This is a genomic window from Vibrio crassostreae, from assembly GCF_041439375.1.
Lineage (GTDB): Bacteria > Pseudomonadota > Gammaproteobacteria > Enterobacterales > Vibrionaceae > Vibrio > Vibrio crassostreae_D.
The window spans coordinates 1-46,616 of record NZ_JBGONY010000041.1; the positions used below are offsets into that span (position 1 = coordinate 1).

Genomic DNA, 46,616 nt, shown 5'->3' on the forward strand with positions numbered 1-46,616 from the left:
AACCGAGGTCCACGGATTTGCAATCCGCTGCATAGCCACTCTGCCAAGGCGCCTTAGTAACTCCAATCGAATAGCTCATTGCCATCCTCTTGGGTACGGGATGCATTCTACGGATTCAGACGATTGAGTCAATATTATTTTTGTATTTTTAATTCGTTTGAATAGATTTCATACGAAACAGGCCAAATAGCTGACTTTATGTTCAAAGCACACTGTGAGCAGGTTATTCAAAGGAGATCTATATCACATTAGATATCCACTATTGATAACTTAACGTTAGGTTAAAGATCAAAAAAGCGAGCCTCAGCTCGCTTCTTCATCAATGATGTTTTTCGTCTAACAAGTCGTCTTTGGCGGCCATCAAGTATTGCGCCATCGACCAGTAGGTTAGAATCGTTGCAACGTAGAGCGCGATGTAACCAACCCAAACCATCCAATCGTCATAACGCCAAATAAGCACCCACAACGCGAACATCTGAGAAACCGTTTTAACCTTACCGACCCAAGATACAGCAACACTTGCACGTTTACCGATTTCAGCCATCCATTCACGAAGCGCTGAAATGATGATCTCACGAGCTATCATGGTCACTGCTGGGATAGTCACCCAAATCGAGTGGTAATGCTCAGTAATCAGGATAAGAGCCGTAGCAACCAACACTTTGTCAGCCACCGGATCAATGAAGGCACCGAAGCGAGACGTTTGCCCTAACTTACGAGCTAGCATGCCATCTAGCCAATCAGTGAAACCTGCTACCCAAAACACCATCGCAGCAGCAAAAGGAGCCCATTGATAAGGTAGATAGAAAACGACAACGAATACTGGGATCAAAAATAGTCTCAGTAATGACAAAATATTAGGTATATTCAAACGCATATTATTGGGCTCTTATTAATTGCGCTTTAATGGTGCGGGATTTTTACTATTGTTTCAATGCTTGATAAATGTTTTCTGCCAAAGAATGACTAATGCCCGGCACTTTGGCTATTTCTTCGACAGTTGCACGCTTAAGTTCTTGTAAGCCACCCATATATTTCAGCAAAGCTTGACGACGCTTAGGTCCAACACTTTCAATTCCTTCCAAAGCACTGGTTCTTCGCGTTTTACCACGTTTCGCCCTATGCCCTGCAATCGCGTGATTATGGCTTTCGTCACGGATGTGTTGGATAAGGTGCAGTGCTGGAGCATCACTGGGTAAATTGAACTCTTCCCCTTCTAAAGTCACTAGAGTCTCTAAACCCGGTTTACGAGTCACGCCTTTCGCAATACCCATCATTCTTGGTCTAAACGGCCAATCACCCCAATATTGAGAAATGATCTCATGCGCGCGGTTTAGCTGACCTTTACCACCATCGATAAAGATGATGTCTGGGATCTTGTCGACATCGAGTTGCTTCGAGTAACGTCTCTCAAGCGCCTGAGCCATCGCAGCGTAGTCATCACCACCGGTAATACCCGTGATGTTGTAACGACGGTACTCCGGTTTCACCGGGCCTTCCTGATTGAACACCACACAAGACGCAATCGTGCTTTCACCCATGGTATGACTGATATCGAAACATTCCATGCGCTTAATCGCATCCATCGACAGCACTTCTTGTAGCTCTTTGAAGCGCTGATTGATGGTCATCTTGTGATTAATCTTGGTCGTAATCGCCGTTAACGCATTGGTGTTCGACAATTTAAGGTAACGACCACGAGTACCAGAAGGGTTTGTGTTGAAATGGATCTTACGACCTGCAACTTCACACAAAGCTTCTTGGATTGGTGTGACGTCTTCCATCAGGTCCGCGTTCAGAATCAAACGGGTTGGAATGGTTCTCGCTTCATTATGCGCTAAGTAATACTGACTTAAAAAGCTCGAAAAGACCTCTTCTCGCACCGTATTGTTTGGAATCTTAGGAAAGTGGCTTCGGCTACCTAAGACTTTACCTTGGCGAATCATCAAGATATGAATACACGCCACACCATTCTCTTGAGCAAAGCCCAACACATCCATATCTTCCATAGAGTCGTCAGATACATACTGTTGTTCTTGCACACGTCGAATCGCTTGGATTTGATCGCGGAAAGCGGCGGCTTGTTCAAAGCGAAGCTCTCGGCTGGCCGTGTCCATCTTCTCGATGAGCGTCTCTAGCACCAACTTATCTTTCCCTTGCAGGAATAGACGAACATAGTCGATAAGCTCACTGTACTCTTCATCAGAGATAATCGAGCTAACACATGGCGCAGCACAACGACCAATTTGATACATCAAGCATGGGCGGGTTCGGTTTGCATAAACCGTGTCTTCACACTGACGAGCAGGAAAGATTTTTTGTATTAAGTGTAGCGTCTCACGCACAGCGCCGGAGTCAGGATAAGGACCAAAGTATTCACCCTTTTTCTTTTTAGCACCGCGGTGCATCGACAAACGAGGATGCTTGTGACCGCTAATGAAAATATAAGGGTACGACTTATCATCACGCAGAAGTACGTTGTATTTCGGCAGATACTGCTTGATGTAGTTGTGCTCAAGAATAAGAGCTTCGGTTTCCGTGTGCGTTACAGTCACATCAATCTTGTCGATGTTGCTGACTAGAGCGCGTGTTTTTTCACTGTCGACTTTTTTACGGAAATAACTGGAAAGGCGTTTTTTGAGGTTCTTAGCTTTACCGACGTAAATAACAACAGCCTCGGCGTTATACATTCGATAAACGCCGGGCTGTTCTGTTACTGTCTTGAGGAATGAGACTGAGTCAAACAAGTTGGTCACTATACGATCTCAGTGTTAAAGGGTCTCAGTGTCTAACATTCCATGTCTAATCGCTAAGTGCGTCAGCTCTACATCGCCACTGATATCCAGCTTGCTGAACAAACGGTAGCGGTAACTGTTGACTGTTTTAGGACTTAGATTGAGTTGTTCTGAAATATCCGTCACTTTCTGACCTTTGGTAATCATCATCATGATTTGAAGTTCACGTTCAGATAAGTCTGCGAATGGATTTTCAGACGCAGGCGAGAATTGGCTCAAAGCCATCTGCTGCGCAATTTCTGGTGAAATGTATCGTTGGCCACTATTAACCACTCGAATTGCATTTACCATTTCATCCGGACCTGCTCCTTTAGTAAGGTAACCAGCAGCCCCAGCTTGCATCACTTTAGTTGGAAACGGATTTTCCGTATGAACAGTTAAAACGATGATTTTAACATCAGGGTTGAAACGCAAGATTTTCTTGGTTGCTTCTAAGCCACCAATACCAGGCATATTCATATCCATCAAAATAACGTCAGTATTGTTAGTACGACACCATTTTGCAGCATCTTCACCGCTTTCAGCTTCCCCTGCTACGTTCATTCCACGGACGTCTTCAATAATACGTCGTATCCCTGTGCGAACCAGCTCGTGATCATCTACAAGGAAAACATTTATCAAACTTGTATCTCCACACTATTAATTGGCTCTGCAACCACTGTGTCGTTTCATCTGTTTGAAACAATTAAACAAAGGAACAGTGGATCGCAGCATTGAGTACATCTTAACTTAATTACTAAAAAAAAGCTCTGTTGAATATGTGCTGAAACACGAACTTTAGCAAGTACTTATTAACAAATAAACCAACTAAAACAACAAGCTTTTTCTAAAAATCAATCAGTTAAAACAACACCCAATAAAATTACACAAGATAAAGATATTTTCAATACCATTGAATAACCATTCTCGACAATTTCACTTATTTGCTTATAGAGTCCCGTTATTTCGCTCTGTTAACTAGAATTTAGTTAGTATTTTTGCTGCCTGTTGTGCGCTGAGGGTCGCTAGGTGGTAATATTCGATTCCCAATTTCAATAGGTTACTACATTGGATATTCAGCAAGGCTTTGTGCTCACAAGACAAGCAAGAGACTTTTCAGGGCGCACGCAAATCGACTTGTGGTTAAGCACCCCTCAAGGCCCTACTCTACTGACAATTCAAAATGAAAAGCCTGTATTTTTCGTCGCGCAAGCTGATGTAGAAGCATGTCAGGCTATCGCAGCGAAAGAGTCAATCAATTGCAAATTCAAGCCTCTAGGGCTAGCCACATTCGAGCAAACGCCTCTAGCCGCGTGTTATACATCTCTGTCGAGAAGTAGTTTTGGCTTAGCGCAAGCCTTTCACAACGAAGAAATCCAAACCTTTGAAAGCGATATTCGACTCGCCGATCGATATCTGATGGAACGATTTATCAAGGGAAGTATTGAGTTCACCGGATCTGGTACGCAAAAAAATAAGTATCGTCGAGTCTCAAGCGCAAAATGCCGAGCAGGTGATTACTTACCCAACCTATCAGTGGTCTCACTTGATATTGAGTGTTCAGAAAAAGGCGTGCTTTATTCAATTGGCCTAGACAGCCCGATGGACAGTCGAGTGATCATGGTCGGCGAACCACAACGAGCTGAAACCAATATCCAATGGGTAGCCAACGAAAAAGCGCTACTCGAAGCAATGATAGCTTGGTTCTCTGAATTTGATCCTGACATCATCATTGGTTGGAACGTTATTGACTTCGATTTTAGGCTGCTGCACAAACGTTCAGAATGGAACGAAGTGAAGCTCAACATCGGCAGAGACAATCAACCGAGCTTTTTCCGTAGTTCGGCACAAAATCAACAAGGTTTTATCACTATTCCCGGGCGCGTTGTCTTGGATGGTATCGATATGCTTAAAACGGCGACCTATCACTTCCGCTCATGGTCGCTGGAGTCGGTATCGCAAGAGCTACTTGGTGAAGGCAAAGACATCCACAACGTTCATGACCGCATGGATGAGATCAACCGGATGTTTAAGTTCGATAAGCCTTCACTCGCCAAGTACAACCTTCAAGACTGTGTGCTAGTAAACCGCATCTTCGAGCACACTCACCTACTCGACTTCGCCATTGAGCGCTCTCGATTAACCGGTGTAGAGCTGGATCGCGTTGGTGGCTCTGTTGCTGCCTTTACTAATTTATATCTTCCTCAAATCCACAGAGCGGGTTATGTCGCACCTAACTTAGAGCCGGAGAACTGGATTGCCAGCCCCGGTGGCTACGTAATGGATTCTATTCCTAACCTGTATGACTCAGTTCTGGTACTCGATTTTAAAAGCCTATACCCGTCCATCATTCGTTCGTTTTTGATTGACCCTATGGGGCTTATTGAAGGATTGAAACTGGAACTAGGTCCAGACGAAAACCAAGCGGTTGATGGTTTTCGCGGTGGGCAATTCCACCGCTCTAAACACTTTCTGCCTGAGATGATTGAAAACCTCTGGGCAGCACGTGATGTTGCGAAGAAGAACAACGAAAAAGCATTCTCTCAGGCGATTAAGATCATCATGAACTCATTCTATGGGGTGTTAGGTTCGTCTGGCTGCCGTTTCTTTGATACGCGCTTGGCCTCCTCTATCACCATGCGTGGGCATGAGATCATGAAGCAAACTAAAGTTCTGATCGAAGATAAAGGCTATCAAGTGATTTATGGGGACACAGATTCAACCTTCGTGTCTCTGAATGACAGCTATGATCAGGAAAAAGCAGACGAGATCGGAAACGCACTGGTCGCTTACATCAACGATTGGTGGACGAACCACTTAAAAGAAACCTACAACCTGACTTCTATACTCGAATTGGAATACGAGACTCACTATCGCAAGTTTCTAATGCCAACCATTAGAGGCTCAGAAACAGGCTCGAAGAAACGTTATGCGGGCTTAATCACTCAAGGTGATAAAGAGAAGATCATCTTTAAAGGACTAGAGAGTGCGCGCACCGATTGGACACCTCTCGCACAGCAATTCCAACAAACCCTGTATGAGATGGTATTTCACGACCAAGACCCAACTGACTACGTGAGACAGTTTGTTGATGAGACTTCAGCAGGTAAACACGATGATTTATTGGTTTATCAGAAGCGTCTACGTCGTAAACTGCATGAGTACCAGAAGAACATTCCGCCACAAGTTCGCGCCGCAAGATTAGCCGACGAGATCAACGCTCAGCTTGGTCGTCCGCTTCAATACCAGAACAAAGGGCGTATTGAGTATTTGATTACTCTGAGTGGCCCTGAGCCGAAAGAGTATTTAAAGAGCGGTATCGATTATCAGCATTACATCGACAAACAGATTAAACCGGTCGCAGAGGCTATTTTGCCCTTCATCGGTTTAGATTTTGAGAGAGTCAGCGGGCAGCAGTTAGGTCTATTCTAAAACTACTTTGAGCTGTAATAGAAACAAAAAAGCAGAGGAGTGTTCAATTCGCTCTGCTTTTTTATATCGATAGATTACGAAGCTCTATCCGATTCGAAACTCTGTTTTCTGGTACTGCTTAACTAGCCACTCTCCAAAACCATCCAGAATGCCGATAACCGAACGTTTCGGAATCGCTCTTCCAGAAAGTAAAATGCCCAATCGTTGAATTTCAACTTCTCTATCTGGGTGATACTTCAAGAACTGTTGGCCACATTCGACAGGATCATCAAACCAATACTTATCGCGATACATCACCAAAGAGTAGCTCGCTCTTAGCAGCTTCTTGGCAATGATCACTTGCGCGGCCACTTGTTGTTCTGGTGTTGTTGCTCGGGCAATTTTGTTGCGATACACCGCTAACCAGTTTTCCGCATCCATGTTCCAATGCTTGGCAATTTCCCAACTCGTTTCAAAATCGCCATAGCAATCCGATAGATCTTCACCGTGCACACACACGGCCAAATGCTTCAGCATAAAGCCCCAAGTGAAGATATTGTCGAAATCGACTATCTCGCTCACTAAGGTGGTTTTAATTGCGACTTGAGTAACCTGCGGGAAGCTTTTTTGGAAGCGCCATTTAATGGTATTCAACAGCGTGGTTCGCTGATCAGGAAACGGGCGGTGTGTCACCACAACCACATCAAGATTTGAGCGACCGACAACGGCTTGCTTGCGAGCGACACTGCCATAAATATAGACACTGTGTAGATTAGAACCTAACCCACCTTTTAAGAAGGTAATCAGATCGTTAACCACAGGTTGGAATTCAGGTTGAAAAGGCTGTGTTGGGTCAATAACAGGTAGCTGCATAGGTCGTTTCGGCAAATAAAATCATGATTTAACTGTGACTCTATGATCGCTTAGGTGACTTTATGATTCAAGCTATTCCTATTTATAGCATCTCCGAGATATAATCAGCGGATAGACCCAATAAGGACAAACACAAAATGCCTAGAGCAAGTGAAATTAAAAAAGGTTTTGCTATCACAGTAGAAAGCAAAACAGTGATCGTTAAAGATATCGAAGTAACAACACCAGGCGGCCGCGGCGGCCAAAAAATTTACCGCTTCCGTGGTAACGATGTAGCAACTGGCGTTAAAACTGAAGTTCGCCACAAGGCTGACGAAATCGTTGAAACTATCGACGTAACCAAGCGTGCAGTAATGTTCTCTTACGTTGATGGCAACGAGTACATCTTCATGGACAACGAAGATTACACACAATTCATCTTCAACGGTGAAACAATCGAAGACGAACTACTGTTCATCAACGAAGAAACTCAAGGCATGTACGCGATCCTTATCGATGGCAACGCTGCAACGCTTGAGCTTCCAACATCTGTTGAGCTAGTTATCGAAGAGACTGACCCTTCAATCAAAGGTGCATCAGCGTCTGCTCGTACTAAGCCTGCTCGTCTTTCTACAGGTCTTACTATTCAAGTACCTGAATACATCGCGACTGGCGACAAAGTAGTAGTAAACACTGCTGAACGTAAATACATGAACCGCGCAAGCTAAGATACTTATTATGACCGAAGCTAACGACCTAATGTCTTATGACGACGCAATTGACACTGCATACGACATCTTTCTAGAGATGGCACCTGACAACCTAGAACCTGCAGACGTGATTCTTTTCACGGCTCAGTTTGAAGATCGTGGCGCAGCAGAGCTTGTTGAAACTGGCGATGATTGGGTTGAACATGTTGGCTTTGAAGTCGACAAAGAAATCTACGCTGAAGTGCGCATTGGTCTTGTGAATGAAGCTGATGACGTTCTAGACGACGTATTTGCTCGCATGCTGATCAGCCGTGACCCAGAACATAAGTTCTGTCACATGCTGTGGAAACGCGACTAATACCGCTGTTGACGCTCATCTGCATGAGTAAACAAGTATTCATGTAAGCGAGTTAAAAGTTAGCCGAGCCGATTGCTCGGCTATTTTTATCACGCCATTTCTCATCGTGATTACTCACTTTCATCATCAACTTTAGATTCACTGATTATGACCAAAGCAAAAACAGACACACAATCAAAAGGCTATGCCTGCATTGGCCTAGTTAACCCAAAGACGCCTGAAAACGTAGGCTCTGTAATGCGAGCAGCTGGCTGCTACGGCGCCAACTCTGTGTTTTACACTGGTACACGCTACGACCATGCGCGAAAATTCCATACCGACACCAAAGAAAAGCACCTAGCCCTGCCTTTAATTGGTGTTGAAGAGCTGAAAGATATTATTCCAGTAGGCTGCGTGCCGGTTGCTGTTGATCTGATTGAAGGTGCTAAGCCACTACCTGATTACAAGCACCCACCACGTGCGTTTTACATTTTTGGCCCAGAAGATGGCACGCTAAAGAAAGAGATCACCGACTTCTGTCGTGAGACGATTTACGTTCCAACCAACGGCTGCATGAATCTAGCGGCATCAGTGAATGTTGTGCTTTACGACCGACTGGCGAAAGGCGATAACTTCTCGAATCATAAATAGTCAAAGATGCGAAATACGAAATACGAAATACGAAATACGAAATACGAAATACGAAATACGAAATACGAAATACGAGCAGATTATAGATGCGCGTACACGAAAGACACGCTTACTGTCGTTTATAGCAGCATGTTTTCGATACTCGGTTATTCGCATCCCTCATCTTCTATTGCTTCAGACGTAAAAAAACCTGCTCAATGAGCAGGTTTTTAGTATTCAGTGCTTTCAGCTAATGAAGCTTACGCGTAAGAACTTACGTAATTACTGACGTGTTCTTGGCTTAGCTGGTTTAGCCGGACGACCGTTGTTCAGCTTAGGCTTACTTTTGTTAGCCTGAGGTTTGCCTTTGTTTGCAGCTGGAGCACTACGACCTGAATCAGGTGTTGTAGTACCGCGAGTTGCAGGCTTCTTGCGTTTAGTTTGGTTGCTACGGCCTTTTGGTGCGTTTGCACGCTCTTCGTGACGCTTAACAGCACGACGAATTTTTTGGCTACGAGAACGCTCACGCTTACGAGAAGTGTTTGAAGGATCAAGATCCAACAAAGTCTCTTTCTCTGGCTTAAGCTCAACAAGCTCACGCAGGTAGTTAACTTCTTGAAGATCTAGCTCTTTCCAACCGCCACGAGGCAGTTTCTTATCAAGGTAGATATCACCGTAACGTACACGTTTCAGGCGGCTTACTGTTGTTTCTTGAGATTCCCAAAGACGACGAACCTCACGGTTACGACCTTCGTTAATCGCTACGTAGAAAGTATGATTCATACCTTCACCGCCAGCGTAAACCACATCTTCAAAACGAGCCATGCCGTCTTCAAGTTGTACGCCACGAGTAACGTTTTTTACTTTTTGCTCAGTCACTTCACCAAACACACGTACTAAGTACTCACGTTCAACCTGACGGCTTGGGTGCATTAGACGGTTTGCAAGTTCACCATCAGTAGTGAAAAGCAAAAGACCCGATGTGTTTGCATCAAGACGACCAACTGAAATCCAACGAGAACCACGGATCTTAGGTAGACGATCGAAAACAGTACGGCGGCCTTCAGGATCGTGACGAGTACAAAGCTCACCTTCAGGTTTGTAGTAAGCAAGTACACGACAAACCACTTCTTCAGAAGCCTTGCCTGAAACAGTATGGCCATCGATACGGATCACTGAGTTCTCGTCTTCAAGACGCTCGCCCAGTTTCGCAACTTGACCGTTAACACTTACACGACCAGATTTGATTAAACCTTCTAGTTCACGACGAGAACCGTGACCAGCTCGCGCTAAAACCTTCTGTAATTTTTCGCTCATTTACTCTTTTCTACCTAATTGTCGTCTTCACAGACGTCGAATGAATTTTTCGCGACCAAATCGCGGTCGCGTATTATCGCAAATAACCTGACAAAAAGCACTTGTTATTTACTCTGGCAGGTTTGCTGTATCGTTACAGACTGTTAATCAGTAAAGCGATTATTCAAACGGCGCAGGATCGCCAGCACCACGACGTAGAACCACGGCATCATCATCACTAAAGTCAATAACCGTCGTCGGTTGCTCACCTAAGTAACCACCATTCAAAATGACATCAACCGCATGCTCTAGGCTGTCACGAATTTCTTCTGGATCCGACTCAGTTGTCTCGTTACCCGGAAGAATCAATGACGTCGACATCAGTGGTTCGCCCATCGCTTCCAACAAGTCGAGTGCAATCTTGTTGTCTGGGACACGAATACCAATCGTTTTACGCTTGGCGTTCATCAAACGCTTTGGTACTTCTTTGGTTGCTTTAAAGATAAACGTGTAAGCACCTGGCGTGTGTGCTTTCAGTAGACGGAAAGCCACGTTATCGACGCGTGCATACAGTGATAATTCAGAAAGATCACGGCATAACAACGTGAAGTTGTGCTTGTCATCGATGCGACGAATTTTACAGATACGTTCAAGTGCTTGTTTGTTTTCAAGCTGACAGCCCAGCGCATAACCGGAATCTGTTGGATAAACCACTACGCCGCCATTACGAATAATCGCAACCGCTTGAGTAATTAAGCGTGCTTGTGGGTTATCTGGGTGTACATAAAAAAACTGGCTCATTGTTGATCCTCGTTATCGAATCTCTCGACTCTATCATCAGAAGGAGCTGGTTCACCTAAAGACTATTCAGATGGTGAAACCGTTTGAAACTCCCAATCTTTCCATACTTCTTCGACCCCAGAAGGTAGCCAGAGATTACGTCCAAGTTCCATCCACGGAGATGGGTAATGGAAATCACTGCCTTGGGAGGCTAATAGTTTGTATTGTATAGCATAATCCGCGAGTGTGCGTCTTTCTTGTTGCGCTTGCTGAGGTTGAGCGACTTCCATCGCATCCCCTTTCGCTTCAACAAATGCAGCTAGCAAGCGCTTAACCCACTTGGCTGTAAGGCCATATCGCCCAGGGTGAGCGAGTACGGCTTGGCCACCAGCAGCATGAATGGCCGTGACAGCATCACTCATTGAGCACCACGTCGGCGGCACATAACCTGGGTTATTGCGAGTAAGAAACTTTTTAAACACCTGCTGCATGGTTTTTGCGTAGCCGTTGTCGACTAACCACTTAGCAAAGTGAGCGCGAGTAATAGGCGCATCACCTGCAATCAATTTAACTTCTTCTAGCACCCCTTCACGAGTCGCTTTCTCAAGACGTTGAGCAATCATCTCTGCGCGTCCAATACGGTGTTGCTTCTGTTGCTCAATGAGCGCTTTGAGTTCTGGTGACTCAGGATCAACGTTTAACCCAACAATATGAATATCTTTGTTTTGCCAAACGGTCGAAATCTCAATGCCGTTGATCAGCTGAATAGGAAGGTTGTTATCAGCAATATAGCTGCGTGCTTCAGCAAGCCCATCAGTCGTGTCATGATCTGTAATCGCTAGCGCTTCGATATTAAAGCCAAGCGCTCGGTCAATTAGCTCAGGTGGAGTAAGTCGGCCATCTGAGGCTGTTGTATGACTATGTAGATCAATTCTCATATATTCTTTTTCATTGTTTTCAATTTTTATCGTTATATTTGTGTCAACACACTTGACCCGCAAGCGGAAAACTAGTTAACTAGTACACAAATACGAAGTATCACATTTGATAGGTTCACCATGTTACAAGAATTTAACCAAAACCATAAAGATAAAGTTTTAGAACTTTCTTCAGTAGAAGCAAGTTCAGAGCTTAATTGGTGGCGCACTTGGACAAGTTCTTGGTGGGCTAACGTGTACTTCTAGTTAAACAGTTTGTTTATAAAAAAGTTATCACTAAGCCCGCTTTAATAGCGGGCTTTTTAATTTGTCGAACATCTCACATTCAACTGACTAACAAATCATCGAATTGACCATATTCTAGATTGGGTGAAAGGTATCTTTATGCGACTATGTACGGCAGGAAATTTAAAGAATCATAAAGGAGGTCTTGTGAACAAGGCCATTGAAATCAAAAAGCTGGGAACCATTGAGGTCATCAATTCATCAGTTCCTTACTCGCAAGATCCAACCAGCGTTTTTCATACTCTGTGTGAAAACAAAACAGACAGTTTGCTGTTGGAATCGGCTGAGATTGAATCCAAACAGAACCTAACAAGCCTGCTCCTTATCGACTCTGCTGTTCGTATCGTATGTCGCGGACATGAAGTAACCTTTCAAGCATTGACTGAAAACGGTCAAGCGCTTATCAAAAATCTCACTCAAAACGTGAAAGCAGAAATAAAATCTGACCTTACTGATAACGTTTTGACGCTGACTTTTGTCGAACCAAGCAACGAATTAGACGAAGACTCACGTTTAAGAGAAGCCTCTTCATTCGATGCACTGCGTTTGGTTCAGCACAGCTTTGAGCAAGACGCAGATAACAAACACGCGCTATTCATGGCGGGCTTATTCGCTTACGACATCGTGGCTAACTTTGAACCGCTAGGTGATGCTGAAGCAACCAACAATTGTCCTGACTTTGTATTCTACGTTGCGGAAACACTATTGCGTTTCGACCACCAAGAGAACGAAGGCCTACTTCATGCGAGCTTGTTCGCTCAAGATGACAGCATCAAAGCGCAATTAACTGACCGTTTAGCCGACATTCAAACTCAGTGCCAGTCACTGAAAGCAATCACTGAAGTAACGCCGCTCGACAACGTTGAAGCGGTACCGAGCGTTTCAGATGAAGACTTCTGCCAAACGGTTCGTGATTTAAAAGAGTACGTAGTTAAAGGCGACGTATTCCAAGTGGTGCCTTCACGCCGCTTTACTTTACCTTGCCCTGCTCCACTGGCGGCTTATAAAGAACTTAAGCAAAGTAACCCAAGCCCTTACATGTTCTACATGCAAGACGAGCTGTTTACTCTATTCGGTGCATCTCCAGAAAGTGCGCTTAAGTACGAGACCGAAACCAATCAAATCGAGATCTACCCAATTGCGGGTACTCGTCGTCGCGGCAAGCGTCCTGATGGTCAAATTGATTTCGACCTAGACAGCCGTATCGAGCTTGAACTGCGCACCGACAAGAAAGAAAACGCCGAGCACATGATGCTTGTCGACCTAGCGCGTAACGATGTGGCACGTATTGCCGAAGCTGGCACTCGCCACGTAGCAGACCTACTGAAAGTTGATCGCTACAGCCATGTGATGCATTTGGTTTCTCGTGTTGTTGGTCAACTGCGTGAAGACTTAGATGCGCTGCACGCTTACCAAGCTTGTATGAACATGGGTACGCTAACAGGCGCACCAAAAATCCGCGCAATGCAGCTTATTCGTGATGTAGAAAAAACGCGTCGTGGTAGCTATGGCGGTGCAGTAGGTTACCTAACAGGTGAAGGCACGTTAGATACGTGTATCGTGATTCGTTCTGCTTACGTTGAAGATGGTGTAGCACAAGTACAAGCTGGCGCTGGTGTAGTATTCGACTCAGACCCACAAGCAGAAGCTGATGAGACTCGCGGCAAAGCTCAAGCGGTCATCTCTGCGATTCAAGCAGCGCATACTAAGAGCTCTGCTACAAACCAACACTCATCAAATAAGAAGGAGTCGTAATCATGGCTGATATTGTATTCATCGATAACTTCGACTCGTTCACTTACAACCTTGTAGACCAATTTCGTTCATTAGGTCACAGCGTTAAGATTTACCGTAACAACATTCCCGCAAAGGTGGTTGAAGCGGCGATCAACGAATTAGACAACCCTGTTGCCCTACTTTCACCTGGCCCCGGCGCTCCAGCAGACGCGGGCTGCATGCCTGAGCTGATTCAGCTGCTAAAAGGCAAAGTGCCAATGATTGGCATTTGCTTAGGCCACCAAGCGATCGTTGAAGCTTATGGCGGTACCGTTGCAGGCGCAGGCGAAATCATTCATGGTAAGGTGTCAATGATGGAACACCAAAACCATGCGACTTACCAAGGCTTACCTTCGCCACTGGCTATTGCTCGCTACCACTCTTTAGTGGCAACGCATGTATCCGATAGCCTAACGGTGACCGCTGAAGTCGATGATTTGGTGATGTCTGTAATTCAAGAACAAGACAAGGTTTGTGGATTCCAATTCCACCCTGAATCAATTATGACGACCTACGGTGCAACGCTTCTAGCAAACGCTATCGAATGGGCTCTTGAGAAACCTCTTCGCCTTGAAAAGACTGGAAAATAGGAAACGATCATGGAACAGATTAATAAACTTTACGAACAGCAGTCTCTTACTCAAGAAGAAAGCCAACAATTGTTTGATGTGATCATCAAGGGCGAACTTGACCCAATCTTGATGGCTTCTGCGCTAACGGCACTGAAAATCAAAGGCGAAACGCCCGATGAGATCGCAGGTGCAGCGAAAGCACTGCTTGCGAATGCAAACCCGTTTCCGCGCCCTGATTACGATTTCGCAGACATCGTAGGTACAGGTGGCGACGGTCACAACACCATTAATATCTCGACGACTTCTGCATTTGTTGCCGCAGCGTGTGGCTTAAAAGTCGCGAAACACGGTAACCGTAGTGTATCGAGCAAATCAGGCTCTTCCGACCTACTGGATTCATTCGGTATCAACCTAGCGATGACAGCAGAAGACACACGTACTGCTGTTGATGAACTTGGCGTAGCATTCCTATTTGCTCCGCAGTATCACGTTGGTGTACGTCACGCGATGCCGGTTCGTCAAACAATGAAAACGCGCACTATCTTCAATATTCTTGGCCCACTGATTAACCCTGCTCGCCCTAACATCGAGCTAATGGGTGTTTACAGCAAAGAGTTGGTTCGCCCGATCGCAGAAACCATGCTGCAAATGGGCATGAAGCGTGCTGCGGTTGTTCACGGTAGTGGCCTAGATGAAGTGGCGATTCATGGCGAGACTATCGTTGCTGAAATTAAAGATGGCGAGATTAACGAGTACACCGTAACTCCGGCTGACTTTGGTTTGAACACTCACCCTCTTGAAGCAATCAAGGGCGGCGAGCCAGAAGAAAACAAAGCCATCACAACCGATATACTGACGGGTAAAGGCACTGATGCTCAAGTTGGCGCAGTGGCAGTCAACGTTGCTCTACTGATGCGTCTATTTGGTCATGAAGATCTAAAAGCCAACGCACAACAAGCAATTGACGCGATGAACTCAGGTAAAGCTTACGAGCTTGTGCAAAAGCTTGCTGCTCACGCCTAACGAACGACGAATTGAGACAAAGAACATGACACAGACTACCGATAAACTGTCGACCCACGTTTCAGTCAAAGAAGCTGAAATGGCGGAAGTATTAGCAAAAATCGTTCGTGATAAATACCAATGGGTTGAAGCGCGTAAGCAGGCTCAACCACTAGACGAGTTTAAAGCAGCGTTAACCGCAACAGACCGCAGCTTTTATGATGCACTGAGCAGTGAACAAACCGTTTTCATCACTGAATGTAAAAAGGCATCTCCGTCAAAAGGTTTGATCCGTGACGAGTTTGACCTGGACTACATTGCATCGGTTTACAACAACCACGCTAATGCGATTTCAGTGCTAACAGACGAGAAATACTTCCAAGGTAACTTTGAGTTTTTGCCGAAGGTTCGCAGCATTGCTAAGCAACCTATTCTGTGTAAAGACTTCATGGTTGATACCTACCAAGTGTACCTAGCTCGTCACTACTCTGCTGACGCAATCTTGCTGATGCTATCGGTATTAGATGACGAAGAGTACAAAGCACTTGCTGAAGTCGCTCACTCACTCAATATGGGTGTACTAACCGAAGTCAGTAATGAAGAAGAACTTCATCGCGCTGTCGCTTTAAAAGCAAAAGTGATCGGTATTAATAACCGTAACCTACGTGACCTTTCGACTGACTTGAACCGTACCAAAGAATTGGCTCCGCTGATTCGCGAACTGGCTCCAAACGCCATCGTGATTTCAGAATCTGGCATCTACACACACCAACAAGTCCGTGACCTTTCAACGTTTGCAGATGGCTTCCTAATCGGTAGCTCTCTAATGGCAGAGAAGAACCTTGAACTTGCGGTGCGCAAAGTAACGCTTGGCGAAAACAAGGTATGTGGTTTAACCCACTCCGATGATGCAGCAAAAGCGTATCAAGCAGGTGCAGTCTTCGGTGGTTTGATTTTCGTTGAAGCGTCTAAACGTCATGTGGATATCGAAGGGGCTCGTTTAACCATGAGTGGCGCTCCTTTGAACTATGTCGGCGTGTTCCAAAACCATAGCGTTACTGACGTGGCAAAAACGGTTTCTGAGCTAGGCCTGTTCGCTGTGCAGCTGCACGGTGACGAGTCTCAAGCGTTTGTCGATGAACTAAAGCAATCACTGCCTGAAAGCGTTGAGATTTGGAAAGCCTACGGTGTTGCTTCTGGTGCTGCTTCCGGTGCTAAAAGCTCACTACCAGAATTACTGGAAAGCAACGTGACTCGTCACCTACTAGATACTAAAGTGGGTTCTCAAACTGGCGGTACAGGCCAAGCGTTCGATTGGAGCCTAATCAACAACCAAAGCGCAATCATGTTGGCAGGTGGTCTAAATCCAGACAATGCTAACCAAGCCGCTAAGTTGGGCTGCTTAGGGTTAGACCTAAACTCTGGTGTTGAATCGGCACCAGGTAAAAAAGACGCAGACAAGCTGCAACGTGCTTTTGCAGCGATTCGTAATTACTAGTCCAAGCTCGGCGCTAGAAATTAGGAAGCAGAAACTAAAAACATATTTGTGAGCTTTGCCTTTGCGAAGCTCAAACAAGACTAAATGATTTGGTGTGAAGACACACCAATAGAATTGAAGGAATAACATAATGGCTAAACTCGATGCCTACTTTGGTGAATACGGTGGTCAATACGTACCGCAGATCCTAGTGCCAGCACTAGACCAACTTGAACAAGCATTTATCGATGCACAAGCCGATCCTGAGTTCCGCAGCGAATTCATGACGCTTCTTCAAGAATACGCTGGTCGTCCAACGGCACTAACGCTAACTCGTAACCTGACTAAAGGTACAAAAACCAAACTGTACCTTAAGCGTGAAGATCTACTTCACGGCGGCGCACACAAGACAAACCAAGTACTTGGTCAAGCATTGCTAGCAAAACGCATGGGTAAACAGGAAATCATCGCTGAAACTGGCGCAGGCCAACACGGCGTGGCAACGGCTCTAGCTTGTGCTCTATTAGGCCTTAAGTGTCGTGTATATATGGGTGCAAAAGACGTTGAACGTCAAAGCCCGAACGTGTTCCGTATGAAGCTAATGGGCGCAGAGGTTATCCCTGTTCATTCTGGCTCTTCAACGCTAAAAGATGCATGTAACGAAGCGCTACGTGACTGGTCTGCAACTTATGAAGACGCGCACTACCTACTGGGTACTGCTGCGGGTCCTCACCCATTCCCAACAATCGTTCGTGATTTCCAACGCATGATTGGTGAAGAAACGAAGAACCAAATCCTAGCTCGTGAAGGTCGCCTTCCTGATGCGGTTATCGCTTGTGTCGGCGGTGGTTCAAACGCTATCGGTATGTTCGCGGATTTCATTGAAGAAGAGTCTGTTCGCCTAATCGGTGTAGAGCCGGCTGGTAAAGGTATTGATACCGACCAACACGGCGCGCCGCTTAAGCACGGTAAAACAGGTATCTTCTTCGGTATGAAAGCACCACTGATGCAAGATGAGAACGGCCAAGTAGAAGAGTCTTACTCTGTTTCTGCGGGTTTAGATTTCCCATCGGTTGGCCCTCAACACGCGCACCTAAATGCTATTGGCCGTGCTGAATACGACAACGTAACCGATGACGAAGCACTCGAAGCATTCCAATTGATTGCACGTAAAGAAGGTATTATCGCTGCGCTAGAGTCATCTCATGCTTTGGCTCATGCAATCAAAATGGCTCACGACGAACCTGAAAAAGAACAGCTGTTAGTGGTTAACTTATCTGGTCGTGGTGACAAAGACATTTTCTCCGTACACGACATTCTTAAAGAGAAAGGAGCATTATAATGGATCGCTATCAATCACTCTTCACTCGCTTAGCTGAAAAAAATCAGGGTGCATTTGTACCATTCGTAACAGTTGGCGATCCTAACCCTGAACAGTCTCTTAAGATCATGGAAACTTTGGTTGAAGCAGGTGCTGATGCGCTTGAACTTGGTATTCCGTTCTCAGATCCGCTTGCAGATGGCCCAACTATCCAAGGCGCAAATATTCGCGCGTTAGATTCTAAAGTAACGCCTGATGTGTGTTTCGAGCTTATTGGTCAAATTCGCGCTAAATACCCAGAGCTACCAATCGGCCTACTGATGTACGCAAACTTGGTATACGCACGTGGCATTGAAAACTTCTACGAACGCTGCGCAAATGCAGGTATCGATTCAGTATTGATTGCAGATGTACCAACCAACGAGAGTGGCGAGTTTGTTGCTGCAGCGAAGAAGTTTGGCGTTCACCCAATCTTTATCGCTCCACCAACAGCAAGTGATGAGACGCTTCAATCGGTTTCTGAGCTAGGTGGCGGCTACACTTACCTACTTTCTCGTGCTGGCGTAACGGGTGCAGAAACCAAGGCAAACATGCCAGTAACGGCTCTACTTGATCGTTTGAACAAATTTGATGCACCACCAGCACTGCTTGGTTTCGGTATCTCTACTCCTGAACAAGTGAAAGAAGCGATTGTAGCTGGCGCTGCTGGTGCTATCTCTGGCTCAGCGGTTGTAAAAATCATTGAGAACAACGTTGAACAGCCAGAAGCAATGCTTAAAGCATTGGCTGAGTTTGTAACGCCAATGAAAGCTTCAACACAGAAGTAATCTTTAGCATTCGCTAAACACGACTGTAGATTCTAAAAGGCACCACAGATGTGGTGCCTTTTTTATTGTTGTCAGAAAAACTCACTAATCATCAACTTTCATCGCCTTCTTAATCGCAGCCTCATTGAGTGTCGCTTTAATGGGATCAGTGATTTTATCCACTAAGTCGACAGGCATTGGGAATACGATGGTCGTGGTGCGTTCATTCGCGACCTCGGTTAATGTCTGCATATAACGTAACTGAATGGCGTTAGGCGCTTTGTTCAGCACTTCTGCGGCTTCTCTTAGCTTAGTGGATGCCTCTAGCTCACCTGTTGCATGTATCACCTTAGCTCGACGAGAACGCTCTGCCTCTGCTTGTTTCGCAAGAGCTCGCACCATACTGTCATCAAGATCAACATGCTTAATCTCGACATTGGCAATCTTAATCCCCCAGTTATCGGTGTGCTGATCAAGAATTGATTGTAAATCTCTGTTGAGCTCTTCTCGCTCAGACAACAGCTCATCCAATTCATGCTGACCTAGAACAGACCGCAACGTGGTTTGTGAGAGTTGGCTAGTGGCTTCGAGATAGTTCTCCACGTTGTTGATTGCCATCTTAGGATCAAGCACTCGGAAATAGACCACAGCGTTAACCTTAACCGACACATTATCTCTGGTGATCAAATCTTGTGTTGGTACATCTAAAACGATGGTTCGCAAGTCGACTCGCACGATTTGTTGAATGAAGGGAATGATGATAATTAACCCTGGCCCTTTCACACCGTAAAAGCGCCCTAAGAAGAACACTACTGCACGCTCGTACTCGCGCAGAACTCTGAACATACTAGCTATCAACAAGATAACAAGCACGATAACAATACCTATAGTGTGTATAAACATAACCGCCCCCTAATGGTAACGATGGTTAAGCAATAAATAATTCAATCAAGTTTGTCCTAGCATTCCGCGCTAACAGCCCGTGCTAACCAGAGTTCGATGGTGTCTCATCGGGCAGCACTTCAACATCCAAAGAAAGCCCGGTGAGCTTGGTGACTCTGATACTCTGTCCTGCTTTCAGTTCATTGACGCATTTAGCTTGCCAGATTTCACCTTCAACCAGCACTCGACCCGCGCCAGGAAAACCGCTTACAACTTTACCCGTCTCGCCAACCACCGCTTCCATCCCAGTCGTCACTGGCTTATTTCTGACTCGGACTAGCATTGATATTGTTACGACAATAAACGCTACAGAGAACAAACTGATTCCGATAATTAACGGCAATGCGATTTGGTAACCCGGTACTTCAGTGTCCATCAGCATGATTGAGCCCAATGTAAATGCAGCAACGCCACCCAAACCGAAAATACCAAAGCTCGGACTAAAGGCTTCCGCAACCATTAAAGCTATACCCAACAAGATCAAAGCAAGACCCGCGTAACTCACAGGCAGCATTTGTAACGAGTACATCGCCAATAACAGACAGATACCGCCCAATACACCTGGTAAGCCGACCCCTGGGTTATAAAACTCCAGCAACAAACCATAGATACCGATGAGCATGAGGATGTAAGCGACATTTGGATTCGTAATCACCGAAAGCAAACTAAAGCGCCAGTCTTGTTCTCGCTCGACAAAAGCAACATCACTAAGTTGGACTTCCTGACTGACCCCGTTGATGGTGATGATGCGTCCGTTGCTCAGTTCAACCAACTGCTGAAGGTCGCTGGCAATAAAATCAATCACGTTAAGCGAAAGTGCATTCTCTGAGTCCAAACTCGCCGCTTCTCTTACCGCTTTTTCTGCCCATTCTTCGTTACGTTTGTGCAGCTTAGCCAAACTGACAATGTAAGCCGCTGCATCATTGATGACTTTCTTTTCCATCGCAGTGGTGGCTTTTACCTGATCTGAGTTCTCTTGTTTCGTTGCGTCTTGTTCACTCGCAGAAGTGTTGTCGTCTTTATTGGTATCGTCTTGAGGCGACAAGGGATTAGTCGGTGCTTTGCCACCACCAAGAGACACTGGCGTGGCTGCGCCTAAATTGGTTCCGGGCGCCATGGAAGCAACGTGGCTGGCAAGTAAAATATAGGTACCGGCGCTCGCTGCTCGTGAACCCGCAGGCCCAACCCAAGTAGCGACTGGAATCGGTGAGGTGGTGATGGATCGAATAATGTCACGCATCGATGAGTCTAACCCGCCAGGCGTGTTCATTTTCAAAATAATGAGCTTTGCTTGCTCATCGTGAGCTTGTTCTATTTCTCTAGTGAGGTAATCACTGGTCGCCGGACCTATCCCTCCGTTCACCTCAATCACCCAGACATCATCGGCCTGAGCAAACACTGAGCTGAGCAACAGAAGAAACGCAAACAAGTACTTTAATATAAAAGTCATAGCCCCTCTCCTTACAACTGAGATGCTAGATAGACGTTTTATTTAAAGCGCAGAGGTAACATCTTGGTAATAAATAGATACCTTAAGCATAGTTCAGGCTAAATTTCACACAACACGCATCTTTCAATTCACTCAAATCCCCAGACTAAAAAACACCCAAAAATGAAAACCAAATGTTAACAAGACTGTTCTAATACCAACGCCTCGAAATCATTCATAAAGCCCCAAGCAAAAAGACTTTTATAAATCCAACAAATAACATCGCAATAAAAAACCAAGGCAAACGATTGCATTGTTGTGCGAAATCAACAAATGACATTAGACCACCTATTTTTGGAAGACTTTCACCTCTGCTCATATTGATAAATGTAAAGGATACGTGTAAAACTCTTCGCGAAATATTAATCCAATGGTACATCGTACATTGGTGAGTAGTTCTGGGATTTTTATATTTAGTAGCACAGAGGTTATGGAAGTGTTAAAAGAAAAGAGTTTACTAAGCAACATCGGCGTTCAAGTCGTTATTGCAATGATCGTCGGCACTGTAGTTGGTGCGATGATGGGTGACAGCGCAACTATGTTCGCTCCACTGGGTGCTATCTTCATCAACTTGATCAAGATGTTGGTTATCCCTCTAGTCGCAGTTGCACTGATTTCAGGTGCTGCTGGTTTAGGCAACAGTTCATCTGCAGGTAAAGTCGGCGTAACTACATTGGGTTACTTTGCACTAACGTCTGCACTTGCTGTAGCGCTAGCGCTTGTAATGGGTGAAGTGTTCGAACCCGGTCGTGGTATCGATGTTTCTGGCGTTGAAGGTATGTTCTCTTCAGAATACGCTGCGAAAGGCGAACTTCCAACGTTCTGGGCAACCATCACTGGCATGATCCCTACCAACGTTTTCCAATCACTGAATGAAGCAAACATTCTGCAAATTCTCGTTTTCTGCTTATTCTTTGGTATTGCGATTTCTAAACAAGCAAAAGAGAAACGTGACCCTATCATCAACGGTGTAAATGCTATCGTTGACGCTATGGTTTGGATGATCAACAAAGTTATGATCATTGCACCACTTGGCGTATTCGGCCTAATGGCAGAAGCAGTTGGTACATTCGGTTTTGGCGCACTTATGGTTGTGTTCAAACTGTTCGTTGTTTACATCGCTGCGATCCTGATCTTCGGTTTTGTTGCTTACCCACTGATGATTCAGATCTTCACTAAGACTTCAGCTAAGAAGTTCCTAGTGGCAATGAAGAAGCCTCAAGCGGTTGCACTATCAACAGCCTCTTCAATGGCGACACTGCCAGTAACAATGGAAACGGTAGAGAAAGAACTTGGCGTTCGTAACTCTACGGCTTCATTCGTTCTACCACTTGGGGCGACGATCAACATGTCTGGTAATGCAATTTACTACGGCCTAGTTGCTATCTTCTTTGCACAGCTGTTCAACATCGACCTGTCTATGGGTGCTTACGTTGCTATCATCGTAACCTCTACGCTAGGCGCAGTTGGTCAAGCAGGTGTTCCAGGTCCTTCTTTCCTAGTGGTTGCCGTTCTTCTAGCAGCTGGTATCCCTATCGAAGGTCTACCTCTGTTGTTCGCTCTAGACCGTATCTTCGATATGATCCGCACTGCTCTGAACATCACTGGTGATGCAGCATGTGCAGTAATCGTTGATTCTCTAATTAAAGACGAAGCGAAAGAAGCTGAGCTACAAAAACAGCAAGCGTAATCAATAAACGCTAAGTTGGTAGTGATTGAATTGATACCACCAGCTTAAACTAAAAAATCCGAGAGCCTCACAGCACTCGGATTTTTTTGTTTTTAGTGTTCTAGTTTTAAGCGTTACGCGAACTACAAATCAGCGCCATAGATATCAAACGTGAAGTACTTAGAAGCAATCTTGTCGTAAGTACCGTTTGCTCTGATCTCTTCAATCGCGGCATTGAATTGTTTCGCCAGTTTTGAATCCTGTTTTCTTAGTGCTAAAGCCGTACCTTCACCAATGTAGGCTTTGTCAGTTACTGCTTTGCCTTTAAATTCAAAACCCTCACCTTCTTTCTTATCTAAAAAAGCGAGCGACAGTTGATCGGAATTGCCGAAGGTAAGATCTAGACGGCCATTTTGCAGATCCAGATACACTTCATCTTGGCCGGTATAACGTTTAATGTTTGCCACATCACCAAACTTATCTGTTACGTAACGGTCGTGGATCGTGCCTTGTTGAACACCGATGGTTTTGCCCGCTAAGCCGGCCTCATCGACGCTGAATTCCGCGCTTTTAGCAGCAACAAATACGGCTGGTGTTTGGTAGTACTTATCAGTAAACAAAATTTTGCGCTTACGCTCTTCAGTGATACGCATTGAAGCCATAATCACATCTGACTTTCTTGCCAATAAACTTGGAATCAACGAGTCCCAACTTTGTGAAACCCAAGTACAATCGAGTTTGGCTTGTTCACACAAGGCATCAGCTATCTCAATATCAAACCCGACAGGCACACCATCACTATTTTTGTAGTTGAATGGCGGATAGGTAAAGTCTGACGCCAAACGGATTTCTTTCGCCTGTACCGTTGTACCAAGTAAAGCGGCCGCACAAGCGAGTCCTAGTATTATCTTTTTCATCATTGCCATCCTAGATATGATCTTTATCGAGTTGAGATTGAGTTTCTTTATGTTGAGATTGTTGAATTTGTTTGCCTTGTTGATTCTTTTCTAATTCGGTTTGGTAACTTGTTAGTGACGTCATCACTTCTAGCATGCTCTCTTGGCTACCAATACTGATTCGAACACAGTTACGCAAAGCAGGTTCGTGGTTTTGATTCCTTGTCACAATGCCATCTTTCGCCAATACACTGAACACTTGATGCCCAGGTTTTTGACGCAGCAAAATAAAGTTCGTCGATGAAGGGTAAACAGACTCGATGAAATCAAACTGCGTTAACTCACAAGCAAACCAGTTACGTAGTTCGACCAGCTTTTGTGTCGCGTCTTGCATCACTGAGACTCGCTCATCAGACAATGCGTCTAACACGATTTGAGATGAGCAATCTGGCATTGGATAAGGTGGAATCAGCTTCGCGACATACTGCATCACATTTTGACTCGCTAAGATAAAGCCACAACGAACCGCAGCCAGTCCAAACGCCTTAGACAAGGTGCGAATCACTACCAAATGCGGATAACGCTCAATAAGGCTCACCGCTGACGTTTGTGGTTCAAACTCGATATACGCTTCATCGACTACCACTAGAGATTTTCCAATCGTACCTTCCAGTACCTGAATCAAATCCGATTTGGGAATCACATTGCCCGTTGGGTTATTTGGTGAGCAAAGAAACACGATGTTAGCCAACTTCGCTTTGTTCACGATATCAGCGACATCAAGACTGAAATCTTCCTGCAACGGAGAGTCCAAGGTATCGATCGCCAATGCATCGGCGCAAAACTCATACATTGCATACGTTGGTGAACAAATAAGTATATTGTCACTCGCTGGCTTACAGAATGTTCTGATCAGCAAATCAATCGCTTCATCGGCGCCACGAACGGCAACCGTTGCAGCATCAGTTCCGCAATACGCTTGATAAGCCTTAGCAATATCTTGCGGTAAAAAATCTGGGTATCTATTGTGGCTTGCTTCTCCTGGAAACAGCGAGCTTTCCAATTCATTGGCGTTTAGCCAGACTCGTCCATCACCACCAATTCTTCTTGCCGATTGGTAAGGTATTAATTTTTTTACAGCCTGAGGTACTAAACTATCGATAAAAGATGTCAAGAAGCTATCCCTTTCACAAAATCACAATGTCTTCACCACTGCCTTCATATTCAAAAAATGTAACTTATACACATATTGAATCACAAATGATGATTAAGTATTTACATTCAAACAGAACACTATTGATAAATGAATCGAAATAATCACATAATAGCCATGATAAAAAATCATAGGTAAAGATATGAATCGCACACTTCCTTCAACTAAAACCTTGCTCGCGTTCTTGTCGACGGCAAGGCATCTCAACTTTACGCGCGCGGCACATGAGCTCAACGTTACGCAAGGTGCAGTAAGTCGTCAGATATTGTCGTTTGAAGAAAGCCTTGGCTGTGATCTCTTCTATCGCCATGCTCGAGGATTGTCTTTAACGCCGAAAGGAGAAGAACTGGTTCCCCTGATACAAGGAACGATTCATCAACTGCAATCGGCTCTCAATCAAGTGGCAAGTTCTCCCTCTAAGATCAAACTCAACGCCCCCAGCTGTATTACCTCTTGGCTGCTACCCAAGTTGATGTCTTTTCAGCAAGCCTACCCTGAAATTGATGTCGAGCTCACGTCGACCATCAAGCACGTTTTTGAACCAAGCTTTGACCCGTTTGACGCCGTAATCACCTATGGAAAGAAGCCAAACCAACAATCGATTGTGAGTCAGTTATTGTTCAACGAGCAGCTGGCTCCGGTCTGCCAGGCGCAAAGCATTACTCAGGGCCATCTTGTAAGTAACGCTTCTACTATCATCAAGCCACACAAGCTCGCTCAATACACTTGGTTACACGCCAACAATGAGCAAAGTGATTGGCGACTTTGGTTAGATCACATAGGAAGTCATGACCTTTCAAGTAAAAACAACCAACAATTCGCGACACTTGATCAAGCGATGAATGCAGCCATTCAAGGGTTTGGCATTGCCATAGGCGATATCACGCTGGCCAAGCAAGATATCGATTTGGGCAGGTTGGTGAAAGTGAGTGAAGGCAGTGTCTTTTCTGGAAATGGTTACTTTTTGCTGCAGCCTAAGAATCGACAAAATACATTTTTATCTACGCTTGTTGATTGGCTTGTCGATTAGCGGCAATCACCGTAGATAGAAGCACACTATAAACGGCAGTAGAGCGTCATAATGAGAATTTCATCGTTCTCAAAATGAAACTATTTTATGTCTGTTACGTATTGGTTGTCAGAGAATAGAACGTACCTCGCCTTAACTATTTGAAAAGAAGTTCAATTCTATCTGGTAGGGAAAATGTTCCGTTCAACTAGAGAAAATGGCATTCGAATTGCTTTGTCATAGATAACCCAACCAATATACAGCAGGTTGCAACAGTTTCACTGCAGCTTGTCACGGAGGATAGGCTATGACCTTACAAAGACATACGTATTACGGCTTGATTCACCATGGAATTAAAACCTTATTAATGGACAGAATTGGCCACTTCACAGAGCGTGAATATCACGAGTATCTCGACCTAACGACAGGCAAATCGACGTGTTTTGCCATGAGTGAGCAAGAGCTCGAAAACACCTTAGACAGCTTAAAGAGCGAAGGTTACCTTGAAGATATCAAGAAGCTAATACCTCGCTACCAAACCACATCAATGCGATAACGTTATCCAACTCGATGATGAAAAGATCCGACTAGATAAAGCATTTACATGGAATTAATTAGCACCCAATTGTCTCGGGCTATTTAGCATCGAGACAGTTTTGGTTAGACTGTCTGCAACTCAACTAACTGGACAGTCAGTGCCACATGAAGCAAATCCTTGATTTCATTCCTCTCATTATTTTCTTTGCGCTGTATAAGATGTATGACATCTACACGGCTACAGGTGCATTGATTGTTGCTTCCGCAGTACAAATCGTTTTGACATACGTCATCTACAAGAAAGTAGAGAAAATGCAGATCATCACATTTCTGATGGTTGCCGTATTTGGTGGCATGACCATTTTCTTGCACGATGACAACTTCATTAAATGGAAAGTAACCATCGTTTATGCATTGTTCGCTATCGGCCTGACCGTCAGTCACTTGATGGGCAAATCAGCAATTAAAGGCATGCTGGGTAAAGAGATCACACTTCCTGAAGCGGTATGGAGCAAGATCAACTGGGCTTGGACTCTGTTCTTTACTCTATGTGCCATTCTCAACGTTTACGTTGCTTTCAGCCTACCCTTGGATGTTTGGGTAAACTTCAAAGTGTTTGGCTTACTGATCGCTACTTTTGCATTTACCTTGCTAACGGGTGTCTATATTTATAAGCATTTGCCAAAAGAACAGCATCTACAAAAAGACCAGCAGAAAGAGTTAACGGATAAAAATACCGACGAGAAGTAACCCTAAGGGATGAGTCCTCATCCCCTTTTTGATACAATTATTATCAATATGCTATTTAACAGTGGCCAATGATACTCGTGATCATTGGCCACTGATTGTTTGTGTTCGGTGAATACGTTAAAAATACGACCACCGCGAGTCCCGCAAACACATCTATTTAAATTTAAAACAATCAATACCATTAAGAGTACAACAATGACTATTCAATCAACTTTGAACCCGATTGGTTCTTTACTTCTTCGCACTTTGGCGATGCCTTCTGATACCAATGCAGCAGGCCAGATTTTCGGTGGTTGGATAATGTCTCAGCTCGACCTTGCTGGCGGGATACTGGCGAAAGAGATCTCTAACGGCAAGATAGTCACGGTTTCAGTATCGAGTATCGAGTTCAAACAACCAGTTTCAGTGGGTGATGTGGTATGTGTTTATGGTGACTGCACCAAGATTGGTCGTAGCTCGATGAATATCGACCTAGAAGTATGGGTTAAGCCGGTACTTGATCACGGCATCGGCGATCGTTACAAGGTATGTGGCGCGACATTCAACTACGTTGCTGTAGACGAAAGCGGTAAACCCCGCCCAATTAATAAATAGTACTTTCGACGGCCCTATCGCACTGTAAGGTCTTTAGCCATTTCGATTAAAAATGCTAAAGACCTTCTCACTCTCCCGCACCATTTCACAATTTCTTATCATTAGCTCTTCCAATACCCATTAGTTCGCGTAAATTAGCAAGATAGCGAATTTAAACGCCCTCAATTTAGTGAAGTAAAATAAGGATATCTCAATATGTGGTACGTGATTTTTTCTCAAGACGTCGAAAATTCATTAGAAAAACGCCTAAGTGTTCGCCCACAACATCTAGAACGCCTACAAACACTTCACGATGAAGGCCGCCTTTTGACAGCAGGTCCAATGCCAGCGATTGATTCAGATAACCCTGGTGAAGCGGGCTTCACAGGTTCTACTGTGATTGCTGAGTTTAATTCTTTAGACGATGCACAGGCATGGGCAGACGCAGACCCGTACATTGCTGCAGGTGTCTACCAAAATGTGATTGTTAAACCATTCAAGAAAGTATTTTAACGTGAAAAAATGGATTATCGGTTCACTGGCCGCTGTTCTGCTTGCAGGCTGCAGCTCATCAAGTGAACAAGACAAACAAAGACAGCTAGAAATGATGGCGCAGCATCGCGCTGGCGTTTTATCCGCAGGCCTTCCGATTGAGTATGGCCCGCTGTCGGTCATGCGCGTGCTGGCAAAGAACACGGTTATCGAAATCATGATGATCTACAACCAAGATGCAAAAGGTGCTAAACCTTTAAACCAAGTTGTAGACATGAGTGTGAATAGCTACTGCACCAACTCTGAAGTAAGAGCAAACCTCGACATGGGCTTGGCTTACAGCATCAAGATTCGCAACACTCGCGGACAACTGATCGTTGAGAAGCTGATCAGTAAAGATACGTGTCAAAGTAGCAGCTAGTTTCTAGCTCGAGATTCGAACAAGTATAAAAACAGAAGGCCTCGCAAATGCGAGGCCTTTGTTGTGGTTCATCGTGGATTAACGGATCAATCAAAATCTTAGACTGAATTATGCCTCAGCTGATTCCCACTCTTTACGCAGTGTCTTAGTCGCCGACACAAGGTTTGTCAGTGCGGCTTCTGTTTCTGCCCAGTTACGCGTCTTCAATCCACAATCTGGGTTCGCCCACAGACGTTCTGCTGGGATTCTTTCTGCCGCTTTCTTAAGTAAATCCACAATCCACTCCTCTGAAGGAATGTTTGGCGAGTGAATGTCATAAACACCCGGTCCAATCGCATTCGGGTAGTTAAACTCTTCAAACGCTTTCAGTAGCTCCATGTTCGAGCGAGAAGTCTCAATGGTAATCACATCGGCATCTAGCGCGGCTACTGAATCAATGATCTCGTTGAACTCGCTGTAACACATATGGGTATGGATCTGAGTTTCTGGTTTAGCACTCGCCGCTGAGATCTTAAAGGCATCGACCGCCCACTCTAGGTATTCTGCGTGGTCGCGTTTTTTCAAAGGCAAACCTTCGCGAATAGCAGGTTCATCGATTTGAATGATGTTGATGCCTGCATCTTGTAAATCCGACACCTCATCGCGCAGAGCAAACGCCAGTTGGTTAGTGATCTCTTTTCGTGAGATGTCTTCACGTGGGAATGTCCAACATAGAATAGTGACGGGTCCTGTCAGCATGCCTTTCATCTGCTTCGAAGTCAGAGATTGTGCATAGGTCGACCATTCCACCGTCATCGGTTTCTCACGTTCTATATCCGCGACCACAATCGCTGGCTTCACGCAGCGAGAGCCATAGCTTTGTACCCAACCAAACTTGGTGGTTTGAAAGCCTGCTAGATTTTCCGCAAAGTACTCCACCATGTCATTACGCTCGGCTTCACCATGAACAAGCACATCCAAATCTAACGCTTCTTGACGTTTAACCGCATCCGCGATGTGACCTTTCAGTGCAGAGTTATATTCCGCTTCACTTAGTTTGCCGGTGCGGTAGGCACTGCGTTGAACACGGATTTCTCCGGTTTGTGGGAACGAACCAATGGTTGTAGTTGGTAATAACGGTAAGCCGAGAACTTCAGACTGATGTGCCGCACGTTCTGCATAAGGCGCACTTCGATCTGCTAGTGCTTTCGTGATGGTATTAAGGCGCTCTCGTACCTGAGGCTTGTTCACATGAGTCGCGCTCTTACGTGCAACGATAGGTTGGCTGTAAGTCTCACACGCCAAAATGGCATTTTGATCGCCGTCTAACGCCGCACCCAATAAGCTCACCTCGGTCACTTTCTGTTTTGCAAAGGCAAACCAACTCTTCACTTCTTCGCTAAGCGTCTCTTCTAACTCAAGGTCAACCGGGCTATGCAGCAGTGAACATGAACTTGCGACCCATAGTTTATCGCCTAGCTTTTCTTTCACAGGTTGCAGTAACTCAAACTGAGAAGCTAAGTCTGCTCGCCAAATATTACGGCCATTGATTGCACCTGCAGAGAGCACCCAATCTTCAGGTAGTTTATTCACCACTTCATCAAGTTGCTGCGGTGCGGCAGCCAAGTCGATATGTAAACCATTCACTGGCAGTTTTACGATTTTATCTAACGTATCAGTCACCGAATCAAAGTAAGTAGTAAGCAATAGTTTCACATCGCCTTGAATCACTTGATAAGCCAGTTTGAATGAGTCAGCCCACTTAGTTTCAAGTTCCAGGGATAGTATAGGCTCATCGATTTGCACCCACTCAACGCCCAACTTGGCAAGCTTAGCTAAAATCGCTTGGTAGGCAGTAAGTAGACGTGGAAGCAAGGTTAAACGGTCAAATCCCTCTTCCACTTCTTTGCCTAGATATAAGTAAGACAGCGGACCTAGAAGAACTGGCTTCACCTTATGTCCAGCTTGAATGGCTTCATTCACTTCATCAAACAGTTGTGGCCAGCTCACTTCAAACGAATCATCTTTACTGAACTCTGGAACAATGTAGTGATAATTCGTGTTGAACCACTTGGTCATGTCAGATGCTGCTGTACCATCTTTGGCACTTTCTGAACCATGTTTTCCGCCACAACAAGTTGGCTGTTTTTGAGATTGTATTTGAGTTTGAGATTGCCCGCGACCAACGCGGAACAAGGTATCTAAGTCTGGGAAGGCTTTCTCTTCTTTTGAGCCACCAGCGTGACGTTTTGGTACATGGCCCAAGAGCAAAGTCGTTGTTAACACATGGTCGTACCATGCGAAGTCACCCGCAGTTGCAAAGCTTAGATTCGCGTCGGCTTGTACATTCCAGTTACGATTTCTCAGTTCGCTGCCGAGCTGCTTGAGATCTGATTGGCCAATCTCACCGCGCCAGTATTTCTCTAATGTGAATTTGAGTTCGCGTTTTTCACCGATGCGTGGGTAGCCAAGAATATGCGTTGTCGTAGTCATGAACCTGTTCCTTATTCAATAATTTCAATTTCCGGTCAGACTGCCTTTGATGATTTCACTTTTTCAAAAAGGCGTCTGGATGGCTAAACTATCGCCTTAATCCGATCTATGGACAACGTCCAAATATTCATCTTGTTTATTAATAATATTCATCTTGAATCGTCCAAAGATGAACAGTTTAAATCCGTCTGGACATCTAGACGTTTACAAAAGATCAAAAACACCGTAGGGTGATTATTAAGAAATATTGAATTGGCTTAGGGAATATGAGGAATACTCATGATAGAGCTTAAACACCTTCGAACATTGACCACCTTGAGAGACAGCGGCTCGCTTACTGCCACTGCAACCTCTCTTCATCTGACTCAGTCGGCGCTTTCTCACCAGTTGAAAGACCTTGAGGCCCGTATTGGCGGTCAGCTTTTCCTACGTAAAACGAGGCCAGTTAAGTTCACCTCTGAAGGTGAGATTTTGCTTAAGCTCGCCGATGAGATACAGCCAAGAATCGCTAAAGCAGAGAACGAACTCGCAAGCCTGAAAGAGGATGTGAATGGTCGTTTGCACATGGCGATCGAGTGTCACTCATGCTTCCAATGGTTAATGCCCGCTTTGAAGGAGTACCAAGTTGCTTGGCCAAGCGTGACATTAGATTTTTCATCAGGCTTTGGCTTTGAACCTCTACCCGCGTTAATGGCTGGTGAATTAGACTTGGTGATCACCTCAGATATTCAGCCACGTTCAGAGGTTCACTATGAGCCACTTTTCGATTTCGAGATGCGTTTGATCACTGCAATTAACTCGCCTTTGGCTGATAAGCCAAGCATTGCTCCGCAAGATCTTAGCGATCTCACCATGCTCTCCTACCCTGTTCAAAAGCAGCGTTTGGATGTTGTGAAGCACTTTTTACAACCTGCTGGCATAGAACCAAAGAAATGGAAACAGGCAGACAACACCTTGATGTTGGTGCAAATGGTATCGGCAGGATTAGGTGTCGCAGCATTGCCAAACTGGGCGATCAGTGAGTTTTCACGACAAGGCTTAATCGCCAGTAAACCATTGGGCAAAGGACTTTCAAGAAGGCTATTCGCTGCCGTTCGAAACTCAGAGAAAGACAAGCGTTATCTGCAAGCATTCTTCAGCACTGCAAGGCAGCAGAGTAAGAGCCACCTGGATGGAATAAAGGTCGTTTAACAGTATTTCTGATTGTGTTCGCTAAGACAAAAAGCAAACGCCAGACACGCAAATCATAAACAAAAAAGTCACAGATTATCTGTGACTTTTTAGGTTTAGTAGCGCTTGTTTTGCGTTATCTGTTGATTCGCGAAAAATAGACTATCTTGCGTATGACTTAAACTGATTAGTCAGCGGATCGTATTGATAGCCAAGCATGTCTAGCTTGCCTACGACACTTTCTATATCCATCTCATACATGCTAATGAGCTCTTCAAAACTGTCGCACTCTAAGCGCAGTTTCTCGTTCACGATTCCCAGCAAGATAATGCTATCCAGACTTTTGACGTTGCTTAAATCCATCTCGTACTCCTTACGAACACACTGACTAGAGTTAAGTTTAGAACGCTTACCAAGGTCACGCTAAAAAACAGATCACACTTCTTAAATCAGATACGTGGTTACAATGCTCAAAGTTACAATGCCCAAACTGGCGTTAAACCAACAGCAGCCGCTAATAACATCAGCAATGAAACCGTCAGTTGCAGCTTTTCAGGGGTTTTAACAAACAGCAGATGCCAACACCACACCACAATAGATGAGATTAGCAAAGCAAAGCTGAACAACAAAGTTGAAATCACAGGCTCTAGTTGAGCTTCAGAAAGGGAATAAACACTCACCACCGTCGCCAAAACCACCAACATACCCGTCAATACACCCACCACTGGCAAAACACGGTGGAATGCTTGCAAACGCGTTCTTGCGATCGTCAGCAATAAATGACCAAACGCTGCACCTAACAATACCACCAACAACAAATTTGTAATGATACCGACAGTGGTTGCTTGCTCAGTCGCTTGAATTGCAACGTATGACAGCGCTAAACCGCAAGCAAGATACATCACCCAGATAGGGCCAGAATCACGAGTCTTCTTAGTTTGAACTTGTGAGTAGAAATAAAAGATTGCGAATACGACAAGGAATGCTTCAATTTTAACCGAAGCAACGGCAAGCCAAAGCACGCCAATCGCAGGTAACATCTTGTGGATACGGCCACGCTGCCCTGGACATATATCCCCTTTCACCAAGATAAGGGTTAAGATCAGTTGGGCTCCTAAAAGCATCGGAGCAAATTGTACTAGTAACGTTTCGACCATTGTGGATCTACTTCTTCAGACTTATTTTCGCGAATAATATCAAAAACTGCTGCGAACACTAATCAAAATCACAAATTAGCGACGTTATTCAAGGCTTCTACTATGCTGTTGTATGGCTCTTTTGTCGCCATTTACCGTAAAAAGACGAAAGACACCAGAACTAACAGGGGCATGTTCTACTGGCTAGTCTAGGCTCATGCCGCTATAATTCCCGCCTCAAAAATCAGAGGTTGAAATATGTACAGCGATATCACTCCTATTCACGAACACAAAAAATACTGGGCCGAGTGCTACGGAACTGCACCCTTTTTGCCTACCAGTAGAAAGGAGATGGATGCTCTTGGATGGGATAGCTGTGACATTATTATTGTAACTGGTGATGCGTATGTCGATCACCCGAGCTTTGGTATGGCTATCATCGGCCGTCTCCTTGAAGCTCAAGGTTTCCGCGTGGGCATTATTGCTCAACCAAAGTGGAACAATAAAGATGCCTTTATGAAGCTAGGTAAACCTAACCTATTCTTCGGCATTACAGCGGGTAACATGGACTCCATGATCAACCGCTACACCTCTGATCGCAAATTACGTCACGATGATGCTTACACGCCAAATAACGAAGGTGGTAAGCGTCCTGACCGTGCAACTCTGGTTTACTCTCAGCGTTGTCGTGAAGCCTACAAAGGCACGCCAATCGTTCTTGGTGGTATTGAAGCGAGCTTGCGACGTGTTGCGCACTACGACTACTGGTCGGATAAAGTTCGTCGCTCTGTATTGTTTGATGCAAAAGCAGACATCCTTCTTTTTGGTAACGCCGAGCGCGCACTGGTTGAAGTGGCACACCGCATTGCTGATGGCGAAGACATGTCAACGCTAACAGACATTCGTGGTACAGCAATCAATCTTGCTGCAGCGCCTGAAGGCTTCAAAATCATCGACTCTTCTCGTATCGAAAAGCCGAACAAAGCTTACGTACCGGTGAACCCGTACGAAGTGGAAACGCAATGTGATACTAAGAAAGATGAGAAAGAAGAAGTAAAAGCGCAGCCGATTACGATTCGCCCTTCTCGTCACGATGCAAAAACAACAGCCGTTCGTATCCCTGCATACGAAAAGCTAAACAACGACCGTATTCTTTACGCTCACGCTAGCCGTATCTTGCACCTAGAGACAAACCCGTATTCAGGTCGTGCTTTGATTCAACGTCATGGTGACCGTGAACTTTGGGTTAACCAAGCACCAATTCCATTGACGACTGAAGAGATGGATTACGTGTTTGGCCTTGCTTACAAGCGTGTTCCTCACCCTATGTACGGCAAAGCGAAGATTCCTGCTTACGACATGATCAAAACCTCGGTGAACATCATGCGTGGTTGTTTTGGTGGTTGTTCTTTCTGTTCAATCACAGAGCACGAAGGTCGTATCATCCAGAACCGTTCGAAAGAATCTATCTTGGATGAGATCGAAGACATTAAAGATAAAGTACCTGGCTTTACCGGTACTATTTCTGACTTGGGTGGTCCAACGGCGAACATGTACCGTTTGGGGTGTTCAGATCCGAAAGCAGAAATTAACTGTCGTCGCCCTTCATGTGTGTTCCCAAAAATCTGTGAAAAGCTAAACACAGACCACCAACACACGATTGACCTATACCGCTCAGCAAGAAAAGTACCGGGTGTTAAGAAAATCATGATCGCTTCTGGTGTTCGTTACGACTTAGCGATTGAATCTCCAGAATACGTACGTGAGCTTGTGACTCACCACGTAGGCGGTTACTTGAAGATTGCTCCAGAGCATACTGAAAAAGGCCCACTGGATCTGATGATGAAACCGGGAATGGGCACTTACGATCGTTTCAAAGAGATGTTCGAAAAGTACAGCGCTGAAGCCGGTAAGAAACAGTACCTAATTCCTTACTTCATCTCCGCTCACCCGGGCACAGAAGATGAAGACATGCTTAACCTTGCAATGTGGCTTAAAAAGCACAACTACGAGTGTGACCAAGTACAGAACTTCTACCCATCACCAATGTGTAATGCAACGTCGATGTACTACTCAGAGACGAACCCTCTGAAGCGTGTGAAATATAAGAAGCGTGAAGATGTGCCAGTGCCTAAAGGTGACCGTCAACGTCGTCTGCATAAAGCACTGCTTCGTTACCACGATCCAGAAAACTGGAAGATCATCCGTGAAGCTCTGATCAGCATGGGTAAACAGCACTTGATCGGTGATAAAGCAAACTGCCTAGTACCAGCAGAAGATTTTGATGCACAAACACCAGCACAACGTCGTAAGTCTGGTCGTCACGGCTCACAGCGTTTTGCAACGAAGCACAGCAAATCTCAACCGGGTTTAGGCGGCGAGAAGCCACGCAACCATTCCAAACCTGGTGGTAAAAAGCCGAATGCTAACGGCAACAGCCAAGGCAATGCTAACCAAGGAAACGGAAAGCAAAACGGTAGCGGCAATGGCAACGCTCGTAAACCAGCGACAGGCTTCATTAAGAAAGCTCCTGGTGGTCAATCACAAGGCAATAGCGGCGGAAACCGCAACAAAGCGGGCAATGGTCAAGGTGGCAAACCTGCTGGCAACGGAAAGAATCGCCAACGCGCGACACAACGCTAATATTGTGAGCCAATAACTTAATAGTAATGAAATACAAAGCGCAGCTATTTAGCTGCGCTTTTTTGTGTTTGTACCAGCTGTCACTTGGCTATGTGATTACAAAGAATCTAACGAGTGAAGACCCAGTATTGACTAAACAGGTAGTTAGTCACCATACCGACCAAGATACCAACTGCCATTGCGATAAACACAGCGCCAGTAAACACTGGCAGTAGTTCTGTCATCAACTTAAAGCACAGTAGATTAGGTACCGCTGATATCGATGCGGAGAACATGAATTTTTGCCACTGAATCAGTTTATCAGACCAACTCCCCTTCCCCTTGAACCCAAAAGTCAGCACGCGATTACCAAACCACGTTGTCGTTGCAGCAGCAATGAACGAGCCTATTCTCGCCGTCATTAAAGGCAAACCTACAATGTAATGCAGCAAGGCGAATACCGCACAATCAACAACAAACCCACCAGCACCAACCACAGCAAATCGAACCATCTTGTGATGGGATTGGAGCTTTTGACTGTGTGCCTGAAGCTTGTTGTTGAGCATTTGCAGTCCTGAGTTAACGCTGAACATCACTTTCACTTCGAATGTGGCTCAACGACAAATTTGGTTTGATGTTTTGGCTATGACAGCTAAACAAAGCACGCTTTATTTTCACCGTTGGTTCCAAAATACAAGTTAACGCGTTGTCTTTAATCTTGGTTTCTACTTCTGCTCTTTTACCAATCAAGTAGAACTTGTCGATGCCATCTAGTTGCTCGATATCGAGCAGTTTCTTTGCTTGCCCATGGCTATAAAATTGGCCTGAGAATGGTCGCTTACCCACATAGAAGCTTGGCGCAGAATCCGTAATCTGTTCAAAGATGATACGGTCACTCTTCTCGTTCGCCTTACCTAGGTTTAGGTAAACCATCGCAATCATCAGCAACACTGGCAGAACTAAGGCCACGCTGGAGAACCACTTCTTATCTTTTTCCACTACGAGTATAGCAACCAACAAACCAAGGGCTGGAATACCTGGTAGGACGTAAGCTGGGAGAATATTGCCCGCCATAGTGAAAAGAATCAGGGGTGAAATCAACCAACAGACAAGAAATGAAAACAAGCCGCGATTTTCAATATTAATTTCTGCAATTTTCTTACGTCGAGCAAATGCCAATATAGGTAATACAATCGACCACGGCGCAGCCGCTTGAAGCCAAAACAGCCAGATCATGCCTCTTGCTTGGTCATGGGCAGAACCGTATAAATCGCCCTCCCAGCCACTCACAACAAAGCGCTTAAAGTGCTCGCCAACAATAAAGTAATCAATGAAGCCCGGCGTTGCCATTTCAGCCATGATGTACCAAGGCAAAGCAATCGCTAGCATCACACCCAAGCCAGACAACAATGGAAAGCGTTGCCAAAGCACTTTGAAAGCGCCAAAGAAGCCATGTTGTAATACTAACCAAGGGAACACGGCGATGCCCATAATGACAATCGCTACTGGCCCTTTTGCAAGCAAGCCTAGTGCTAAACCAATGAAACCAACATAACCCCAAGATCGATTAGTCTTCGCACTGCCTTCACCTTTCCAACCCTCTCCTCCTAGCCAACACAAGTAGAAACCTAGCATTGCAATAGTCATAGCTAAGGTTAATGCTATGTCTGTCATCACAGCGCCCGCGGCAATAGAGAAAATACCGCATGTCGCCAACACTACCGCGGCAACCAACGCACTTTGCCCAGTTCGCTTCGCCATGTAAGCCGTCAGCAAAATTGTTACTACACCCGCTAACCAATGAGGAGCTCGAACAGCAAATTCACTTAGGCCGAACAACTCAATACCGGCAGCACTCATCCATGTAAACAGCGGCGGCTTACCCCAGAAAGGAATGCCATAATCAAACTGCGGCGTTAGCCAATTACCCGTTTCCACCATTAGACGAGCCATTTCACCGTAGCGTGCTTCGGTGGTGTCCATTAATGGGTAGGTTGCCAAAGATAAAAGCCTTAAAACCAATGCAAAAGCCAACAAATACCATAGGTGCGTTCTGTTCAGGCTCATGCTGACTCCTCTAATTTAAAATGTGTTTTTAACGCGGGTGTATCAACCACAGACTGGATCAGATACAAAGGGCGATTCTTGGTTTCGATAAAAATACGACCTATGTATTCCCCCATTAAACCAATACTCAGAAGTTGAATGCCGCCGAGGGCAAGTTGTACAACCATCATGGATGGGTAGCCCGTGATAGGCTCACCAAACATCATGGTTTTGAACACAATGACCATCCCATACACAAAAGCCGTTAAGGCAACGAGGCCACCAACTGCTGTCGCAATGCGCAGTGGTCGAATTGAGAACGAGGTGATGCCATCCATCGCCAAGCCAATCAGCTTCAAGTAGTTCCACTTAGTCTCGCCACAAAAGCGAGCATCACGCTTAAACTGAATCGTCGCTTGTCTGAACCCCGGCCATGAGAAAATGCCTTTCATGTAACGATTACGTTCAGGAAGCTGGTTGATATGATCGACGACTTCACGACTCAACAGTCTGAAGTCGCCCACATTTTCAGGAACATCGATCTTTGCTGCCACATTCATGACTTTGTAAAAGCTTGCCGCTGAAAACTTCTTGAACCACGTTTCACCGTCACGTTGGCTGCGCTGCATGTTGACGACGTCATAACCTTCTCGCCATTTGGCAACCATTTGTGGAATAAGCTCCGGCGGATCTTGCAGGTCTGCATCTAACAGGATCACCGCTTGTCCGCGGCAATGATCAAGGCCAGCACTCATGGCTGACTCTTTACCAAAATTTCGACTTAAACCAATCACAGAGATTGAGCTATTGATTGAAGTGAATGAGCTCACTAAGTCCAAGCTGTTGTCTTTGCTACCATCATCGACATAAACGATCTCGCTGGTGATGGGTAAGCTATCGAGAACTTTAGTTAGGCGAGAGTGGAACTCTTCCAACACCTCTTGTTCATCGTAAAAAGGCACAATGATAGACAGAGATACCGCAGGGTTAATCTGCGAAGTAGATATCTTAGGGCGGCTAATATGAAGTTCAGACATAATACAATCTTCTATTTTCTAATCTGGAGTCAATCTACCCTCCCATAAGTGAAAGTTATGTTATTGACATATTTTTCACGCTCACTCAGGATAATGTTACTGTCTATTTCTGTATGAGAATCAAAATGAAACGAGTTCTATTAGTCGAAGATAACCGTGAAATTGCAGGTGTCTTGTTTGATTACTTTGAGTGTATTGGTATGGAACTCGATTATGCGGACAACGGCGAACTGGGCCTGCAACTCGCAATGGAAAACTCATTTGATATCATCATATTAGATCTAATGCTGCCGAGAATGGACGGCCTAACCGTTTGTAATAAACTGCGAGACCAAGGCAACGCAACGCCTATTCTAATGCTTACCGCGTTAGATAGCCGCGATGATATGTTGAAAGGGTTTGAGCATGGTGCCGATGACTATCTAACCAAACCTTTTGATTTGGATATTTTGGAAGCCAGAATGAAAGCGCTTGTTCGTCGTTACCGAGGAAAAGTGGCTTCTTCTAAGCTTCAGTTTGATGAACTCACCATTGATCAAAAAACCCGTAAAGCCTACCGTAAAGACAAACTGCTCGCGCTTAACCCAACCACTTACACCATACTTGAGATGCTGTGCCAAAAAGCACCTGAAGTAGTGACTCGTGAAGATATTTCCTACAAGCTATGGCAAGAAGACGAGCCCAACAACGATGTGTTACGTAGCCATATCTATCAACTGCGTAATCAACTCGACAAACCTTTTGACACCCCGATGTTGATTACCGTTCCTAAAGTTGGATTCCGTCTGGAGCCATCGAATTGATTTCAAATGTTCTGACAAGCACCAAAACCCTCACAGGCCGCCTAGCGCTTTTCTTTGGGTTGATGGCCGTGATTGTATCTGCATTCGTCTATGTCGTTTTTGTTGCCGCGCTTTACATGTCAGAAGATCGGGTCGGTGAAAGACGCATCCTGATTGACCGAGATTATGCGGTAAGGTTATTTCAAGCAGGAGAAAGTGGTGAGTTAAGAATAGATGATTTGACAATCGCCTATAACGATCCTTCATTCATTCCTGCCGAATATTACAAGTTTATTAAAGATAAAGAGAGCTTCATTGGTGAAGTCGGCGAAGAACCAGAATCTCGTATGGTGTATGTGGGAGAATACACTGACGAAGGAGAAACCTTTCCAATTATCCTGCTTTCCGAGATAGACCTTGTTGAGTTGGATGTTTCTGAACTCATGTACGCGACCACCTTTGTACTCACACTGCTTTCTATCTTGATTTTTGGCTTTGGTGCGTTGCTCTATCGCCTATCTAAGAGACTGATTGAGCCCTTCAACTCTCTTTCTGAACAGCTTGAGTCGAATAAGCTCAACCTTAATGAAGAGTTTGATGTCAGTGAAGGTGCCGCTGTTGAGTTTCGTCAGTTAACAGACCAACTCAATCAATACCGTAGAGAAATCAATTCCTTGATCAAACGTGAACAGGCGTTTGCTCGTTATTCAAGTCATGAATTAAGAACCCCACTAACGGTCGCTCGTGGTGCGAATAAATTGCTATTAAGAAGCGAAACAACGGAATTTCAATCTCGTCAGGTTGAGCGCATTGATGAAGCCATTATCCAGATGTCAGAAATGGTCGATGCCCTGCTCGGTTTAGTTCGTTATGAAAGAAACAGTGACGATGCACCGCTGCGCTTGTTTAGTCAGCAAGAGTTAGAAGCTATCGTTTCCAAGAATTCATTACAGGCGGATGAAAAGCTAGTCGAGATATCCCTACACATTCAATCAGAGCCGACCATTCAAGCCACCAGCGCGATCATGAATATGTTGGTCGGCAACTTATTGAGGAATGCCATTGCAGCGACCAATAGTGGCACTGTCACGGTTACCCTGTCTGAACAGAGTATTGTGATTGAAGACCAAGGTGAAGGCCTTCAGGAACAATACAATCCGAATGGTCATGGATTAGGTTTATTGATTGTCGACGACTTGTGCCAACGCTTCCATTGGGGTTTTGAGTTGGTCAATCGCAACTCTGGAGGGTGCACTGCCAGAATCAGCTTGCAAACCGATTCAACCTCACCAATTATCGAGCGAACAAACTCGTAACGCAGAGCTCAATATCCAATGAAAACTTGATTTAGTTGGTTTACAGCACTCGCTCGCTACTAGATACTTACTAATCCTATTTGATATAAAAATGCTGGCTCTTTAGTCAGCATTTTATCTAAGTGCGATGAAACTAAATAATAGCCCTGTAACTCAGCATCAATACAATGAGCACACCTTTTTCTTAAAGCGTGACGATCAACTTCACTCCCATTTTTGTGGCAATAAAGCCCGAAAGTTCATGAAACTACTCGAAGACGAGCACCCAAACGTCACCACTTTAATCAGCTACGGTTCTGCTCAAGCTAATTCTCTGTTTTCGCTCGCTGCACTTGCTAAAATTAAAGGCTGGACGCTTGAATTTTATGTCGACCACATTCCTCAATGGCTACAAGAACGCCCGCTAGGTAACTACCGTGGCGCTATCGATCTTGAGGCTAAGGTTATTTCAGTCAAAGAAACAGGCTCTGAGCTTCATCCACAAGAGTATATTGAGCAACTAAGACAGCCTGACTCTCAGTGCATTGTGTTACCAGAAGGTGGACGTTCTCAGCTTGCTGAGTACGGTGTGAAACAACTGGCGATGGAAATACTCAGCTGGACTCGCTTCGAAAACAAACACGATTTCGTCGTTGCACTACCAGCAGGCACAGGCAGCACTGCACTGTATCTACATAAGCATTTAAAAGTGCACAACATCCCGGTGTTAACCTGTGCGTGTGTCGGTGGCAGTGAATACTTAACACAGCAATTCAATGAACTTGGTGAAACCGATCACCCGCAGATCTTACCGCTCAAAACCAAGCACCACTTTGGAAAATTGTATCAACAGGATTATCAAACTTGGTTGGATCTACAAGAGCAAACCGACATCGAGTTTGACCTGCTTTACGACCCATTAATGTGGCAATGCTTAGAACAATGGCAAGCAGATAACCCGACCCAAACCATCATCTATATCCATCAAGGTGGCATCTTAGGTAATGAATCCATGTTGCCACGCTATCAGCGTAAGTATCCCGATATCAAAACCAGCAATTCCAACAGTGATAACACCAGTACAACTTGGTAATTTCTCTGATGCCCTAACCTTGCCCCCCCGAACAACCACAATGCTCTGCCACTGTGGTTGTTTATGCTCAAATTAGCCTAGCGACCCTTTCATTACTTCATCTATCAAAGCCAACCTAGCAATCTGGCGAGAATCGTCGTGTTATCTATACTTTCGATTGGAACGTCATTGTCATCGAAAGGAATAACGTATGCGAACACTCACTACGCTAGGTCTGTTTTCGGTTTTACTTCCCTTTTCAGCACTGTCTGGAGAAAACGTCATCTACCAGGTTGATGGCATGGAATATGAAGGTTATTGGAGTGAAGCCATCGATCAAGCGCCCTTAGTACTTTTAATACACGATTGGGATGGTTTGACCGACTACGAGAAGAAGCGCTCTGAGATGCTTAATGAACTCGGTTACAACGTATTCGCCATCGACCTGTTTGGTAAAGGCATCCGCCCAACCGAGGTGAAAGACAAAAAACAACACACAGGCGAGCTGTATAGAGACAGAGAAAAAATGCGCGCGCTCCTCAATGCAGGAGCCTTGGAAGCACAAAGGCTTGGCGGTAACTTAGATAACAATGTGATGATGGGTTACTGTTTTGGTGGTGCTGCCGTATTGGAAGCCGCGAGAGCAGGAATTCCATCCAAAGCTTATGTCACCTTCCACGGTGGTCTATCGACACCGAAAGGACAAGACTACTCACAAACCAAAGCACCTGTTGTCGTGCTCCATGGAACGGCAGACGCTATGATCTCAATGCAAGATTTTGGCAACCTCGCCGCTGAACTTGAAACGGCCAAAGTTCCGCATGAAATGATCACCTACAGTGGTGCACCGCATGCCTTTACTGTATTCGACTCAAACAACTATCAACAAGAAGCTGACCAAAAATCGTGGGAACGCTTTACTCAGTTGTTAAGTTCGGTATCTCGTTAACTTTCAATCTAAGTAACAGCTCAACGGAAGCCTGTTACCTAACTCGTACTAATTATTAGCGACTATTTCTTTAAATTTGGCGTTCGTCACTCAAAAAGAAAGCGCTTTCTTGTAATGTGTATCTATTATCAATTAGGCACTCTGAATCAGATATGCTTTTTTAACTGTGAGAAATTATGAAATATTTAGCAATACTACCAGCGGTATTCGCACTCAGCGCCTGTTCAACAGTGACAGAGTCACCGGTTAGCTACCACAAAACTTCTCCGGGGCTAGAGTCACTAAGAAATAACGAAAACTGCTGCGAAAATCTGAGTACCATTCAATATCAAAGCATTACGAACCCAGAAGAAATATCTGTTTCGATCACCACAGCAAGCCCTAAAATCGAGTTCAAATCTGGCCGATCCTTTGCTGGAGGGCTAAAGCTTCCTACAACACTAGATGCTATTCGTTTTTCAGTGACTTCAAATGCTAATTATTCAGCATTCGTTCCGTCACTTTTGGTCTTAGACAAAAATTACCAGCCGCTAGATGTTATTGGTAAAGAAAGCATCACATACCAGCCACTTAGCCTGCTTGATGGTGCACAATATGGCGCACAAATAGAACTGCAAGAACGTTACTTAAACGGCGAGGCTCCTACTTACTTGGTCGTATTCACAACCAGCGAAGCACTCGCGGAAACAACTCCTGTCGAAAAACCAAGTGATATGGCGATACGCTCTGGCGATATCCAGGCAAACATCGCTCATAACACGGACTACGCCATCCCCCACGCTGCAATCGGGAAAGTCTCCTTTGATTTTAAATTCACAGCGGTAACCACCGTTGTTGAAGAACAAAACCGTCAAAATCGAGTTCAACAAATTATTCCAGAATCAACCGTAGCCCAATCAGATTTATTAACGGAAAATACACTGAATAAGAAAGAGGTTTATCAAACTCTTATAGAAAACTCGGTTTCATCTGGAGATTTTAGTGCAGCACTGACTTACGTTGAAGAATCTGAGCGATTAGGAATCGAAGGGATGCGAAACTCCTTTGTTGACGCGATGAAGCAATATCAAAAAGCACAATAACTCAGTCTCAAAATAGTCGTTTATTTTCTCTCACTTTACCTCTTTTTTGAGCAATGAGAGTTAAATAAACGACTGTTACCCCTCAGTCCTATTCAGGCATAAACGAAAATTCTAATTGCTCCAATTCTAAGCCTAATTTGATAAATTCAATATCCAAAGAATAAAAGCCTTTATCAAGCTTAACGGAGAGCCCCTCAACTGAAACTGTCTCACCATTAGTACCATTCACTGATAGAGACATCGCGTACACGTTATTGAGACTTAAACTACACGCAGATTGAGCCAAAGTGCCGCTATCGTAATTAACAATACCTGCACATCGATACACACCAGCCTGTTTAACTTCCAAAACAATGCTACGGTTTTCTCTGATATTAAGTGGTAATACTATTGCACGTTGCTCTGCCGTCAGAGAGCAAAAGTCTCCATCAGCTTTACTCTGTTGTTTATTAAGATTTTGGGTCGCCTCAAAGCTCTTAACTGGATCAAAAGCGACTAATGGGCGCCCCATTGCTGGAGAGTCCATAATAAAACGACAAATATTCATCGCGCTTCGTTGCAACTCCCCTAAGCTCAACGTTCCGTTTTCAAGCGCCTGTAACGTATCGTCATTCGACACGTTATTTTCCGCACCATCATGCTCAACAACCATATACAGATCATTTTGAGAGCGAATCATAAAGGATGTGTAACTTCGACTTTCAGAACCACCTTTGATTGGGTCATTCATTTTTGCCCACCAGTCCGTCATCACTATCCCCTTATAACCCCACTCCCCACGAAGAATCGTGGTATTGAGGTCGTAATTGGATGCAGCCCAGTGACTATTAATAGGATTGTAGGAGGTCATAACACTTGAAGCTCCTCCTTGTTTTACCGCTATTTCAAAAGGCTTCAGATGAATCTCACGAAGCGCTCTCTGTGATACAACACTATCAACATCAAACCGTGACGTTTCTTGATCATTCGCCACTAAATGCTTGATTGTGCCAGATACTCCTGCAGCTTTGAGACCAAGAGTTTGAGATGCAGCCATTACCCCTGAGAGAAATGGATCTTCTGAGAAATACTCAAAATTTCGACCATTCAAAGGGTGGCGATGGATGTTAATCCCAGGACCAAGCAACGTATCAATATGATTGGCTTGCATCTCTTTCCCCACTAAATGAAATAGTTTCTCATTCAGCTCCGGGTTCCATGTACAGCCTAATAATGTACCAATTGGGACTTGAGATGCTTTATGTCCGCTGTCCATTCGGATACCAGACGGACCATCTGCAGCAGCAACGACAGGGATGCCTAAATCAAACAAGCTCGGCGAAACACCACCAAAAGCAGCAGCAGTACCAGGCGTCACCTTAGGACTGCACATACCTTCACCACGAACAATTGTCGCTAACTGCTTTACGGTCATTTGCGAGATAAATTCGTCAATGTCCGCTCGCCCCTGCTTAACATCCAGTAAACGAATGCCCGTATCTTCACTAAGAGGAATAGAACTTGGAAGCTCACTCAGAATACGTTTACTCAAATCTATAGTTCGTAGCGGCACAGATTCGTAATCGTAACTGTAAACACCATTTTCCACGTTGCCTTTGGGGATCAATCTCTTAAATCCGGTGACAGGAGCAAGTGCTTCCGTTAATTGCTCAACAACCAACAGCTCTTCTATTTTAACGCTCTCACTAACAAGCTTTGCTTGGCGAACACTTCCTCCTAGATAAAAGTGATATTCTCCAGCTTCAAGTACGTAACTATTTGGGTGTCCCGTTTTACCGGAGTCATCAAATGATGCGAAGGAAGATAGAGGACATGAAATTGTCAAACACACCGTTTCTTGCGGGTCCAAGGTCGGTGTTTTCACAAACCCGATCAGTGCTCGTGTTGGCTTACCAAGATGACCTTGAGGCGCTTCAACATACAATTGAACAACATCCTTGCGGCTTTGTTTCCTAAATCAGGGAACTAATGCTTAAAGCTACGATCAGATCATCT

At 44.9% G+C, this 46,616-nt stretch carries 42 protein-coding genes, 1 pseudogene and 1 other annotated feature; of the genes and pseudogenes, 25 read left to right on the forward strand and 18 right to left on the reverse strand.

All coding sequences use genetic code 11. From position 1 onward, the window contains the following. Nucleotides 1–319: 319 nt before the first annotated feature. Genes pgsA through uvrY form a run of 3 tightly spaced genes read right to left on the reverse strand, consistent with a single transcriptional unit; the run spans nucleotide 320 to nucleotide 3,416 of the window. Complete coding sequence (pgsA, locus tag ACED45_RS16255; RefSeq protein WP_019821134.1) at nucleotides 320–877, reverse strand: CDP-diacylglycerol--glycerol-3-phosphate 3-phosphatidyltransferase; 558 nt, start codon at nucleotides 875–877, stop codon at nucleotides 320–322. Nucleotides 878–923: 46 nt separating this feature from the next. After that, a complete protein-coding gene (gene uvrC / locus ACED45_RS16260) occupies nucleotides 924–2,756 on the reverse strand; it encodes an excinuclease ABC subunit UvrC (protein ID WP_371714472.1) in 1,833 nt (610 codons plus the stop codon). Between the two features lie 15 nt (nucleotides 2,757–2,771). Beyond that, nucleotides 2,772–3,416 (reverse strand): UvrY/SirA/GacA family response regulator transcription factor, encoded by a 645-nt coding sequence (uvrY, locus tag ACED45_RS16265; RefSeq protein WP_004729778.1) that lies wholly within the window; start codon nucleotides 3,414–3,416, stop codon nucleotides 2,772–2,774. A 426-nt stretch (nucleotides 3,417–3,842) separates the two neighbouring features. Between uvrY and ACED45_RS16270 the strand changes: the two genes are divergently transcribed. Continuing rightward, entirely contained in the window at nucleotides 3,843–6,206 is a 2,364-nt protein-coding gene (locus ACED45_RS16270; protein WP_371714473.1) for a DNA polymerase II, read from the forward strand. An 84-nt stretch (nucleotides 6,207–6,290) separates the two neighbouring features. Here ACED45_RS16270 and ACED45_RS16275 read toward each other — a convergent pair whose 3' ends face one another. Then, nucleotides 6,291–7,058, reverse strand: a complete 768-nt coding sequence (locus tag ACED45_RS16275; RefSeq protein WP_017629621.1) for a hypothetical protein — start codon at nucleotides 7,056–7,058, stop codon at nucleotides 6,291–6,293. A gap of 137 nt (nucleotides 7,059–7,195) precedes the next feature. Between ACED45_RS16275 and efpL the strand changes: the two genes are divergently transcribed. From efpL to ACED45_RS16290, 3 genes are all read left to right on the forward strand, one after another. Further along, nucleotides 7,196–7,765, forward strand: coding sequence for an elongation factor P-like protein EfpL (gene efpL / locus ACED45_RS16280; RefSeq protein WP_017055115.1), 570 nt, complete (start codon nucleotides 7,196–7,198; stop codon nucleotides 7,763–7,765). A 10-nt stretch (nucleotides 7,766–7,775) separates the two neighbouring features. Next, a complete protein-coding gene (locus ACED45_RS16285) occupies nucleotides 7,776–8,105 on the forward strand; it encodes an HI1450 family dsDNA-mimic protein (RefSeq protein WP_004741258.1) in 330 nt (109 codons plus the stop codon). Between the two features lie 147 nt (nucleotides 8,106–8,252). Beyond that, nucleotides 8,253–8,735 carry an RNA methyltransferase gene (locus tag ACED45_RS16290; protein WP_017061495.1) on the forward strand — a complete coding sequence of 161 codons (483 nt, stop codon included), beginning with the start codon at nucleotides 8,253–8,255 and terminating at the stop codon, nucleotides 8,733–8,735. Between the two features lie 261 nt (nucleotides 8,736–8,996). Here ACED45_RS16290 and rluB read toward each other — a convergent pair whose 3' ends face one another. From rluB to rnm, 3 genes are all read right to left on the reverse strand, one after another. Continuing rightward, complete coding sequence (gene rluB / locus ACED45_RS16295) at nucleotides 8,997–10,031, reverse strand: 23S rRNA pseudouridine(2605) synthase RluB (protein WP_017055112.1); 1,035 nt, start codon at nucleotides 10,029–10,031, stop codon at nucleotides 8,997–8,999. Nucleotides 10,032–10,190: 159 nt separating this feature from the next. Continuing rightward, nucleotides 10,191–10,811 (reverse strand): L-threonylcarbamoyladenylate synthase, encoded by a 621-nt coding sequence (locus tag ACED45_RS16300; RefSeq protein WP_009848751.1) that lies wholly within the window; start codon nucleotides 10,809–10,811, stop codon nucleotides 10,191–10,193. A 62-nt stretch (nucleotides 10,812–10,873) separates the two neighbouring features. Further along, nucleotides 10,874–11,728, reverse strand: coding sequence for an RNase RNM (gene rnm / locus ACED45_RS16305; protein ID WP_048659601.1), 855 nt, complete (start codon nucleotides 11,726–11,728; stop codon nucleotides 10,874–10,876). Nucleotides 11,729–11,848: 120 nt separating this feature from the next. Between rnm and ACED45_RS16310 the strand changes: the two genes are divergently transcribed. The 7 genes from ACED45_RS16310 (at nucleotide 11,849) to trpA (ending at nucleotide 18,988) form a co-directional block, all read left to right on the forward strand. After that, nucleotides 11,849–11,974, forward strand: a complete 126-nt coding sequence (locus ACED45_RS16310; protein WP_009848753.1) for a trp operon leader peptide — start codon at nucleotides 11,849–11,851, stop codon at nucleotides 11,972–11,974. Further along, nucleotides 11,921–12,035: a sequence feature (Trp leader region), on the forward strand. (Overlaps the previous gene by 54 nt.) 125 nt (nucleotides 12,036–12,160) lie before the next feature. After that, nucleotides 12,161–13,768 carry an anthranilate synthase component 1 gene (locus tag ACED45_RS16315; RefSeq protein ID WP_146492138.1) on the forward strand — a complete coding sequence of 536 codons (1,608 nt, stop codon included), beginning with the start codon at nucleotides 12,161–12,163 and terminating at the stop codon, nucleotides 13,766–13,768. Nucleotides 13,769–13,770: 2 nt separating this feature from the next. Then, on the forward strand, nucleotides 13,771–14,379 hold the full coding sequence (locus tag ACED45_RS16320; RefSeq protein ID WP_371714474.1) for an aminodeoxychorismate/anthranilate synthase component II: 609 nt from the start codon (nucleotides 13,771–13,773) through the stop codon (nucleotides 14,377–14,379). A 9-nt stretch (nucleotides 14,380–14,388) separates the two neighbouring features. After that, nucleotides 14,389–15,384 (forward strand): anthranilate phosphoribosyltransferase, encoded by a 996-nt coding sequence (trpD, locus tag ACED45_RS16325; RefSeq protein WP_146492139.1) that lies wholly within the window; start codon nucleotides 14,389–14,391, stop codon nucleotides 15,382–15,384. Between the two features lie 25 nt (nucleotides 15,385–15,409). After that, entirely contained in the window at nucleotides 15,410–16,861 is a 1,452-nt protein-coding gene (gene trpCF / locus ACED45_RS16330) for a bifunctional indole-3-glycerol-phosphate synthase TrpC/phosphoribosylanthranilate isomerase TrpF (protein ID WP_371714475.1), read from the forward strand. Nucleotides 16,862–16,991: 130 nt separating this feature from the next. Next, nucleotides 16,992–18,182, forward strand: coding sequence for a tryptophan synthase subunit beta (trpB, locus tag ACED45_RS16335; protein ID WP_107899574.1), 1,191 nt, complete (start codon nucleotides 16,992–16,994; stop codon nucleotides 18,180–18,182). Next, a complete protein-coding gene (gene trpA, locus ACED45_RS16340; protein ID WP_371714476.1) occupies nucleotides 18,182–18,988 on the forward strand; it encodes a tryptophan synthase subunit alpha in 807 nt (268 codons plus the stop codon). Before trpB ends, trpA begins: the two co-directional genes overlap by 1 nt. Nucleotides 18,989–19,072: 84 nt before the next feature. Here the strand turns inward: trpA and ACED45_RS16345 are convergent, their stop codons facing one another. Next, nucleotides 19,073–19,870 carry a slipin family protein gene (locus ACED45_RS16345; protein WP_048664711.1) on the reverse strand — a complete coding sequence of 266 codons (798 nt, stop codon included), beginning with the start codon at nucleotides 19,868–19,870 and terminating at the stop codon, nucleotides 19,073–19,075. A gap of 82 nt (nucleotides 19,871–19,952) precedes the next feature. Further along, complete coding sequence (locus tag ACED45_RS16350; protein WP_371714477.1) at nucleotides 19,953–21,359, reverse strand: NfeD family protein; 1,407 nt, start codon at nucleotides 21,357–21,359, stop codon at nucleotides 19,953–19,955. Between the two features lie 409 nt (nucleotides 21,360–21,768). Here ACED45_RS16350 and ACED45_RS16355 point away from each other — a divergent pair, with 409 nt between their 5' ends. Then, nucleotides 21,769–23,088, forward strand: a complete 1,320-nt coding sequence (locus tag ACED45_RS16355; RefSeq protein WP_307862841.1) for a dicarboxylate/amino acid:cation symporter — start codon at nucleotides 21,769–21,771, stop codon at nucleotides 23,086–23,088. 122 nt (nucleotides 23,089–23,210) lie between these two features. Here the strand turns inward: ACED45_RS16355 and ACED45_RS16360 are convergent, their stop codons facing one another. Both ACED45_RS16360 and hisC read right to left on the reverse strand, forming a co-directional pair. Further along, nucleotides 23,211–23,984, reverse strand: a complete 774-nt coding sequence (locus tag ACED45_RS16360; RefSeq protein WP_048659769.1) for an ABC transporter substrate-binding protein — start codon at nucleotides 23,982–23,984, stop codon at nucleotides 23,211–23,213. A gap of 10 nt (nucleotides 23,985–23,994) precedes the next feature. Continuing rightward, nucleotides 23,995–25,137: a histidinol-phosphate transaminase gene (gene hisC / locus ACED45_RS16365; protein WP_371714478.1), complete on the reverse strand. Its 1,143-nt coding sequence runs from the start codon at nucleotides 25,135–25,137 to the stop codon at nucleotides 23,995–23,997. Between the two features lie 181 nt (nucleotides 25,138–25,318). Here hisC and ACED45_RS16370 point away from each other — a divergent pair, with 181 nt between their 5' ends. The 6 genes from ACED45_RS16370 to ACED45_RS16395 all read left to right on the forward strand — a co-directional run bounded on the left by ACED45_RS16370 (nucleotide 25,319) and on the right by ACED45_RS16395 (nucleotide 28,958). After that, nucleotides 25,319–26,206 carry a LysR substrate-binding domain-containing protein gene (locus ACED45_RS16370; protein ID WP_371714479.1) on the forward strand — a complete coding sequence of 296 codons (888 nt, stop codon included), beginning with the start codon at nucleotides 25,319–25,321 and terminating at the stop codon, nucleotides 26,204–26,206. A gap of 286 nt (nucleotides 26,207–26,492) precedes the next feature. Further along, complete coding sequence (locus tag ACED45_RS16375) at nucleotides 26,493–26,741, forward strand: hypothetical protein (RefSeq protein WP_004736516.1); 249 nt, start codon at nucleotides 26,493–26,495, stop codon at nucleotides 26,739–26,741. A gap of 146 nt (nucleotides 26,742–26,887) precedes the next feature. Further along, on the forward strand, nucleotides 26,888–27,472 hold the full coding sequence (locus tag ACED45_RS16380) for a septation protein A (RefSeq protein ID WP_249631853.1): 585 nt from the start codon (nucleotides 26,888–26,890) through the stop codon (nucleotides 27,470–27,472). Nucleotides 27,473–27,667: 195 nt separating this feature from the next. Then, entirely contained in the window at nucleotides 27,668–28,066 is a 399-nt protein-coding gene (gene yciA, locus ACED45_RS16385; protein WP_017061510.1) for an acyl-CoA thioester hydrolase YciA, read from the forward strand. A gap of 195 nt (nucleotides 28,067–28,261) precedes the next feature. Further along, on the forward strand, nucleotides 28,262–28,558 hold the full coding sequence (locus ACED45_RS16390; RefSeq protein ID WP_004736512.1) for a YciI family protein: 297 nt from the start codon (nucleotides 28,262–28,264) through the stop codon (nucleotides 28,556–28,558). A gap of 1 nt (nucleotide 28,559) precedes the next feature. Continuing rightward, the gene (locus ACED45_RS16395; RefSeq protein WP_371714480.1) at nucleotides 28,560–28,958 is read left to right on the forward strand and encodes a GspS/AspS pilotin family protein; all 399 of its coding nucleotides are present in this window, start codon (nucleotides 28,560–28,562) and stop codon (nucleotides 28,956–28,958) included. Between the two features lie 108 nt (nucleotides 28,959–29,066). Here ACED45_RS16395 and metE read toward each other — a convergent pair whose 3' ends face one another. Then, nucleotides 29,067–31,430 carry a 5-methyltetrahydropteroyltriglutamate--homocysteine S-methyltransferase gene (gene metE / locus ACED45_RS16400; protein WP_371714481.1) on the reverse strand — a complete coding sequence of 788 codons (2,364 nt, stop codon included), beginning with the start codon at nucleotides 31,428–31,430 and terminating at the stop codon, nucleotides 29,067–29,069. Between the two features lie 279 nt (nucleotides 31,431–31,709). Between metE and ACED45_RS16405 the strand changes: the two genes are divergently transcribed. Next, complete coding sequence (locus ACED45_RS16405) at nucleotides 31,710–32,621, forward strand: LysR substrate-binding domain-containing protein (RefSeq protein ID WP_371714482.1); 912 nt, start codon at nucleotides 31,710–31,712, stop codon at nucleotides 32,619–32,621. 141 nt (nucleotides 32,622–32,762) lie between these two features. Here the strand turns inward: ACED45_RS16405 and ACED45_RS16410 are convergent, their stop codons facing one another. Both ACED45_RS16410 and ACED45_RS16415 read right to left on the reverse strand, forming a co-directional pair. Next, a complete protein-coding gene (locus ACED45_RS16410; protein ID WP_004741624.1) occupies nucleotides 32,763–32,963 on the reverse strand; it encodes a DUF4250 domain-containing protein in 201 nt (66 codons plus the stop codon). A gap of 113 nt (nucleotides 32,964–33,076) precedes the next feature. Beyond that, nucleotides 33,077–33,757: a hypothetical protein gene (locus ACED45_RS16415; RefSeq protein WP_371714483.1), complete on the reverse strand. Its 681-nt coding sequence runs from the start codon at nucleotides 33,755–33,757 to the stop codon at nucleotides 33,077–33,079. A 237-nt stretch (nucleotides 33,758–33,994) separates the two neighbouring features. Between ACED45_RS16415 and ACED45_RS16420 the strand changes: the two genes are divergently transcribed. After that, a complete protein-coding gene (locus ACED45_RS16420; RefSeq protein ID WP_371714484.1) occupies nucleotides 33,995–36,379 on the forward strand; it encodes a YgiQ family radical SAM protein in 2,385 nt (794 codons plus the stop codon). Nucleotides 36,380–36,486: 107 nt separating this feature from the next. On the opposite strand, the gene ACED45_RS16425 is transcribed toward ACED45_RS16420, so the two are convergent. From ACED45_RS16425 to ACED45_RS16435, 3 genes are read right to left on the reverse strand one after another with little or no spacing between them, the layout of a single operon-like run. Beyond that, on the reverse strand, nucleotides 36,487–36,951 hold the full coding sequence (locus ACED45_RS16425) for a GtrA family protein (protein WP_371714485.1): 465 nt from the start codon (nucleotides 36,949–36,951) through the stop codon (nucleotides 36,487–36,489). Beyond that, a complete protein-coding gene (locus tag ACED45_RS16430) occupies nucleotides 36,938–38,425 on the reverse strand; it encodes an ArnT family glycosyltransferase (RefSeq protein WP_371714486.1) in 1,488 nt (495 codons plus the stop codon). Before ACED45_RS16430 ends, ACED45_RS16425 begins: the two co-directional genes overlap by 14 nt. Then, a complete protein-coding gene (locus ACED45_RS16435) occupies nucleotides 38,422–39,441 on the reverse strand; it encodes a glycosyltransferase (RefSeq protein WP_371714487.1) in 1,020 nt (339 codons plus the stop codon). Before ACED45_RS16435 ends, ACED45_RS16430 begins: the two co-directional genes overlap by 4 nt. Nucleotides 39,442–39,566: 125 nt before the next feature. Between ACED45_RS16435 and ACED45_RS16440 the strand changes: the two genes are divergently transcribed. The 5 genes from ACED45_RS16440 to ACED45_RS16460 all read left to right on the forward strand — a co-directional run bounded on the left by ACED45_RS16440 (nucleotide 39,567) and on the right by ACED45_RS16460 (nucleotide 44,621). Then, a complete protein-coding gene (locus ACED45_RS16440) occupies nucleotides 39,567–40,244 on the forward strand; it encodes a response regulator transcription factor (RefSeq protein ID WP_371714488.1) in 678 nt (225 codons plus the stop codon). Next, nucleotides 40,241–41,539, forward strand: coding sequence for a sensor histidine kinase (locus tag ACED45_RS16445; RefSeq protein ID WP_371714489.1), 1,299 nt, complete (start codon nucleotides 40,241–40,243; stop codon nucleotides 41,537–41,539). Before ACED45_RS16440 ends, ACED45_RS16445 begins: the two co-directional genes overlap by 4 nt. 127 nt (nucleotides 41,540–41,666) lie before the next feature. After that, nucleotides 41,667–42,611, forward strand: coding sequence for a 1-aminocyclopropane-1-carboxylate deaminase/D-cysteine desulfhydrase (locus tag ACED45_RS16450; protein WP_285953252.1), 945 nt, complete (start codon nucleotides 41,667–41,669; stop codon nucleotides 42,609–42,611). A 190-nt stretch (nucleotides 42,612–42,801) separates the two neighbouring features. After that, the gene (locus tag ACED45_RS16455; RefSeq protein WP_371714490.1) at nucleotides 42,802–43,539 is read left to right on the forward strand and encodes a dienelactone hydrolase family protein; all 738 of its coding nucleotides are present in this window, start codon (nucleotides 42,802–42,804) and stop codon (nucleotides 43,537–43,539) included. Between the two features lie 176 nt (nucleotides 43,540–43,715). Further along, nucleotides 43,716–44,621 carry a MalM family protein gene (locus ACED45_RS16460; protein WP_371714491.1) on the forward strand — a complete coding sequence of 302 codons (906 nt, stop codon included), beginning with the start codon at nucleotides 43,716–43,718 and terminating at the stop codon, nucleotides 44,619–44,621. 88 nt (nucleotides 44,622–44,709) lie between these two features. On the opposite strand, the pseudogene ACED45_RS16465 reads toward ACED45_RS16460, so the two are convergent. Next, nucleotides 44,710–46,560 (reverse strand): annotated as a pseudogene (locus ACED45_RS16465) (glycoside hydrolase family 3 N-terminal domain-containing protein); the annotation flags it as partial. Between the last annotated feature and the right edge of the window lie 56 nt (nucleotides 46,561–46,616).

Bases quoted from the DNA above. Each gene is read 5' to 3' on its own strand.
- pgsA (WP_019821134.1), bottom strand. From the start codon at position 877: ATGCGTTTGAATATACCTAATATTTTGTCATTACTGAGACTATTTTTG.
- ACED45_RS16275 (WP_017629621.1), bottom strand. From the start codon at position 7,058: ATGCAGCTACCTGTTATTGACCCAACACAGCCTTTTCAACCTGAATTC.
- efpL (WP_017055115.1), top strand. From the start codon at position 7,196: ATGCCTAGAGCAAGTGAAATTAAAAAAGGTTTTGCTATCACAGTAGAA.
- ACED45_RS16285 (WP_004741258.1), top strand. From the start codon at position 7,776: ATGACCGAAGCTAACGACCTAATGTCTTATGACGACGCAATTGACACT.
- ACED45_RS16290 (WP_017061495.1), top strand. From the start codon at position 8,253: ATGACCAAAGCAAAAACAGACACACAATCAAAAGGCTATGCCTGCATT.
- rluB (WP_017055112.1), bottom strand. From the start codon at position 10,031: ATGAGCGAAAAATTACAGAAGGTTTTAGCGCGAGCTGGTCACGGTTCT.
- ACED45_RS16300 (WP_009848751.1), bottom strand. From the start codon at position 10,811: ATGAGCCAGTTTTTTTATGTACACCCAGATAACCCACAAGCACGCTTA.
- rnm (WP_048659601.1), bottom strand. From the start codon at position 11,728: ATGAGAATTGATCTACATAGTCATACAACAGCCTCAGATGGCCGACTT.
- ACED45_RS16310 (WP_009848753.1), top strand. From the start codon at position 11,849: ATGTTACAAGAATTTAACCAAAACCATAAAGATAAAGTTTTAGAACTT.
- ACED45_RS16320 (WP_371714474.1), top strand. From the start codon at position 13,771: ATGGCTGATATTGTATTCATCGATAACTTCGACTCGTTCACTTACAAC.
- trpD (WP_146492139.1), top strand. From the start codon at position 14,389: ATGGAACAGATTAATAAACTTTACGAACAGCAGTCTCTTACTCAAGAA.
- trpCF (WP_371714475.1), top strand. From the start codon at position 15,410: ATGACACAGACTACCGATAAACTGTCGACCCACGTTTCAGTCAAAGAA.
- trpB (WP_107899574.1), top strand. From the start codon at position 16,992: ATGGCTAAACTCGATGCCTACTTTGGTGAATACGGTGGTCAATACGTA.
- trpA (WP_371714476.1), top strand. From the start codon at position 18,182: ATGGATCGCTATCAATCACTCTTCACTCGCTTAGCTGAAAAAAATCAG.
- ACED45_RS16345 (WP_048664711.1), bottom strand. From the start codon at position 19,870: ATGTTTATACACACTATAGGTATTGTTATCGTGCTTGTTATCTTGTTG.
- ACED45_RS16350 (WP_371714477.1), bottom strand. From the start codon at position 21,359: ATGACTTTTATATTAAAGTACTTGTTTGCGTTTCTTCTGTTGCTCAGC.
- ACED45_RS16355 (WP_307862841.1), top strand. From the start codon at position 21,769: ATGGTACATCGTACATTGGTGAGTAGTTCTGGGATTTTTATATTTAGT.
- ACED45_RS16360 (WP_048659769.1), bottom strand. From the start codon at position 23,984: ATGAAAAAGATAATACTAGGACTCGCTTGTGCGGCCGCTTTACTTGGT.
- ACED45_RS16370 (WP_371714479.1), top strand. From the start codon at position 25,319: ATGAATCGCACACTTCCTTCAACTAAAACCTTGCTCGCGTTCTTGTCG.
- ACED45_RS16375 (WP_004736516.1), top strand. From the start codon at position 26,493: ATGACCTTACAAAGACATACGTATTACGGCTTGATTCACCATGGAATT.
- ACED45_RS16380 (WP_249631853.1), top strand. From the start codon at position 26,888: ATGAAGCAAATCCTTGATTTCATTCCTCTCATTATTTTCTTTGCGCTG.
- yciA (WP_017061510.1), top strand. From the start codon at position 27,668: ATGACTATTCAATCAACTTTGAACCCGATTGGTTCTTTACTTCTTCGC.
- ACED45_RS16390 (WP_004736512.1), top strand. From the start codon at position 28,262: ATGTGGTACGTGATTTTTTCTCAAGACGTCGAAAATTCATTAGAAAAA.
- metE (WP_371714481.1), bottom strand. From the start codon at position 31,430: ATGACTACGACAACGCATATTCTTGGCTACCCACGCATCGGTGAAAAA.
- ACED45_RS16405 (WP_371714482.1), top strand. From the start codon at position 31,710: ATGATAGAGCTTAAACACCTTCGAACATTGACCACCTTGAGAGACAGC.
- ACED45_RS16410 (WP_004741624.1), bottom strand. From the start codon at position 32,963: ATGGATTTAAGCAACGTCAAAAGTCTGGATAGCATTATCTTGCTGGGA.
- ACED45_RS16415 (WP_371714483.1), bottom strand. From the start codon at position 33,757: ATGGTCGAAACGTTACTAGTACAATTTGCTCCGATGCTTTTAGGAGCC.
- ACED45_RS16420 (WP_371714484.1), top strand. From the start codon at position 33,995: ATGTACAGCGATATCACTCCTATTCACGAACACAAAAAATACTGGGCC.
- ACED45_RS16425 (WP_371714485.1), bottom strand. From the start codon at position 36,951: ATGTTCAGCGTTAACTCAGGACTGCAAATGCTCAACAACAAGCTTCAG.
- ACED45_RS16430 (WP_371714486.1), bottom strand. From the start codon at position 38,425: ATGAGCCTGAACAGAACGCACCTATGGTATTTGTTGGCTTTTGCATTG.
- ACED45_RS16435 (WP_371714487.1), bottom strand. From the start codon at position 39,441: ATGTCTGAACTTCATATTAGCCGCCCTAAGATATCTACTTCGCAGATT.
- ACED45_RS16440 (WP_371714488.1), top strand. From the start codon at position 39,567: ATGAAACGAGTTCTATTAGTCGAAGATAACCGTGAAATTGCAGGTGTC.
- ACED45_RS16450 (WP_285953252.1), top strand. From the start codon at position 41,667: ATGAAACTAAATAATAGCCCTGTAACTCAGCATCAATACAATGAGCAC.
- ACED45_RS16455 (WP_371714490.1), top strand. From the start codon at position 42,802: ATGCGAACACTCACTACGCTAGGTCTGTTTTCGGTTTTACTTCCCTTT.
- ACED45_RS16460 (WP_371714491.1), top strand. From the start codon at position 43,716: ATGAAATATTTAGCAATACTACCAGCGGTATTCGCACTCAGCGCCTGT.